Annotated in this window: 44 protein-coding genes and 1 CRISPR repeat array (1 of these 45 running past the window's edge); of the genes, 9 read left to right on the top strand and 35 right to left on the bottom strand. The window is 59.8% G+C overall.

All coding sequences use genetic code 11. The features are described 5' to 3' along the window. The 6 genes in view from HMPREF2927_RS05175 to folP are tightly spaced (at most 56 nt apart) and all read right to left on the bottom strand, a layout consistent with a single transcriptional unit that may run on beyond the window. Positions 1-1,055: the 5' portion of a PH domain-containing protein gene (locus HMPREF2927_RS05175; protein ID WP_070686139.1), read on the bottom strand. Its footprint begins 769 nt before the window's first position; the window shows 1,055 of its 1,824 coding nt (coding positions 1-1,055); the start codon lies at positions 1,053-1,055; the stop codon falls past the left edge of the window. Continuing rightward, positions 1,055-1,840: a PH domain-containing protein gene (locus HMPREF2927_RS05170; RefSeq protein WP_070686137.1), complete on the bottom strand. Its 786-nt coding sequence runs from the start codon at positions 1,838-1,840 to the stop codon at positions 1,055-1,057. Before HMPREF2927_RS05170 ends, HMPREF2927_RS05175 begins: the two co-directional genes overlap by 1 nt. Beyond that, positions 1,827-2,345, bottom strand: coding sequence for a DUF3180 domain-containing protein (locus HMPREF2927_RS05165; protein WP_070686134.1), 519 nt, complete (start codon positions 2,343-2,345; stop codon positions 1,827-1,829). Before HMPREF2927_RS05165 ends, HMPREF2927_RS05170 begins: the two co-directional genes overlap by 14 nt. A gap of 45 nt (positions 2,346-2,390) precedes the next feature. Beyond that, positions 2,391-3,011 (bottom strand): 2-amino-4-hydroxy-6-hydroxymethyldihydropteridine diphosphokinase, encoded by a 621-nt coding sequence (gene folK / locus HMPREF2927_RS05160; protein ID WP_070686132.1) that lies wholly within the window; start codon positions 3,009-3,011, stop codon positions 2,391-2,393. Beyond that, the gene (gene folB / locus HMPREF2927_RS05155; protein WP_049340452.1) at positions 3,011-3,424 is read right to left on the bottom strand and encodes a dihydroneopterin aldolase; all 414 of its coding nucleotides are present in this window, start codon (positions 3,422-3,424) and stop codon (positions 3,011-3,013) included. The genes folK and folB overlap by 1 nt, the downstream gene beginning before the upstream one ends. Before the next feature lie 56 nt (positions 3,425-3,480). Beyond that, entirely contained in the window at positions 3,481-4,443 is a 963-nt protein-coding gene (folP, locus tag HMPREF2927_RS05150; protein ID WP_070686130.1) for a dihydropteroate synthase, read from the bottom strand. A 229-nt stretch (positions 4,444-4,672) separates the two neighbouring features. On the opposite strand from folP, the gene HMPREF2927_RS05145 reads away from it, so the two are divergent. Next, entirely contained in the window at positions 4,673-4,864 is a 192-nt protein-coding gene (locus tag HMPREF2927_RS05145) for a hypothetical protein (RefSeq protein WP_070686128.1), read from the top strand. Positions 4,865-5,000: 136 nt separating this feature from the next. Here the strand turns inward: HMPREF2927_RS05145 and HMPREF2927_RS05140 are convergent, their stop codons facing one another. From HMPREF2927_RS05140 to ppa, 9 genes are all read right to left on the bottom strand, one after another. Continuing rightward, on the bottom strand, positions 5,001-5,966 hold the full coding sequence (locus HMPREF2927_RS05140; RefSeq protein ID WP_070686126.1) for an Abi family protein: 966 nt from the start codon (positions 5,964-5,966) through the stop codon (positions 5,001-5,003). A 436-nt stretch (positions 5,967-6,402) separates the two neighbouring features. Further along, on the bottom strand, positions 6,403-6,987 hold the full coding sequence (gene folE, locus HMPREF2927_RS05135; RefSeq protein WP_049340467.1) for a GTP cyclohydrolase I FolE: 585 nt from the start codon (positions 6,985-6,987) through the stop codon (positions 6,403-6,405). Beyond that, the gene (gene ftsH / locus HMPREF2927_RS05130) at positions 6,974-9,181 is read right to left on the bottom strand and encodes an ATP-dependent zinc metalloprotease FtsH (RefSeq protein WP_070686125.1); all 2,208 of its coding nucleotides are present in this window, start codon (positions 9,179-9,181) and stop codon (positions 6,974-6,976) included. The genes folE and ftsH overlap by 14 nt, the downstream gene beginning before the upstream one ends. A gap of 295 nt (positions 9,182-9,476) precedes the next feature. Beyond that, positions 9,477-10,028, bottom strand: coding sequence for a hypoxanthine phosphoribosyltransferase (hpt, locus tag HMPREF2927_RS05125; RefSeq protein ID WP_005504342.1), 552 nt, complete (start codon positions 10,026-10,028; stop codon positions 9,477-9,479). A gap of 195 nt (positions 10,029-10,223) precedes the next feature. Continuing rightward, a complete protein-coding gene (gene tilS / locus HMPREF2927_RS05120; protein ID WP_070686123.1) occupies positions 10,224-11,357 on the bottom strand; it encodes a tRNA lysidine(34) synthetase TilS in 1,134 nt (377 codons plus the stop codon). Positions 11,358-11,451: 94 nt separating this feature from the next. After that, complete coding sequence (locus HMPREF2927_RS05115) at positions 11,452-12,693, bottom strand: type II toxin-antitoxin system HipA family toxin (protein ID WP_070686120.1); 1,242 nt, start codon at positions 12,691-12,693, stop codon at positions 11,452-11,454. Between the two features lie 45 nt (positions 12,694-12,738). Next, positions 12,739-12,963: a helix-turn-helix domain-containing protein gene (locus HMPREF2927_RS05110; RefSeq protein ID WP_005504337.1), complete on the bottom strand. Its 225-nt coding sequence runs from the start codon at positions 12,961-12,963 to the stop codon at positions 12,739-12,741. A gap of 260 nt (positions 12,964-13,223) precedes the next feature. Further along, positions 13,224-14,054 carry an S-layer homology domain-containing protein gene (locus tag HMPREF2927_RS05105; protein WP_070686118.1) on the bottom strand — a complete coding sequence of 277 codons (831 nt, stop codon included), beginning with the start codon at positions 14,052-14,054 and terminating at the stop codon, positions 13,224-13,226. A gap of 248 nt (positions 14,055-14,302) precedes the next feature. Then, positions 14,303-14,788: an inorganic diphosphatase gene (ppa, locus tag HMPREF2927_RS05100; protein ID WP_005504328.1), complete on the bottom strand. Its 486-nt coding sequence runs from the start codon at positions 14,786-14,788 to the stop codon at positions 14,303-14,305. A gap of 317 nt (positions 14,789-15,105) precedes the next feature. On the opposite strand from ppa, the gene dacB reads away from it, so the two are divergent. The 5 genes from dacB to HMPREF2927_RS05075 all read left to right on the top strand — a co-directional run bounded on the left by dacB (position 15,106) and on the right by HMPREF2927_RS05075 (position 23,466). After that, positions 15,106-16,686 carry a D-alanyl-D-alanine carboxypeptidase/D-alanyl-D-alanine endopeptidase gene (dacB, locus tag HMPREF2927_RS05095; RefSeq protein WP_070686115.1) on the top strand — a complete coding sequence of 527 codons (1,581 nt, stop codon included), beginning with the start codon at positions 15,106-15,108 and terminating at the stop codon, positions 16,684-16,686. A 206-nt stretch (positions 16,687-16,892) separates the two neighbouring features. Next, positions 16,893-19,964, top strand: a complete 3,072-nt coding sequence (locus tag HMPREF2927_RS05090; RefSeq protein ID WP_070686113.1) for a DEAD/DEAH box helicase — start codon at positions 16,893-16,895, stop codon at positions 19,962-19,964. 471 nt (positions 19,965-20,435) lie between these two features. After that, entirely contained in the window at positions 20,436-21,677 is a 1,242-nt protein-coding gene (locus HMPREF2927_RS05085) for an MFS transporter (RefSeq protein WP_070686111.1), read from the top strand. A 241-nt stretch (positions 21,678-21,918) separates the two neighbouring features. Next, positions 21,919-22,539, top strand: coding sequence for a hypothetical protein (locus HMPREF2927_RS05080; protein WP_005507641.1), 621 nt, complete (start codon positions 21,919-21,921; stop codon positions 22,537-22,539). A gap of 195 nt (positions 22,540-22,734) precedes the next feature. Beyond that, entirely contained in the window at positions 22,735-23,466 is a 732-nt protein-coding gene (locus HMPREF2927_RS05075) for a metal-dependent transcriptional regulator (protein WP_070686109.1), read from the top strand. 190 nt (positions 23,467-23,656) lie between these two features. Here HMPREF2927_RS05075 and HMPREF2927_RS05070 read toward each other — a convergent pair whose 3' ends face one another. The 19 genes from HMPREF2927_RS05070 to HMPREF2927_RS04970 all read right to left on the bottom strand — a co-directional run bounded on the left by HMPREF2927_RS05070 (position 23,657) and on the right by HMPREF2927_RS04970 (position 50,169). Then, positions 23,657-24,541 (bottom strand): metal ABC transporter permease, encoded by an 885-nt coding sequence (locus HMPREF2927_RS05070; protein ID WP_049337790.1) that lies wholly within the window; start codon positions 24,539-24,541, stop codon positions 23,657-23,659. Continuing rightward, positions 24,542-25,360, bottom strand: a complete 819-nt coding sequence (locus HMPREF2927_RS05065) for a metal ABC transporter ATP-binding protein (protein WP_070686107.1) — start codon at positions 25,358-25,360, stop codon at positions 24,542-24,544. Positions 25,361-25,566: 206 nt separating this feature from the next. Next, positions 25,567-26,529 carry a metal ABC transporter substrate-binding protein gene (locus HMPREF2927_RS05060; protein WP_070686105.1) on the bottom strand — a complete coding sequence of 321 codons (963 nt, stop codon included), beginning with the start codon at positions 26,527-26,529 and terminating at the stop codon, positions 25,567-25,569. A 324-nt stretch (positions 26,530-26,853) separates the two neighbouring features. Further along, the gene (locus HMPREF2927_RS05055) at positions 26,854-27,654 is read right to left on the bottom strand and encodes an exodeoxyribonuclease III (protein ID WP_070686103.1); all 801 of its coding nucleotides are present in this window, start codon (positions 27,652-27,654) and stop codon (positions 26,854-26,856) included. Positions 27,655-27,863: 209 nt separating this feature from the next. After that, on the bottom strand, positions 27,864-28,673 hold the full coding sequence (locus tag HMPREF2927_RS05050; RefSeq protein ID WP_070686101.1) for an S-layer homology domain-containing protein: 810 nt from the start codon (positions 28,671-28,673) through the stop codon (positions 27,864-27,866). Between the two features lie 504 nt (positions 28,674-29,177). Beyond that, positions 29,178-30,506: a glycosyl hydrolase family 28-related protein gene (locus tag HMPREF2927_RS05045; RefSeq protein WP_070686099.1), complete on the bottom strand. Its 1,329-nt coding sequence runs from the start codon at positions 30,504-30,506 to the stop codon at positions 29,178-29,180. A gap of 905 nt (positions 30,507-31,411) precedes the next feature. Continuing rightward, a complete protein-coding gene (locus HMPREF2927_RS05035; protein ID WP_070686096.1) occupies positions 31,412-31,726 on the bottom strand; it encodes a hypothetical protein in 315 nt (104 codons plus the stop codon). Then, positions 31,707-33,152 carry a hypothetical protein gene (locus tag HMPREF2927_RS05030; protein ID WP_070686095.1) on the bottom strand — a complete coding sequence of 482 codons (1,446 nt, stop codon included), beginning with the start codon at positions 33,150-33,152 and terminating at the stop codon, positions 31,707-31,709. The genes HMPREF2927_RS05035 and HMPREF2927_RS05030 overlap by 20 nt, the downstream gene beginning before the upstream one ends. After that, positions 33,149-33,868 carry an ABC transporter ATP-binding protein gene (locus HMPREF2927_RS05025; protein WP_070686092.1) on the bottom strand — a complete coding sequence of 240 codons (720 nt, stop codon included), beginning with the start codon at positions 33,866-33,868 and terminating at the stop codon, positions 33,149-33,151. The genes HMPREF2927_RS05030 and HMPREF2927_RS05025 overlap by 4 nt, the downstream gene beginning before the upstream one ends. 137 nt (positions 33,869-34,005) lie before the next feature. Continuing rightward, entirely contained in the window at positions 34,006-34,287 is a 282-nt protein-coding gene (locus HMPREF2927_RS05020) for a hypothetical protein (protein WP_083311184.1), read from the bottom strand. 604 nt (positions 34,288-34,891) lie between these two features. After that, positions 34,892-36,238, bottom strand: coding sequence for a glycosyl hydrolase family 28-related protein (locus tag HMPREF2927_RS05015; RefSeq protein ID WP_070686090.1), 1,347 nt, complete (start codon positions 36,236-36,238; stop codon positions 34,892-34,894). A gap of 660 nt (positions 36,239-36,898) precedes the next feature. Further along, positions 36,899-37,897: a bile acid:sodium symporter family protein gene (locus tag HMPREF2927_RS05010; protein ID WP_369825426.1), complete on the bottom strand. Its 999-nt coding sequence runs from the start codon at positions 37,895-37,897 to the stop codon at positions 36,899-36,901. A 249-nt stretch (positions 37,898-38,146) separates the two neighbouring features. Continuing rightward, a complete protein-coding gene (locus tag HMPREF2927_RS05005) occupies positions 38,147-39,763 on the bottom strand; it encodes a M48 family metallopeptidase (RefSeq protein ID WP_070686088.1) in 1,617 nt (538 codons plus the stop codon). Between the two features lie 290 nt (positions 39,764-40,053). Further along, positions 40,054-41,190, bottom strand: a complete 1,137-nt coding sequence (locus HMPREF2927_RS05000) for an acetate/propionate family kinase (protein ID WP_070686087.1) — start codon at positions 41,188-41,190, stop codon at positions 40,054-40,056. A gap of 273 nt (positions 41,191-41,463) precedes the next feature. Further along, entirely contained in the window at positions 41,464-44,316 is a 2,853-nt protein-coding gene (locus HMPREF2927_RS04995) for a hypothetical protein (RefSeq protein ID WP_246827360.1), read from the bottom strand. 571 nt (positions 44,317-44,887) lie between these two features. Then, positions 44,888-45,038: a CRISPR direct-repeat array (repeat unit 20 nt; unit sequence GGCTCATCCCCGCGCATACG). Positions 45,039-45,611: 573 nt separating this feature from the next. Next, complete coding sequence (locus HMPREF2927_RS04985; RefSeq protein WP_070686083.1) at positions 45,612-46,700, bottom strand: diacylglycerol/lipid kinase family protein; 1,089 nt, start codon at positions 46,698-46,700, stop codon at positions 45,612-45,614. 77 nt (positions 46,701-46,777) lie between these two features. Beyond that, a complete protein-coding gene (gene serS, locus HMPREF2927_RS04980; RefSeq protein ID WP_070686078.1) occupies positions 46,778-48,088 on the bottom strand; it encodes a serine--tRNA ligase in 1,311 nt (436 codons plus the stop codon). A 94-nt stretch (positions 48,089-48,182) separates the two neighbouring features. Continuing rightward, positions 48,183-49,130, bottom strand: a complete 948-nt coding sequence (gene pheA, locus HMPREF2927_RS04975; protein WP_070686076.1) for a prephenate dehydratase — start codon at positions 49,128-49,130, stop codon at positions 48,183-48,185. A gap of 151 nt (positions 49,131-49,281) precedes the next feature. After that, on the bottom strand, positions 49,282-50,169 hold the full coding sequence (locus HMPREF2927_RS04970; protein WP_070686074.1) for a spermidine synthase: 888 nt from the start codon (positions 50,167-50,169) through the stop codon (positions 49,282-49,284). Between the two features lie 92 nt (positions 50,170-50,261). Between HMPREF2927_RS04970 and HMPREF2927_RS04965 the strand changes: the two genes are divergently transcribed. Together HMPREF2927_RS04965 and pta are read left to right on the top strand one after the other, a co-directional pair. Continuing rightward, positions 50,262-50,885 (top strand): GNAT family N-acetyltransferase, encoded by a 624-nt coding sequence (locus HMPREF2927_RS04965; protein ID WP_070686072.1) that lies wholly within the window; start codon positions 50,262-50,264, stop codon positions 50,883-50,885. A gap of 192 nt (positions 50,886-51,077) precedes the next feature. Next, on the top strand, positions 51,078-53,168 hold the full coding sequence (gene pta, locus HMPREF2927_RS04960) for a phosphate acetyltransferase (protein ID WP_070686070.1): 2,091 nt from the start codon (positions 51,078-51,080) through the stop codon (positions 53,166-53,168). 150 nt (positions 53,169-53,318) lie between these two features. On the opposite strand, the gene HMPREF2927_RS04955 is transcribed toward pta, so the two are convergent. Further along, on the bottom strand, positions 53,319-53,768 hold the full coding sequence (locus tag HMPREF2927_RS04955) for a hypothetical protein (RefSeq protein ID WP_070686068.1): 450 nt from the start codon (positions 53,766-53,768) through the stop codon (positions 53,319-53,321). Between the two features lie 338 nt (positions 53,769-54,106). Here HMPREF2927_RS04955 and HMPREF2927_RS04950 point away from each other — a divergent pair, with 338 nt between their 5' ends. Further along, the gene (locus HMPREF2927_RS04950) at positions 54,107-57,334 is read left to right on the top strand and encodes a DUF3427 domain-containing protein (RefSeq protein ID WP_070686066.1); all 3,228 of its coding nucleotides are present in this window, start codon (positions 54,107-54,109) and stop codon (positions 57,332-57,334) included. Positions 57,335-57,671: the final 337 nt, after the last annotated feature.

Below are 57,671 nucleotides of genomic sequence, written 5' to 3'. Positions count from 1 at the left end.
ATTTTGAAGTTCGCGGCACCGTCAAAACGTGTCCAGAGGGCAACCACGTAACCGACCATGGGCGCGAACATACCGGGCAGCATCGCCATGAAAATGAGGAACGGGCTCTCGCCGCCCATCATCGCGGCGAAGACCGCGGCACCGACCATGAGGGCTACGGCGGGCACCAGCCACACCAGGTGCTCCAGCATGATGGAGGCAATCAGACGCACATTCGAGATGCGGAAAATCGGCGGCTGCGAGGGGTCCGCCGCGACCGGCATCGGCATACGACCGCGAGCACCGCGACGGGATGCGACGGGCTGCTGGGGTACGAACTGGTCGGGTGCGAGCTGCTGGGCGCCCTGCTGAGGCGCCACCAGCTGAGTGCTGTTCTGTACGGGCGCACCATAGGACGCCTCGTAAGATGCCTCAAACGGTTGGTGCAGCTGATCCGCATCCGGCATGCGCTCCGCCGAAATCTGCATGCTATCGGGCAGCACATCGACCGGGCGGCCAGCCGCCTCCGAACGCAGCAGGTTAATACTCGCCATCGCGGTGCGGCGCAGAACCTCCGCCTTGCGGGCAGAAACGTACTTGATGTGCAGCGCCTCCGAAGAGCCGTCAGCCACCTCAAAACGCAGCTCCGACAGACCCAGCAGACGCGCCACCAGAGGACGCGAAATATCCACGCTCTGCACGCTCTCCAGACGGATCGTGCGGTTCTTCTTGAACAGAAAACCGCTACGGCGGTGAATCGCCAAATCGTCCAGGCTATAGCGGGTAAACCACCAGTCAATCGAGCCAGCAACCAGAATCAGCACGAGCACGGCGAAGCCGATAAGCTGCGAGTACGTTGCGCTGAAGTAGCTGCTGTTCTCGTCAAATGCCTGCGTCAATCGCGCGCCCCACTCGTTCGGCGGGGTGGTCAAAATATTCAGGATAATGCTCTGGAAGAAACCAAACGCTAGCAGAATAATGAACCAGAGGTTCATGATGAACGTGCGGATATCGGCACGCCACCACTTCGGCTCCTGAGAGTTCGGGGCGTTATTATTCGGAACCGGGGTACTCATTAGAGTGCCGCCATTCGCTCATCGGCGCGGCGCACCAGATCCGCACGCAGCTCCTCCGCCACGTTCAGCGGAATACCGAACAGCACCATCGTGCCAGTGGTCGTACCCGCGGTGCGCACCGTCAGGCGGGCAACACCGCACATGCGCTCCAGAGGACCCGAATCCACATCAACATACTGGATGCGACCGTACGGCATGGAGCTCATGGAACGGAACACGATACCGCGGCGAGCCATCAGGTGATTCGACTCCAGCGCGTAGCCGAGCGCGCGAGTACGACGCGGAGTGGTCAGAATCCACCACAGACCCCACAGACCAAACACCGCAACAACCGCCAGACCGATGATGCGTAGCGCCTCCGGGCCGCCGAAGAACGCGCCCGCACAATACATGGCAACACCCGCAAGAATCGGGAGCGCCAAGGCAGAAATAGTGTGAACAAAACGAACCGTCAGGTAGCCGGAGGCGGCGGGCACCCACTGCGGCTCCGGCACGGCTTGCGCGGGAACCGGCTGGGAGCTTACCGGCTGAGAAGGTGCCGGCTGAGGCGCGTTCGGATACGCGGCAGCGGGCGGAACCTGCTGACCGTACTGTGTTTGTTGTCCATACTGCGCTTGCTGGTCATTCTGGCTCTGCTGTCCATACGGGGCACCAGGCTGACCGTAAGCCGCCTGCTGGTACTGCCCGTACTGGTTCTGCTGAGCAGGCTGACCATACTGACCCTGCTGGGCATCCTGCCCGTACTGGCCATTCGGCGAATAACTATTCTGGTTAGGAGCCGACATAGGTTCCTCCCTCTCGCGGCTTTACAGCACCGGAAGAGGAGGCCGCATCCTCATCATCCTCCGGCGGAATACGACAACAATGCTGAGCCCACAGGCCAGCAATCAGCAGGGCAACACTGCCCACACAATTAACAAGAACCTCCCAAAAGACCACCGAAAAACCGCGCACAGACACCATCGCCACATGGTAACCAAGAATCGCAGCGCACCAGCCCGTCAACAGGGCACCGGTCATGATAGAACCCTGCGCATACGCCACCGCACGCGCCGCAAGAATCGGGCCCATATGGGGTACCTTCTCACGCGTCTGAATACGACGATAACGAGCCACCTGCACGCCCAGCCACACGGCGCCCGCCGCAACCAGCAGGCACACCGCGCCGAGCATCCACGAAAAATTCAGCTCACCAAAACCGGCGCCAATCATCGCGGAATTCACCATAAGAGCGGCAGCGGCACCGCACGCAGCCGCCACAATAATCGCCCGATAACTCAGGGGCTTCATGGTGTTTCCTTTCGGTAGGTTCCTCTACCTTCCAGAGTGCCACATTTAAGGCTGATCAGGTACCTGCATCTCACGCATATAGCTAATAGCGTCTTCATCCGCACCAAGCAGCGTGCGGGACAGCTCCGCAACGTTCACGACCTCGCGGCTCAGAGGCGCAGGAACCTCATCCGGCCGCTCCCCCGAAGGCTCCGCACGCCGGGTCACCGTCAGGTACGCCTGCGGGTCCATCTGCGCCCACGGCACCAACACAAAAGCACGCTCCTGCGCCCGCGGATGCGGCAGAGTCAGCACCGGATCCTCAGAAATCACGCCGTCATAGTCAATCACGTCAATATCGAGGGTGCGCGGGCCCCAACGCACCAGGCGCTCACGGTGATGCGCCGCCTCCACCGCATTACACAGCTTCAGCAGCTCGTAGGCGCCCAGGTCAGTTGCCACCTCAATGACCGCGTTCACGAAATCCGGCTGACCCGCCGGGCCACCCACCGGGGCGGTACGGTACAACCCGGAGGCGCGCACCAGCTGCACGCCGCCCGCCACCAGGTCGGCGACGGCACGCTCCAGGGTGTCTTCGCTTTCGCCCAGATTCGAGCCCAACGCCAGCACCGCGCGGTGTTTCAGGGTGTTGGGCTTCTGCGTATCGGTTGTCTGGGTGCCAGCCACTAGCGGCCGCCCTCCACGACACGCTCCGCGGCACGCTCACGGAACACGCTCACCGCAACGTTACCGAACGGCAACTCAATCGGCGCCTGCGGCTTCGATACGGTAATCTCCGCCGCCTCCACAAGCTCAAACATCGCAAGGATACCCTCGGCAATGTTCACCGCAAGGGTCTCAATCAAATCCAGCGAACCGTTCGTCACGTGGCGGTGAATCAGGTCAACCACGAGCGCGTAGTTCGTGGTCTTCGTCAGGTCATCCGTAGCGGCTGCGGCGGAAAAATCGCTGTACAGGGTCGCGTCCACGACGAAGGGCTGGCCGTCGCGCTTCTCAAAGTCGAGCACGCCGTGATAGCCCTTGGCGGTAATGCCGGTGAGGGTGATGCGGTCGTGGCGGGCGTAATCTGCCTGGGTCATTGGGGGTCTCCTAGAAGGTATTCGGATGGTGGCGATTGGGGGATTAGCTGACGGCGTTAGCTGACAGAACGCAACGCGGAGGCGACCGTCACCGCATCCACGCTGGCGGGCACGTCATGCACGCGCACCGCCCACACGCCGCGCGCCGCCACCAGGGCGGTCACCGCCGCAGAGGCTGCCGCACGGTGCTGAGCCGGGCGCGGTTCCGACAGCGGTTGCCACAGTTCGCGTTCAGCCTCACCCGCATCGGTTGCGGTGAAGCCGCTCGCGTTCAGGCGCTCGGCCAGCGCCATATCCGCCGCGGTCAGAGCGTTGGCGATAAAACGCTTGCGGGAACCGGCAATGAGCAGGCGGTGGCCCAGGCCCTGTAGCTCGTCAATGGCGGCGAGCAGCTCCCAATCCTGCATGCCGCCCTTCGCGAAGCCCAGACCCGGGTCAAGAATCAGGTTCTGGGGCAGCACACCGGCGGCGAGGAAACGCTCACGCAGGCCGGTCAGCTCCTCCACAACCTCGGTGACCACGCCGCGCGGGTACTCCGCCAGGCTGTCCATGGTCTGGGAGGTGCCGCGGGCGTGCATGAGGATGTACGGCACCTGCAGTTCAGCGGCGGTTTCAATCATTTCATCGCTTACGTTCAGACCGGACACATCGTTGATGATGTGCGCACCGGCGGCGATGGCGGCGCGGGCGGTCTGCGGGTTCATGGTGTCAACGCTGATGGTGGTGCCCATCTGCGCGACTGCCTCGATGACGGGCAGGATGCGGCGCTGCTCCTCCTCCACGCTGATGCGCACGGCACCGGCGGGGCGGGTGGACTCACCGCCAATGTCGATAATGGAGGCGCCCTCGGCAATCATGCGGGCGGCGTGGGCGATGGCGTCGGTGGCGGCGTAGTGCTGGCCGCCGTCGCTGAAGGAGTCGGGGGTGACGTTGAGGATGCCCATCACGAGGGTGCGTTCGGCGGCGAGCACGTCGCAGGGCAGGAGGGCTACACGGGTGGTGTGTGTGGATTCAGTCATAAATTTATCGTACCGAATCTGTGGTGCTCCCATGTTTGCCGCTGTGATTGGAAGGGGGATTGAGGCGGGGGTTGGGACAGCGACGGGACGATTTTGGGGACACAACATGCAATATTTGCATTACAGATACCTATTTAAGGGTATGCTGGGAGGGCACGCATACCGTGCCTGGCGCGTTCCCGGTCGGTGGCGCGCACCTACACATACATACTCTAGGAAGTGACTCATTGTGAACTTGAAGACCGGAGCTTGGATCCTCTCCCTGGTGGCTCTTGCCGCGCTGGTGACTATTGTGCTCGCTGAAGGTGCTCCTGCCGTGCGCTGGATTGCTTTCGGTACTGCAACCGGTTGCGGTTTCATTGCCGTGGGCTTGATCGTGACGCTTGCCCTGGGTTGGGACGATAAGAACGAAGCCCACTAAGGGTCTTTGAGTCTTCTTCGGGGTCTGTGCGGCACCATTGCCGGTGCCGTCGGCTCCGAGGGACACAACCGCACAGCAAAAGGGGCGGAGGTTTTCACCTCCGCCCCTTTCAGTGTGTCTATAGGCAGTGAATAATTTAGCTCCACAAACGGGTTTCTTCCCAACCTTGCGGTATACCCATTGCCCGGGAGATATCAACTCCAGGAACGGAAATATTAGGACGTTCCTTCAGAATCTGCGTTAGAGATTCCGTATCCCCGATTCCACCCTGGTCCATCAGATATTTGAGGAGGGTGAGCATGCCGAAGGTTTTACACATCTTATGGTTCTCTTCAGCCTGTGGCACACCAAATAGGTCAACAACCTCACGGATTTCAGGGCTCTCAACTCTTCCACCTCTCAACACACGCGGTAAGCGAGGCTCTGGGTGCAGCTTATTGTAGAACCTACTTTGATGCGCACAAATATTGCGCATTACCCGCAGCGAGTTAATCCAGGTTTCCAGTTGGGGGTCAGTACACCCCAGGGCTTTCGCGATATCTCGCCGAATATTTGGCGGGGAGACCAAATACAGATTCTGCAGAGCCCCTAAATCTAGAACTTCCACCACTACCCACACAGGCAACTTCCCGCCGTATTGCTCACGGTGATGCTTCACGAATTCTTCCTCAGAAGTACGAATAAGTTGTTCGCTTTTTCTCGTGAATCTATTCCAAGCAGTGCGCCTTTTACTACCTTGAAGATCACACCGGGTTTCATCCTCGTATATGAGAGGGTCCACTTCCCCCAGTAAATTCCCTAGGCGGGACCGCAAATACACCTCAAACTGCGAGAAGTACGAAAACGCAATAGACCGAAGATTACGGTCATATTCATACAGGGCCACAATATCTTCAAAGACCGTTCCGGGCACGAAAGTATCCAAGCGCTGCCCGCTTCCCGACGACCGCCGAAACGAATAATAGTAACCACTCAGACGGTAGTAACTAACACGCTCGAGGACATAAACAGCACGTTCTTGCGAACCTACGAGCATCCCCCGCTCTTGCAAGATACCAACCTGCTGTTCATATGATTTAAATGGTTTTACGCTTGAAAACATGTATTATCCATCGCTTGATATCGTTTCATCATTGTAACTCTTTAATAATATCAACATAAGGATATTAAGGGTATAACTACATGCCCTGTAAGCCATCTGCTTTGCTAAGGCAATCATTTAAAAACGATGACCGGTCCTGGACCCATGAGGGGAGGAACCGGTCGCGGTTATTTTCGTTTCAGATGAGACGAGGAACAGCCATGCTTGCATTAACAACGGTACGTAAAGAACGCGATACGTAGCGTTGTTAAAAAAGAAGACCGGTCCTGTACTCCCGAAGGAGTGGTGCCGGTACTAGTGGTACTACTCTACAGCTGATGATGCTCTTCACGCAAGGGCACTCGTCATACTACCCAACAAATGCGGCTGCGCGGCGGAGGGGCAGGATTCCTTAGAATCCTGCCCCTGTCGCATAGCTATATGATCATCCCGATGCTTAGCGCTGCGAGAAGATCAGGCTCATCGCCTCCGCACGGGTTGCGCCGTTCATCAGCGCACCGCGCACCGCGCTGGTCACGGTCTTCGCGCCCGGCTTACGCACACCGCGCATCGACATGCACATGTGCTCAGCTTCAATCACCACAATCGCGCCGCGCGGGTTCAAGTGCTCCTCCAGAGCCTCCACCACCTGCGTGGTCAGACGCTCCTGCACCTGCGGGCGGCGAGCGTACAGATCCACCACGCGGGCGAGCTTGCTCAGGCCGGTCACCTTACCGTCCGGGCCGGGAATATAACCCACATGCGCCACACCGTGGAACGGCACCAGGTGGTGCTCACAGGTCGAGTAGAACGGGATGTCCTTCACCAGCACCATCTCAGAGTGGGCGATGTCGAAGGTCGTACCCAGAATCTCGCCAGCGTCCTGGTGCAGGCCCGAGAAGAACTCCGCGTAGGCGCGCGCCACACGTGCAGGGGTCTGCTGCAGACCGTCACGGTCCGGGTCCTCACCAATCGCGAGCAGAATCTCACGGACGGCAGCCTCAATACGCGGCTGGTCAACGGCGTTCTTAACCTCGCTCATTCTCTGCTCCATTCTGGTTCGGGGTGCCGTTCTCCGGGCGCTGCGCCGGAGGGGCGGGGTAGTTCGGGTACTGCTGGGTGGGCATTGCGACGGTCGGGTCGGCGTCCGGGTCGCTGAGGGGCACCTGAGGCGGCAACGGCTGCGTAGGTGCTACCGGGGCCTGCTGCGCGGGTGCAGCCGGTGCTACCGGAACAGTCGGCGCCTCGGCAGGTGCTTCCTCAGACTTTTCGGCTTCCTTCGCCAGCTCGCTCGGTGCCTTCACCGGCGGGATGTCGGTACGCTCGCGGGTCGGCTTGGAGTACCAGTGCTCACGCTCGGGGCGCTTGCGAACATCCTTGAAGATTTCGGCAATCTCATTCTCGAGCAGGGTTTCCTTCTCAAGCAGGGCGAACGCCAGGCGGTCCAGAATATCGCGGTTTTCCAGCAGAATCTGGAACGCCTCATCGTGTGCCTGCTCCAGCAGGGCGCGAATCTCAGCGTCGACCTTTGCCGCGGTCTCGTCGGAGTAGTTGCGTGCCGAAGCGCCGCCGCCACCGAGGAACGGTTCGGTGTCTTCGCCGCCGAGCTTCACGGAACCAATCACGGCGCTCATGCCGTAGTCGGTAACCATCTTGCGGGCGGTGTCGGTTGCCTTCTGAATGTCGTTAGACGCACCGGTGGACGGGTCGTGGAAGACGATTTCCTCAGCCGCACGGCCACCCATCGCGTACGCCATCTGGTCGAGCAGTTCGTGGCGGGTCGTGGAGTACTTGTCGTCCTGCGGCATGACCATGGTGTAACCCAGGGCGCGACCGCGCGGAAGAATCGTAATCTTGGTGACCGGCGCGGAGTTACGCAGTGCCGCCGCGACCAGGGCGTGACCGCCCTCGTGGTATGCGGTGACCTTACGCTCGTGCTCGTTCATGATGCGCGAGGAACGCTGCGGACCAGCCATGACGCGGTCGATTGCCTCGTCGATAGCGCGGTCGTCAATCACGTTGCCGTTATCGCGGGCGGTCAGCAGAGCCGCCTCGTTCATGACGTTCGCCAGGTCAGCACCGGTGAAGCCGGGGGTGCGCTTAGCAACCTGAGCAAGGTCAACGGTGTTAGCAATCGGCTTGCCTGCGGCGTGAACGCGCAGGATGTGTTCGCGGCCCTGCATGTCGGGGGCGTCCACACCGATCTGGCGGTCAAAACGGCCGGGACGCAGCAGCGCCGGGTCCAGGACGTCGGGTCGGTTCGTTGCCGCAATGACGATGACGTTCGAGTTGCCGTCGAAGCCGTCCATCTCAACCAGCAGCTGGTTCAGGGTCTGCTCACGCTCGTCATTACCGCCACCCATGCCGACGCCGCGGCGGCGGCCAACAGCGTCAATCTCGTCGACGAAGACGATGGCGGCGGGGTCGCTCTTCGCTTCCTTGAACAGGTCGCGCACGCGGGAAGCACCCACACCCACGAACATTTCAACGAAGTCAGAGCCAGAAATCGAGTAGAAGGGCACGCCAGCCTCGCCCGCCACAGCCTTGGCGAGCAGGGTCTTACCGGTGCCGGGAGGGCCGTACAGCAGAACGCCCTTGGGGATCTTTGCACCCAGGCGGGTGAACTTTTCGGGTTCAGCCAGGAACTCGCGGACTTCTTCCAGTTCGGCGAGCGCCTCGTCCACGCCGGCGACATCGCTGAAGCGGACTTCCGGCTTGTCCTTGGTGAACTTCTTCGCGCGGGACTTGGAGAAGCTCATGACGGAGGAGCCGCCTCCGACTCGTCCCATCAGGAACCAGAAGAGCACACCAAAGAGCAGAATCGGCAGCAGCAGAGACACCAGGGAGCTCAGGAAGCTGTGCTCAACCGGCTGGTCCGTGTAGCTTTCCAGCTCGGCGGATTCCATTGCCTTAGCAACTTCTTCGCCGCGGGGCTGCACGTAGTAGAAGCGCACCGACTTACCGTAGTTGTCGTTGCCCTTCTTGTAATCGTCCTTAAGCTGCAGCTCGACGCGCTGGTCGCCGTCGTAGATCTTTGCGCTCTTGACCTGGTGGTCCTTGAGCATCTGAAGACCCACGTTGGTGTCCACCTGACGCGAGGGCTGAGTGAAGAAGGAGGTCATGAGGAAAGCCAGCATGATCACGAGAGCTGCGCCCGGCCAGAACCAGGGGCCGTTAATCAGCTTCTTTAGGAATCCCTCCGAGCCTTTCTGCGGAGTATTGGGGGTTTGCGCCAATGCTTTGTCCTTACGTTGCGGCTGTAACCCGTCGGGGGTGCGGCATACCAGCCGGAACACCCAACGATGCAACCTTAAATGTACCCTACCCCGGCGGGCGGCTAGGTACCGGGCTTCTCTATTTCACCTGCGGGCTAAAGGGTTGTAGCACTCGGTGGGGGTGAAAGTGCATCTTCTGCGGCGGGTACATCCGCCCCCGAGTACATCCACCGTCGGGTACAGCAACGCCCCGCTCCCCCACAAGCGTGAGGAGGCGGGGCATAACCACCTACAGCATGGTTGCTGAGGTGAAGGCTTAGGAGTAAACGTGCGGGTGCAGGGTTGCGACGCAGTCCAGGTTGCGGTACTTCTCAGCGAAGTCCAGGCCGTAACCAACAACGAACTCGGGCTCGATGTCCCAGCCGACGTACTTGACCTCAACGTCAGCCTTGACGACCTTGGGCTTGCGCAGCAGGGTGCAAATCTCAACGGAAGCTGCGCCGCGAGAAATCAGGTTCTGCTGCAGCCATGCCAGGGTCAGACCGGAGTCAATGATATCTTCAACGATCAGGACGTTGCGGCCCACCAGGTCGGTGTCCAGGTCCTTGAGGATACGCACAACGCCGGAGGACTTGGTGCCGGAACCGTAAGAAGAAACAGCCATCCAGTCCATGGTGTAGTGGCCCTTGAGAGCGCGGGAAAGGTCAGCCATGATCATGATGGCGCCCTTGAGAACACCCACCAACAGCACGTCCTTACCGGCGTAGTCTTCGTCGATGCGCGCCGCCAGTTCGGCGACCTTCGCGTTAATCTCTTCCTTGCTGAAGAGAACGTTCTTAATATCGTCCTGCACGTCGATAGCCTGCACGATGTATTCCTTCGTATTCTTTTAGACGCTCTGCGCCTCCGCCGGGGCCCCGGGTGAGGGGTTTCATACCTTCCCACAGCGGACAATGTGGATGGTGTTCGCCTTAAGTATGGCTTAAAACGGCGCCGCGGCGCACCTCACCACGCAGATAGTGTGTGCTGAGGGGGTTCCGCGGGCACCTAGCTGGGCACCTAGTTAGGGTCGAGTTGGCACTAATACGAGCACGTCCAGGCGTTCACCGGTTGCCGGATGCACAATTTTGCGGCGGCGGTACGCGCTCACGTGACCGGGCATCTGAACGGGCCCAGCCACCGCGTATTCGGCGGTGAAAGAGTCCAGCGCCTGCAGTCGCTCAAAGCCGGGGTTCTCTCCCCCGGCGGCCTTGCAGGCGGTCGCAAGCACACGCAATCGAAGCGCCGGGTGCAGCGCCGCCACCTGCGCACGATCCAGCAGCACGGCGTCCTCACGTTCGATGCCGCGCACGGCGGTTCCGGCGGGTAGGAGCGCCTGCTCGTAGGCTGCCTGTGCCTGCTCGTCGAGGTATTCGGCGTCGGGGCCAGCTACGGAGGCGGTGCGCGCCAGGGAGCGGGCGACGTCCCCGCCGAGGTGATCCTCCAGGTAGGGCAGCACGCTGTGGCGGATGCGGGCACGCATGAGGGTTTCGTCGGTGTTGGTCGGGTCGTTCCAGGGGGTGAGGGTTTCGGCGTCGCAGATGTCGAGCATGTCGGTGCGGCGCAGGCCGAGGAAGGGACGCAGGTAGGTGACACCCTCTTCGATGCGTACGGGCGGCATACCGGCAAGGGAGCGCGTGCCGGAGCCGCGGCTCAGGCCGAGTAGCACGGTTTCTGCCTGGTCGTCGAGGGTGTGGCCGAGTAGTACGGCGCGGGCGCCGGTGGCTTCAACGGCTTTGGTGAAGGCGGTGTAGCGGGCGGTGCGCGCCGCCATTTCGGGGCCCATGTTGCCGACGGGAACCTGCACTTTTTCGATGATAACGGGGTGAAGCCCCAGGTCGGTGAGGGTCTGCGCGGTCTGCGCGGCGACCGCGGCGGAGTCTTCTTGCAGGCCGTGGTCGACGATGATGGCGCCTACGCGTACGTCGCCGCGGCGGGCGAAGTGTGCGGCAATGGCTGCCAGCGCGAGGGAGTCGGGGCCGCCGCTGCAGGCGACCAGGAGCAGGGGCAGGTCGGCGGGGTCCGCGGTGGAGGCGGTGCGGGAGCGTCCGGTAGCTTTGATGCTTCCTGCACCGAGGAGCTTTTCGAGGGCGGCGACGAGGTGGCGGCGGGCAGTGCCGACGGCGGGGTGCAGGCGTCCTGCGCGTCCATTCTGCATGGTGGTTCCTTTATAGAAATTGCGAAGTATCTATGTAGATAGATACTTCACGATGAGAATTTAGAAATAACGAAGGCTCAAGAAGTCAGGAGCCTTAGGAGCGCGTATGAAGGTACTCTTCAAACTCGTCCTGGCGGCGTTCCAACTCTTTCTGCATGGCCTTAAACGGTGAGGCATTCGAGTTGAAAACATATCCCGGGGCGGCTCGGTCTGTGGGCCAGCGAACTGCTCGAGCCGCTTTGAGAGCACGAGTTAGAGCGTCTTTCTGCACCTTAGACGGAAGACCGATAGTCTCTGCGAGAGCAAGCCAATCGTCAACAGTAATCTTCCAATCTTCGGGCGGTGAACCGTCGCCGGGATTCGAATTATCTTTTCCGTTGACGCTAAGCGCCATGGATAGAGATTTAATGTGCACGAGCGAACAGGGGATGTCGTAGATAGGAGCTACTTCCCATCCACGGCGTCCCTTGAGGAGCGAGATATTTTTTGCGTGCAGGTCCCCATTGCCGGTCAGCCAAGCGTAGAGAAAATGCATGTAAAGATTCCTGCGGGCAACAGCAGGGGAAGCAGCAAGCTTCACCATTGCTTGAATGACACTTTCTGTTGTCACAGCAGGATTATCTTCTGTGTATTTCTCACCCGAAGGAACACCCAAAATCTGTGCGCCATCCTCCATAGCGATGCGTCCCCCAGAGGGTGTTCGGTCGAAACGGGAGACCATCAAACCTGATACGCCGTCTCGATCATAGACAAGCTCATGCTGAGCTACAGGAATCCCCATGAGTGCGGCCGCCGTGAGGTGGGCAGCTTCGTTTTCTACGAGCCCGGGCATACGTTGCGGGCTGATTTTCAGAAGCGCATCGTAGCCAGCGCCCGTCCAATGCACGGGCAGGGTTTTCATGACGGCACTCAGCTTTTCTTGAACGCCAGGCAGTCCTCGGCGGTCAACCGTGCCCATAAGTTCTGCAAAAGAAACAACCTCAGGGTTGTTCACCAATGCGGCAGGAGCGGTGTACAGTTCCCACCCGTGCTCAATAATTTGCACATCGCCTGGAACGTCAGAACCAATCACCAGCAATAAGCCCAGGGTGTTATTTTTGCTGATTTTTTTCTCGGAACTAACGACGTCGAGCCTATAGCCTTCGGGCAAAAGATTCTGAAAGAAAGGAGGAATTGATTCTGCGGTATATTCCGCGTTTAAAGGCAGGCTCGTGGCAATTGCCGGGCCTTCATAATCTGCGCGGTAGGTGAAATGAATCAGCCCGTTGGCGTCTCGCCTCAAATATGCGGCGAGAACACCATCTTTATAGACATCTGCCATAAGTTCATCTGTCATGGCTTTTCTCCAGGTTCTGTTTTCTATCGCAGTGTGCGGGAGGGGTTAGGTGAGGGGGTTAGTAATGGCCAGCTCGATGCCGAGCTCTTGGGCGACTTTGAGGACCGCACCAATTGACGGGCCGGGTAGCCCACGCTCAATATCGCGGATTGTTTTATCGCTGAGCCCGACCATCCACGCCAACTCCATTTGGGTGATTTTTTCGTACTTGCGGACGGCGCGAACCTGGGCGCCAAATTCTTGTGCGAACCCCGTTGCGTCGAATGCCATGGGGGTTTCCTCCTCACCGCTGCAGAACCTCAGGTTATACGAACTATTCTTCGTAATATGCCCATAATAGCACTCCCAGGGGTGCTCTGAGGCTGTTTTCCGAAGAATAGTTCGGTCGCACACACCATTCCCGGAACCTCCGAACACAATCAAGGAGCACATCAAAAGGGGGCGTGCCCACCGCCTCCAGCACGCACAAAAAATCGCACGAACCAGACGCAGTGAACACGCCCCCAGCAAGCCCTCCCGCTCGCCTACCGCTATGACAGCGACTGCAGACGAGCCACAATGGGCGCCAACTCCTCGTGACTGTCCAGAATCATAAGAGGAATAAAAATAGTGCGGTGCGAAGCGAAGTAGAAATCCGGCACCCTGTAGGCGTCCCATGTCACGTAATCGGCGCTGGGGTAGTTGAAGTTCATAGGCAGGTCATAATCCTCCCGCTTCGCCATTGCATGCTGGTACGCCCAGCTCATTGCTCGGTGCAACTCACTACCTCGCTTAATGGGGGCAAAACGCTTCTTATATCGTGCAGCATTCGCCTTACCCAGGGGCTCCAGAGTTACCTTGGGGCTACCCGCAGCACGGTAGAGGAAAGTAAAGTAGGCGCCACGGCTCGCCGGAGTGTCGTAATGGAAGGAACCATCAGACCAACCGGTGGTCAAACCCACACGGGTCGCCCAGATAGCAACCTTATAACGCGCATCGCCCGGAGTCAGGTCGGTGTACGGGGACTTCTCCGGCAGGTTCTTCACCTCGGGTGAGCCAGCCAGCTGGTACAGGTACTCCAGCAAGTGGCCGCGCGAAATGGTCATGACCTCATTCGGCAGGGACCCCTCATCGATGTTATACAGCTCAGCAACCTGATCCTTCGTTATCAGGCCGACACACTCTGCCCATTGCCAACTGTTCATAGCGTTCCTGCCGTATTCGCCGTACATTTCGAAACAGTTGACATTAGCCTTGGATTCTTCAGTAGGCTGTGCAGGTTTCGGATCAATATGCGTAGCCTGGGCCACGCCCTGACCCATGAAGCCCATAGTCAGTGCCAACAGTGCTGCCGCGGCGCGGGTCGAAAAGTTTTTCTTCATTTTCCATCCTCGGTGAAAGGTGTGAGAACGGAAGAAGAGTGAATTTCTTTGACCATACTCAGAATCTGCACCCTGCGCAATCAACTACACCTGGCGTGCAGGCGGATGCGGCGAAAGACACAACAAAGGCGAAAGATGCAGCAAAAAGGGGGCGTGCCCACCGCCTCCAGCACGCACAAAAAATCGCACGAACCAGACGCAGGGAACACGCCCCCTACAAAACCGGGTGCACCTAACGGTGCGGCAGCTTAGTGACCCTCAGCTGCGAAACGGTCGATAGCCTCCTGGACCATCTTCTCAGCAGCAGCCAGGTCTTCCCAGCCCTCGCCCTTAACCCACTTGCCGGGCTCCAGGTCCTTATAACGCTCGAAGAAGTGCTGAATCTCAGCCTTCAGCTGCTCCGGAACATCAGCCAGGGACTTGATGTGGTCGTAACGCTTGTCGGTGGGAACGCACAGAACCTTAGCGTCGCCGCCAGCCTCATCGGTCATGTTGAACACTGCGACCGGGCGGGACTCAACCAGCACGCCGGGAACAACGTCAACGTCCAGGATCAGCATTGCGTCCAGCGGGTCGCCGTCCTCACCGAGGGTGTTCTCGAAGTAGCCGTAAGCGGTGGGGTACTGCATGGAGGTGAACAGCACACGGTCCAGGCGCAGGCGGCCGGTCTCGTGGTCCACTTCGTACTTCACGCGGGAGCCGCGGGGAATTTCAATAGTGACATCGAGTTCCATCGGAACCTTCTTTCTCGTGAGTTAGAGTCACTTTCGCGGCGACTTCGGCGCGCAAGGTGCGAAAGTTAGGTGTTGAACTCACCCATTGTAACCCGTTCACGCACACCGAAACCGCGTATTCGGCGCCAAATCCAGCGTAATTTACCACGCTCACACCACAGTTAACATTCCGCCTAGTCCCCCGCCCGCCAGCACACCCCGCCGCCGTACCGGGCAGCCCAGATAGGGTTCGTGAGGGGCAGCCGGAACACGGCATGAGATCCCAGCACCGGCGCGTAAATTCGATAGGCACCCCATCCGCCCGCTATGCTCAAAAGATGCCTTCCAACAAGCACAACACCCAGACCACCACACTCACCCGCCGCGCCGCCCTCACCCTCGGCGGCATGCTCCTCCTCACCGCCTGCGGATCCGCCGCAACCGAACAGAAACGCCCCGAAGGTTCCGCAAGCCCCACCGGCAGCGCAACCGGCAGCCCCACCGGCACTGCCGAGGCGACCGCCTCCGCAACCCCGAACGCCACACCGACCCTCGCACCCGCACTGCCCGAAGCGGAACAGGAGCAACTACGTGCCGCCCTCACCGCGCTCTTCGTGGACGGCACCTACCCGCAGTACAGCCTGCTCGTCACCGGCATGGACGGCAACCTGCCCAGCATCAAGGCGGCCACCGCACCCGCCGACCTGTACGCCGCCAACGCCGACACCGCGCGCGTGCCCGCCTCCACTTTTAAGGTGCTGACCCTGTTCGCACTCAACCGCTACGCGAACCTGCAGGCGCGCCTGCGCACCCGCGTCACCCGCGACGCCGCCGGACTGTACCTCATGGCGGGCGGCGACACCCTGCTCGGTGCGGGCGCCTCCGACCCGAAGCAAATCGTCGGACGCGCAGGCTTGGGCACCCTCGCCGAGCTGACCGTGAAGGCGCTTCTTCAGGGCGAGAAGCCAACCGCGGCGCTACCCGTCTACCTTGACGGCACCTTCTTCACCGGCCCCAGCGTGAACCCCGGCTGGGATGACGCGGACGTGGCGTCCGGCCAGATTACGCCCATTCACCCGATTGCGCTCGAATCGCACACGGTACCGGGCGAGTCCACTGCAAGCAACCCGGTACGCCCGGATGATGCGGCGGTTGCCGCCCAGCAGGCGTTCGTAAATGCACTCAACACCGTCGGCAAGGAATCCGGCATGAGCTTCACCCTCGCGGAGCGCCGCACCGCCCCCGCGGAAGCAGTCGAAATCGCCGCGGTCGAATCGGCAACCCTGCTGGAGCAGGCACAACACATGATGCTCGAATCCGACAACGCCCTCGCTGAGGTGCTTGGCCGTTGCGCCGCCATCGCCGCAGGTAAGGAAGGCAGCGGCGAAGCGGCACAGCAGACCGTGCACCAGGCACTCGTTGATGCCGGCGTGAACATTGAAAACCTGGTGCAGGCGGACGTGTGCGGCATGTCCTTGACGGACCGCGTGACCGCCCAAACCCTCGTGCAGGTTGTGGCGCTGCTGAATGCTGATGAGCACGCGGAGCAGCTGATGAGCACGTTCCCGGTCGCGGGCGTGAGCGGCACTCTTTCCGGTCGTTTTGGTGCGGCGAATGCCGTGCACGCGCGCACTTTTGTGCAGGCGAAGACCGGCACCCTGTACACGGTGTCTTCGCTGTGTGGTGTGGCGACCCGACCCGACGGCACCCGCCTGATTTTCGCGATTATTCTGAACGATCTGGGCGGTGCGGATGCGCTGCCCGCCGCGAAGGAACGCGTGGACGCGGCGGCGGCGGCGATTGCGAACCGCTTGACCGCTCCGAGTGCTTCTGCTGCTCCCTCTGCGGTAGCGGCGAGCGCTTCGGCGGCGCCCACGGCGGCAGTTTCTACCGCGACTGTGGCGGGTGCAGCCTCCTAGCGTGTGTGCCCGGATAGCCCCGAAAGCCCCCTAAATCATCCCGTGCAGGTTGATTTTCTGTAGTGTTTCACGTGAAACCTGAAAATCAACCTCTCGGAGTGAGGGGACACGGGGTACCGGCAGACTCCTCAACCGGGACTCGCGCCTGCTCACCCGGCCGGGTTTCGCCCCGCCTTGTTCCTCTCTCCTCCAGCAGAAAAGTCACCATGGACCTTACCTTCACCCTCGCTGATTTGACCGCAACCTCCGCCTGCGAGCTGCGGCTCTACACCGAGCTTCGGGAGCGTGCGCAGAAGCAGTCTGCCCACCCGACCCCCGAGAAGTCCGAGCGCGCCCGCGAAGCGTACCGCGAGTGCCTGCGAGTGCTGACCGCCGGTGGAATGGTCGGCAGTGAAGTAGTCGGCGGTGAGCACCCGGGCGGCACAGCGCACCCGGTACCCCTGGTGGCGACCTCCGCGGCGGGGCTGACCTACACGGTTGAGCTCGACCGCCTCGACTGCCCGGCTGAGGACAGCACCGCCGAGAGCAATACCGCCCAAATCGTCTGCACCCCGCATCTGGGTGAGGCGGCGCATCGGGCACTATTGCGCGGTGCCCTGGCGGCGCACCTGCTGACCGCTAGTGCAACCGAGAGCGCCGAGAACACCAAGAATGCCGCGCGCCTCGACCTTCACCTGGAGCACAGTACCGAACCCGAATCGGAGCCCACTGAGCACCGCTCCCCCGTTCCTCAACCTCACAGGGTTGATTCGGTGCGTATTCTGCCGTTGATTCGCCTGCAGGAGCAGCGCCTCCTACTGCTCACCGAGGCGCTGAACGAGGGTGTAGAACCGGCGGAACTTGCCGAGCGCATCCCCTATTTTCTGACCTGCGACGAGTGCCCGGCGTGCCTGAACGCGGCGGCATCTCTTGCCCTCGCGACCGACGCCCCGGAGCTCGTCACCGAAGACACCGCCGAAGATACCGCCGAGAATCCCGAAATTGAGAAGCATCCGGTCATGTACAGGGTGCCCGCCGCGGTGGAGAACGACAGCGAACAGTACCGCCTGCAGTGCCTGCTGGATGCCCAGCTCGCATCCCTGGAGGAGCACGCGGCAGAGCACGGCTGGGGTGCCGGTGAGCTTGAGGCGGCGATGCTGCTGTCCATGACGAATTATCACCGCCGCGAGCGTGCCCCGTTCTGGCGTGAGCACATTCGCCGCCTGGAGGACGGCCCGACGGCGTGGGTAGCGAGCCGCGATTACGCGTACCTTGATCGAGTGCAGGTGCTTTCGGTGGAGCATGCGCATGCTCTTCTGAACACCCCCGCAGACCTGGAGGCGCTTGCCGCCGCCATGAAGGAGCTCACCGAGGTTGAAGACGCCCCCGGCTGGTATCGTGTGCGCGGCGCGCAGGTGCGCCTGTTGCGTGCGCGAATTGAGGCTGACCCGAGCCTGGTGATTGCGCCCTCTGACCGTGCGGTTTTTTGTGCGTATGAGGCGGGGTTGAGCCCGCAGATTGCGCTGGATCGTATGGAGTCGCAGGTGAATTATTTCCGTGCCTCGAATCCGGGTGAGCGTGTGCCCGCTGAGTTGGCGGCGACGGGTTTCTTTGGCATGCGTGTGCTGGCGGTGGCACAGGGTGGTTTCCGTGCCGGATCCGCGGGTTCTGCGGACCCCGAAGAGGCTGGCGCAGAGTCGGCTGGCGAGTTCTTGGAGGTGCTTCTGCAGGAGCGCATCCGCGTGAAGGATGAGCCGCACCGTGCCCTGCCTTCGGGTATTGGTCCTGGCGATCCGGTGTCTACGGCGACGATTGAGGCGGCTCTGCAGGCTGATGTGCACGGGCTGCTTTTCGGCGGCGCTCTCATGCCTAGCGCGCTGATGTCTGACCTCCCCGCATCCGGCGAAGATTCTGAGCCCTCCGAGGCTCCCTCCTCGCCCCGCGCCCTGCCGAGCGTGCTCGGTGCGGCGGCTTCCCTGACGGGGGTGGAGAGCGCCTCCGCGGATTTGCTATTCCGCCGCGCGCCGCGCCTCAAGAAGGGCGCCTCGAACGCCAAAAATGCAGAAAATCTACCTCGTGAGGTTGATTTTTCCGCCTCTGACCTGCCCACGGCGGATGCCGTGCACGCGGCGGTTCGCGCTCTCGACCATTCCTATGTGGCGGTTCAGGGCCCTCCGGGTGCGGGTAAGACCTTCCTCGCCTCGCACGTGATTGCGCGTCTGGTGGCTGAGGGTGCGAAGGTGGGCGTGGTGGCTCAGTCGCATGCGGTGATTGAGAACCTCATGGTGGCGTGCTGTGCCCGTGATGGTTTTGATGTTTCGCATGCGGTGCGTCTGCGCGGCAAGTCGGTGACCCCGGACGCCCCGTGGTCTGAGGTGTCTGATTCTGAGCTGGTGGAGCTGATTTCTGGTGCGGGCGGCCTGCTGTTTGGCGGTACGGTGTGGGATTACGTGAGTGAGCGTCGCGTGCCTGCCGGGTCGCTGGATGTTCTGGTGGTTGATGAGGCGGGCCAGTTCTCTCTGACGAATACGGTGGCGGCGGCTCGTGCGGCGCGTTCGGTGCTGCTGTTGGGTGATCCGCAGCAGTTGCCGCAGGTGTCGACGGGTGTGCACCCGTACCCGGTGGATGTTTCGGCGCTGGGCTGGTTGTCTGACGGGGCGGCGGCGCTGGATCCTCGTTTTGGCTATTTCTTGGGTGAGTCGTGGCGCATGGATTCGGCGTTGTGCGAGCGGGTTTCGTGGCTGTCGTATGATGGCGCATTGGCGAGCGCAGCGGCAACGGCTGGTCGCGCCCTGCAGGATGTTGCGCCGGGTGTGGTGTCGTATCCGGTGGAGCATGCGGGTTGTTCGGTGCGTTCTGTGCAGGAGGCGCAGGCGGTGGTGGATTGCGTGCGCGAGTTGTTGGGTCGTGAGTGGGTTCCGGCGGCTGGTGCTGAGCTGCGCCCGTTGGCGGCGGAGGATTGCATTGTGGTGGCGGCGTATAACGCGCAGGTTGATTGTGTGCGTGAGGCGCTGATTGCTGCTGGTTTGGCGGATTCTTCGGGTGCTGGTGTTCGTGTGGGTACGGTGGATAAGTTCCAGGGTCAGGAGGCTGCGGTGGTGTTGGTGTCGTTGGCATCGTCGCGGGTTGATTCTGGGCGCGGTGCGGGGTTTGTGCTGTCGCCGAATCGTTTGAATGTGGCGGTGTCGCGCGGTCAGTGGCAGGCGATGTTGGTGCATTCGCCGTGGGTGGCGCGTTCGGTGCCGCAGGATGTTGAGGAGGTGCTGGCTCTGTCGGGCTTCGCGGGCCTGGTGGAGTAGCACCTAGTGCAGCCCTTATTCTGTGCTCTTCTACACTCCCCCGCCTGCTGCGTTGCGGGGGCGTCTTTGGTGCGCCCGCAATCGGGTTTAACTGAGGTTTAGTTGGCTGGAAGCACCAAGAATGAATTGTAGTCAAAATAACCCTAATGTCAATACTCAAAATGAGGAAAGTTTTTCAACTAGCGTTCATGTATATGATTCACATCTCTTATAGAATCTAAAGTATCGCGCGACACACTTCTTGTGCGGGGGCTCCCGATGAGCCGCCCCGTGCATCCTAAACCACCCCGTGATGACCGGCGGGCCCGTCATGACCGGCGGGCACAGGCAAAAACAAGCGAATACAGGCAGGCACAGCCGGTTGTCGGGGTATTCACTCATACGATTGCGCACTACGAATTGCGCACAATGAACTACGCACGACGGATTGCACGCCGCGCGACACCATAAACCCCATCGTGGAGGTCCCCCATGAGTGTCAACACCGAGCTACTCAAGAATAGAGATTTTCGAAATACTCTCTTCGCCATTGGAGCCAACCAGCTCTCAGACTCGATGAGCTATATCACCACGCCAATCATTATTTTGGCGCTGACCGGCTCCCCCGAAGCTGCGAGTATCACCCTCTTCATCGCGGGTGTTCTCGCCACCTGCGCCGGAGCAGTATCTGGAACGTGGGTCGACAGAATCGGCCCCTCAAAGTGCCTGGCGCTATCCTGTATCGGTCAGTCACTGTCCTGGATAGCGATTCTTCTCTACCTCGTTTTCAACGTCACCAACATTTACGTTTTAGTGATTACGATTTCTCTAGCCGCCATCATTTCCACCTTCGACTACCCAAGCGAGCAGTCCATCATCACCCGCGTAGTCCCCAAGGAACACCTGGGGTACGCCTCCGGTATGGGTGAGACGCGCGAGTCCACCGCTAACCTGCTGGGCGGCCCGGTCGCCGGCATCATTATCGGCTTCTCGACCGTGCTCATGACCGCAGTTCACGCGGTCGTCAACCTGCTGGCATTCATCGTCGCCCCCAAGAGCTACGGCGCTAGTCGGCAGCCCACGGAAGAGGAGGAAGGCGAGAAAACCAGCTTCTGGCAGGACTCAAAAGCTGGTTTCGAGTACATCCTGAAGAACAAGGTGCTGGTGTCCATCGCGTTCGTTTCAACGCTCGCGAACTTTGGAACGGTCGGCATTCCGCTCACCTTCATCTACTACTACACCCTGGAGGGCGCACACCCGCTCTTCATCGGCATCTTTGCGAGCGCCTTCGGCGTGGGCGTGCTGCTCGGTTCGTTCCTGGTCGGCCCGCTGACCGAGAAGTTTGCGCTCGGCCCGCTCGGTATCACCTCCCTGGCCATCATGTCGGCGTGCTACCTGTTGCTGCCGGTGGTTCATTCGATGCTGTGGGCGGTGTGCCTGCTGATTGTGCTGGCGGGTATTGTGCTCCCCTCCTTCAATTCGAGCATCATTGCGTACATTAACGCGTCTACCCCGGAACACATGATCGGTCGCGTGCACTCGGTGCAGGGTATCCCGAACATGGCGCTCACCCCGCTGGCTGTTCTGCTGGCAGGCTTCCTCATTGTTGATTGGGGTATTACGTACACGGCGCTGTTCTACGCGGTGTTCATTTTCCTGTCGCTGGTGGTGATGGTATTCCAGAAGCCGCTGCGTCAGCTGCCGCATATCTCGCAGGTAACGAACGCACAGTAGTTCCGCGGTAGCCCCGTCTATCAACTCCACTCAACGCCCCCGAAAGCGAATAATTCAACGTGCACTTGCATGAAAATTATTTTCCTTTCGGGGGTGTTCTACGTCCTTTCTAGGATTTCTGCACACAGTGCACGCTCACGATAATTCCCCTTATCAATGCGTATTTTTAGGGGTTTAAATGTTGCCGGTATTACGGCGAACCTTACGCCGCTTGTTGAAGGTTTTACGGCATAATAGGAAGGTGTTCGTTCTAACCTTTATTCAACGTTCCGCACAGCACTCACTCACTGCACTGTCGGACGAACTCGCAAAGCTCAACCCGCGTGTTGCCTTCGCCCAGACATACCCTGACGAAATTCAGGGTGCCTTCGACCGCGCCAGCGACGCACTCCACGCGGCGCTCATTGCCGCGCGCGATAACGGCTTCTGGGTCGGCATCGGAATCGGCGAGCTCAACATCCCCCGATTCGCAGGCGCACTCGGCGCCGTCAGCACCACCGACTGCACCGGCGACGCCCTCGAATTCTCACGCCTCGCCGTCGAAGAAGCACAAGGAGGCGCACCTGTACGCTGCATCAGCGTCAGCGCCGACAACCGCCACCTCGCCGACCTCGCCGCAGGCTCCGCACGCCTGCTCTACCGCGTATGCGCCGACCGCACCGACGCCGAATGGCGCGTAGTAAACCTGCTCGTACCCGGCGTGCGCGGCCAGCAGAAGGCCGCCGCAACCGCACTCGGCATCACCACCCAGGCGGTCAGCCGCACCCTCGTCCGCTCCCTCTGGCATGAGGAGCAGGCGGCACGCGGTGCGCTCATCGAGCTGCTGACCCGTATTGACCGTTCGCGCCGCCGCGCCACCTAACCACCGCCGCGCATCCCTCATTCTTTCGCGCCTGCCAGCCTTTCGTAGCTGCCAGCGCGGAACCGAACACCTAATCCCGCCCGTGATAGTCACCCCCTGCCAGGGGTGAACTATCCGGGCGGGACGCTTTTTAAGCCCGCGCTGAATACCCTGTAGCTCGACGGGCAAAACCAGAGAAAAGGTAGACTTATCTTTATGCCTCTTTCAGAACTTTCCGTCAGCACCCAGAACTACCTCAAGGAAATCTGGAGCCTCGAAGAATGGACCAAAACCCCTGCCACCGCATCCGCCCTGGCAGAACGCATGGGCCTGCGCATTTCTTCGGTATCTGACGGCCTCAAGCGCCTCGCCGCCGCCGACCTGATTGAGCATCAGCCCTACGGCGCTATTGAGCTCACTGAAACCGGCCGCTCCTACGCGCTGGCGATGATTCGCCGCCACCGCCTCATTGAGACGTTCCTTGTGGAGATTCTCGGCTACACCTGGGACCGTGTGCACGACGAGGCGGAGGTTCTGGAGCACGCGGTATCCGACTTCATGGTGGACCGCATCGACACCCTGCTGGGGCACCCGACCCGCGACCCGCACGGCGACCCGATCCCGGACTCTTCGGGGCATATTAGTTTTCCGCAGACCGTGCCGCTGAGCCAGTGCGAACCCTGCGAAACAGTCGTGCTCGAACGCATTAACGATGACGACCCGCGCCTGCTGCGTTACCTGCAGGGCCACGGTTTTGTGCCCGGCGTGCGCCTGCACATTGAGGAGGGTGCACCCTTCTCGGAGGCGGTGAACGTGAGCGTGGTTGGTGCCGGTTCCGGCAACCTGCACGAGACGGATGCGGCCGGTGCGGTGAAGCCCGGCGGCACCATTATTCCGTTGGGTGCAGAGGCGACCGCCTCCCTGTTCGTGTCCCGCACGGTGCGCTAGGTACAGGGCGGTAGATACAGGGCGGTAGCGGCGGGCTTCTAGCCCGGAAATCCGGGCGGGTACGCGCCCCCAACCTTCAGAAGATAGCAATAGGCGGAAAGCCCCACGGTGGGACTTTCCGCCTATTGCTGTATTCGGTGAGTGTACTCAGTGGGCTTTCTTAGAGGGAGCTTTCACAGGGTGAGCTTTCTTAGGAAGCTGACGGCTCAGTTTTCGTTGCGGCAGTGCTGAGTCGGCGGGCGCGCATCCTGCCCAGCAGACCGTAGCGCGGGGCAAACACGTACGCCAGGGCGAACAGTATGCCCTGCGTGACGACCACGGCACCACCGGGCGATACATCCGCGTAGTAGCTGGCGTACAGGCCGGTCAGCGTGCCCACCAGGGACACTCCCACGCTCACCGCGAGCATGGGCACGAACCGGTCAGTCATCAGGCGCGCGGTGGAGCCGGGGATGACGAGCATCGCCACAACCAGCACCACGCCCACAATCTGCAGCGCCACCACGGAGGTCAGCGCCAGCATAATGAGTAGCAGCGCGCCGAGCAGACGCGGACGCAACCCCACCGCCTGCGCAAACCCCGGGTCGAAGGCGTACAGCACGAAGTCGCGGCGCTTGACCAGCAGCACGGCGGCAACTACCACCGCGAGGACGGCGACCTGCCAGACGTCCGACCAGGACACACCCAGCACGTTACCGAAGAGAATATGGTTCAGGTCGGTGTTCGACGGCGTGACCGAAATCAGCACCAGACCGAACGCGAACATAGTCGTAAACACGATGCCGATCGCGGCGTCCTCGCGCACGCGGCCGCTGCGCCGTACCCCGCCGATGAGCGCCACCGCCACGAGCGCGGCAATGACCGCACCCACCGCGAAGGGTGCACCAAAAATGTAGGCGAGCACCACGCCGGGCAGTACCGCGTGCGAGATTGCGTCGCCCATGAGCGACCAGCCGAGCAGCACGAGCCAGCAAGAGAGTAGGGCGCAGACGGCGGCGGCGATGACGGTGACCACGAATGCGCGGAGCATGAAGGGCAGGGTCAGCGGCTCCACCAGAAAGTTGAGGATGTCCATTTAGTTCTTCCCTTCCGCAGAGCTGTTCGTAGTAGTGCCGGAGGCGGTAGCGCTGGAGGCGGCAGTCGGCGTGCCGGCGTCCACTTCCATGCCGAAGGCACGCACCAGGTTCTCGGGGGCGAGCACCTTCTCGGGGGTGTCGTGCATCAGAATCTCACCGCGCAGCAGTAGCGCCTCGTCGGCGAACTGGCGCAGGCTCGCCAAGTCGTGCGTGGAAACCAGCACGGTCGCGCCCTCGTCACGCAGCTGTTCGATGACCTGAATGAGCATCGCCTCGCTGCGCTTGTCCACACCGGCGAAGGGCTCATCCAGCAGTAGCAGCTGGGCGCCCTGGGCGATAGCGCGTGCCACGAAGGCGCGCTTACGCTGACCACCCGAGAGCGCCCCAATCTGACGGTCAGCAAGGTCGGTCAGTTCCACGCGGGCGAGCGCCTCATCCACGGCGGCACGGTCTGCGGCACGCAGGCGGCGGGTGATGCCGAGATTGCGGTAGCGTCCCATGCTGACGACTTCGCGCACGGAGATGGGGAAGGTCCAGTCGATTTCTTCGCTCTGCGGCACGTAGCTGATGAGTCCGGCGCGGTGGTGGTGCGCGTTCTTGCCGCGGTTACCGCCGACGGGTTGCCCGTCGAGGGTGATGCTGCCGGCGTGCACGGGCACGACCCCCATAATGGCTTTGAAGAGGGTGGATTTTCCGGAGCCGTTCATGCCGATTAGGCCGCAGATACGCCCGGTGTCCAGGGTGAAGGATGCGCCGGTGAGGGCGCGGACTGGCCCGTAGTTCACGTGCACATTTTCGCAGCTGAGAAGAGTGCTCATTCCTTGTGTTCTTTCTGGTGGTCACCGTATGCGTGGGGCGGGTGTACTTTCTTGCGTGTTGGTGAGTGGGTGCCGTGTGGGCGGGTGCTGTGTGAGCGAGTGTTAACGGCGTGGGAGGAGCGGAGCCAAGAAGGCGACCGCCCCCTCCTATCCTGTCGGGGGTTTGGGATTTACCCGGGGTTTTCGATGCCGGGTTTATTCGGGTTTTAGGAGTTGCCCTTGAGGCCCGCCACAATGGTGCGTGCGTCGTAGCGAATCATGTCCAGGTAGGTGGGCACGGGGCCGTTCGCCTCGGAGAGCGAGTCCACGTAGAGCACGCCGCCGAATCGCGCACCGGCGGCGTCGGCTACCTGGCGCATCGGGTTATCGGAGACGGTGGATTCGCAGAACACAGCGGGCACCTGGTTCTCGCGCACGTAATCGATTGCGGAGGAAATCTGCGAGGGGGTCGCCTGCTGTTCGGAGTTGACCGCCCAAATGTACTTTTCCTTCAGGCCCGCGTCTGCCGCCAGGTAGGAGAAGGCGCCTTCGCAGGTGACCAGTGCGCGCTGGTTCTCGGGCAGGGTAGAGATTTCCTTGACGAGCTCGTCACGTACGCCCTGCAGCTGCTTCTTGTAGGCTTCACCGCGGGACTTGTAGTCGGCGGCGTGGCTCGGGTCGAGGGCGCTAAATTCGCGAATCATCACGTCCACGTACTTCTGTACGTTACTGGGGCTCATCCAGGCATGGGGGTTGGGCTTGCCCTCGTAGGCATCCTCGGTAATGGAGATGGGCGTGACCCCCTCGGAGACGGTCACGTGCTTAGCGTGGGATTCTTCAACGAACTTCGCGAACCAGGATTCGAGGTTCAGGCCGTTGTCGAGCACCAGGTCGGCGGCATGCGCCTTCTTCAGGTCGGAGGGGGTGGGCTCGTACTCGTGGATTTCAGCGCCGGGCTTGGTGAGGGACTCGACGTTCAGGTCGTCGCCTGCCACGTTGCTGGCAATGTCTGCTAGCACGGTGAAGGTGGTGAGCACGGTCTTCTTGCCGTTGCTGCTCTTAGCGCCATCGGTGGTGCTGGCAGTGCTGCCGCAGCCGGTGAGCACGAGTAGTAGGGTGAGTGCTAGGGCGGCGCAGAGCGCCTGGATGAGGCGGTGTGCGTTGCTGCCTGCGGGGGTTAGAGCGTTCATGAGGCGTCCTTCATTGGAAGTCACGGGTTTGAGTATGTGGTTGATGTGTGGATTTTGCCGCGCCGGGGCGACAGGGACACGGTGTTGTCTGCGCAGGCATCATGATGCGCTTTTGCCTGTCATCCCGGGCGGAATTTAACAATAGTTCGTCAAGCCGAACTTTTCAACTAAGCCACACAGAAAACCCCGAAATATTGGCAGAAACACAGGGGTAGACACACAGAGCCATGCGCGCAGAAACACCAGCAGATACAGCAAGGAGGCGAGGGGCCCCTCCCCCGCCTCCTTACTGCACGCGGTTCTACGGCAAGCTATACGCTCCGTTTAGTCAGCAATCTCAACCACGACCGGCGTGTGGTCGCTTGCGCCTTCACCGGCGCGCTCCACCTTATCGATCCAGGCACGTTCCACGCGTGCGGCGAGCGCGGGCGAGAACAGCTGGAAGTCAATGCGCATACCCTCGTCCTTGGTGAAGCGACCCGCCTGGTAGTCCCAGTAGGTGTACTCGCCCGGGGTGTGCGGGCGTACTACATCCACCATGCCCTCTTCGAGCAGGGCGGCGAAGGCGCGGCGTTCGGGTTCGGAAACGTGGGTCATTTCGTTGCTCAGGAAGTAGTCAATATCCCACACGTCGGTATCCTCGGGGGCGACGTTCCAGTCACCGACCAGGGCGAGCTGCGACTGCGGGTTAGCCGCCAGTTCGTTGTGCACGTTCTGGCGCAGCGCCTCCATCCAGCGGAGCTTGTAGTCCATGTGCGGGTCGGTCAGGCCCCGGCCATTGGGCACGTAGAGGCTCCAGACGCGCACGCCGCCGCAGGTCGCACCGATCGCGCGCGCCTCCAGCACCTCGGGTTCGCCGGGCTTGCCGAAGTGCGGCTGGTTATCGAAGCCGCGTTGCACGTCTTCGAGGCCAACTCGGGAGGCGATTGCCACGCCATTCCACTGATTCAGGCCAAAGTGCGCAACCTCGTAGCCCATAAATTCGAAGAGGTCGAAGGGGAAGGTTTCGTCCTTGGTTTTGGTTTCTTGCAGTGCGAGCACGTCAACGTCGTGTTCGTCGAGCCAGTCTTCGACGCGGTTCTCGCGGGCGCGGATTGAGTTGATGTTCCAGGTGGCAATCTTCATGCCTTCTAGCTTAGCGGGTGCAGAGCAGGCGCCCTTCATTGCACGGAGGCGATTGCGCAGCGGACATGGGCGCTCGCAACTTGCCAGCGCACCGCCCGCCTGCGCAACCCATTGGGTCGCATCGGCGGGCGGTGAATATATGCGCTAGTCAGCGCTGAATCTAGTTAGAGCACTGAATCTAGTCGGTATTACTCCTAGTCAACGGCCTCCTAGTCAACGGCGGGAGTGCCCACAACCTTCAGGCCCTTATCGCCGTACGCCTTGAGCATGTACAGGGCGTCGGAGAAGTACAGGGGGCTGGCAGGGTTCACCACGTCTGCCACGCCGTCACCGTCGCGGTCCACTTCGGGGCAGGCGCCGAGCGTGCGGGCTGCCCAGCGGTTTTCGGTCTTGAACTGTTCAGTCTTCTTGACTTCGGCACGTAGCGGACGGCGAATCTGGCGCAGGCGCGCGGCACCGTCGGGGCTACCTGCGGCGCGATACAGGAATGCGGCGAGGGTGTGGCGGGTGGCGTAGTCGTCCGGGTGGAAGAGCTCGTCATCCCAACCGGAGGTGATGCCCGCATCCGCCGCCCAGATGTAGGCGGGGTAGTCCGGGTCGGTGGTTGCCACGTCCTTGTAGGGGGAGGTCGTGGGTAAGTTCTTGACGGTTGGCGATCCCGCCATGCGGTAGAGCATGCGCACCAGCTGGCCGCGGGTGACGGTTGCACTGCTGTGGCGGCGGGTGACGGTGTATTCTTCGCTGTCGAGGTAGCCGTGGCAGACCGCCCACACGCCGGGGGTGGCGCTCATGGTGCCGAGGAAGTTGGCGACGCATTCGACGTAGCTAGGGTCGTCCTTGGGCTGCTCTGCCTTGATGACGAGTTTCAGGTTGACTGCGGGTTCTGCCGCGTGGGCGGCAGGCTGTGCGCTCACCGCGGAGGTGACGGGTACGGCACCGAGGGCGAGTGCGAGAGTGAGGGCGAAAGTGCGGCGTGCGCGGGGAGCGGGTGTGAGTGCTCGAGAGATAACCGAAAACATGGGTTGTCCTTATGTAATTGTGGTTGATAACCGGCCGGAAGGAACCGATTTTTGGGTCGACCGCGGGGTCGCCAAATGGAGCGAATAAGAAAAGGGAGGAAAGCTTTCGTTGAGGAATAGTGAGAAGCGGCAATGAATAGGGTCTGACATGCGGCGATGCAGGTTTGTGTGTGCTGCGGGTAGCTATTCCGCATGCTGTCGCACGGCTATGGTGGTGCGCAGTGAATGGACTGTTTTACACCACCATAGAAAGTTTAAAGTACATATTGATATTTTATTCAATATTTAATTGAGACTTTTATCAACTAAAAATTAAACATTGTTCTAAACAACAAAGCAGCTGCGAATGGTATGTATTCCATTCGCAGCTGCTTTGATTTTTAGCTGATATATCGCGGTATAACGCGCCCACTAGGGCACACGCGCCTCCCCCACGATTCACAGGAAAGTTCCGAACCGGTTCGGGCGTGTCTACTAGCTGCCGTCAGTTGCCGTCAGTCTCTACTAACCGCGCATCACGTTGTAGGCTTCCTTGGTGAGCTGACCGGCGGGCGAGGTGGAGTGGCGCAGTTCCTCAACCTCAATGACCACGTTCGCGCCAATTGCGCCGGTGATATACACGCGGCGGCCGAGCATATTACCCTCACCGATGCGGTCGTCCTTGGCGGTGCCTTCGGTGATGCGCAGGTCGTAAATCTTGTTTTCAATGTAGAAGCCGTACAGGGAGGCGGGCTTCTCCGGGGGGTTGTAGGAGACAGGCGCGACCATGCGGGTACCGCGCGCATTGCGGCTGATGTACCAGTTGGCGGCCTCGTCAGCACCGGCGGCACCGCTGACGGTGCCAGCCCAGCTGGAGCCTTCCGCTTCGCATCCGATGAAGACGTTGTGCGCCCACTCAACAAGCCAGCCGTGGCCCGCGTTGGAGCGTGCGGTGCAGCCGATGAACATGTTGCGTTCACCCTGCACGATCCAGCCTGCGCCGGCGTGGCGGGTGGCGGGCTCGTAGAGGGCGTTCTTGTTGCTGGTGCGGTGGTTGCTGTTGCTGGAGCAGTTCTCGAATTTTGCCTGCGCCGCGTACACCTCGATCCCGGCGTAGGAGCCGCCGCTGAGGTTCGCTTCGGCAACGTCTACGCCGCGCAGCTTGTTGTCTGCCGCGCCGGAGTTCTGGCCTTCGTTGGGGCGGCGGGGGTGGCCGACGGGCTTGCCGAGCAGCAGGCCCTGGTTGAGGGTGCGGCGGATGGTCACGTCGTCAATTTTCATGCCCTGGTCGTCCAGGCCGAGCACGGCGACGCCGATGGCGGTGTCCCAGACTTCCACGCCGGCGATAACGGGCACGATGTCCGGTTCGTTGAGCATGTCGCCGGTCAGGTGGGTGTGGAAGATGACGCCGGCGACGTTGTTCAGCGGGGCGGTGTGCGCATCGAGCGGGTAGCTGCTGATGGGGGTGTTTGCGGCGTTGGTGCGGATGTGCAGATTGCGTACGCCCATACGCATGGGCTTGTTGGCGTTGTAGTTGCCGTAGACGGGGGTGGTGTAGCTGCCGACGTGGAACACGCCGGTGTATTCGGTGTGGCCGTTGGCGGTGGTGGGGATGGCGCGGTCGGAGTGCGCGATGACGACGGTTGAGGAGCCGTAGCCGAAGATTTCGACGCGGTGCTTGATGTCGATGAAGGGGTAGGAGACGCGGTAGATGCCGCGGGGTAGTTCTACGGATCCGCCGCCGCGTGCGGCGACAGCGTCGACTGCGCGCTGGATGGCTGCGGTGGAGTCTTTGGCACCGGTGGGGTCTGCGCCGTAGTTGATGGCGTTGATGCTCATGGGCGTATCGGGCATGAGGGGCTCAATCCTTTCGATGGGTACCGCGTTCGGTGCTGAAGGCGGCGTGGTGAGTGAATTGAGTGAATACGGTGCTGCGTGGGTGCAGTGTTGAGTTTGTGTGGTGCGGTGTGTTGGGCGCATTTCTGCGGGTGTTTTGGCGTGTGTGGGTCTGTGCACCGGCAGACCTGCCTTCTGCTCAAGGGTACCGCATTGGGCGTGTGGAGGCGACGACCGGGCACTGTGATGCCTGCTCCCCCTACCCCGTTTTTCTATGGTTTTTCGGCTGTTTTGTGGGCGGGTTAAACAACTGAGGGGCGGGGATTACTCCCCGCCCCTCGAACCTAACCATCTTTAGTTATGGACTTCTGCGGTCAGCTCTCCCCTACATGGCTAGCTTTAGTACCAAGTAACAGGCCTCGCACCAACGCGTGACCGTCCCCGAAAATGGGGAGAAGGAATATGACGTGGGTAAGATACCACCAATGAAGCCCGTAATTGACAGGTAACGCCCACAGGATTGCCCCTGCCACAATACAGACACCCGGCCCAGCGGCTGCAACAGCTGCTATTTGTCGGCCCGTCATGTAACCGTGCGGATGCAAGCTCACCCGTAAAGGCGTAATTTCAAGTGAAACTATTCCAACATTCGGAGCTAAAACCCGCAAAGCGATCAGATGCGCTAATTCATGAATCATGAATCCCAACGTCAATCCGCCAAGCGCATGGATCAGAACCCATATCAGCGGCTCTGCAAGTCCTGGCGCACCCGCACTGGTAGCCCAGAGAATCATGCCTACAGTACATCCGCACCATATCGCGAGGAACCACCGTAGCGACCACAATATAGCAACCGCTAGGTGCCTCGATTGATGCAACAGGGATGTCTCCTGTGAAAGTTCAAGAGTTCGCCGGCTCATTCCTTAGGATTTCTCTGCAATGAGCTGAGCACGGTAGGCGGAAAGTCGCTTATACGCCACAATCACAGCAAAGATGAAAATCGTCAAGAGAATGAGCGTCACCACCACGGGCGCAGGATTTACCATACTCATTTGCATGCGAACTCCCCCACCCGGAAGTGCCCCTGACTCCAAGAGTACTGCCCCAAAGAAAGCTTCTCCCTTAGAGACGTTTTCATTCAGGCTAAAGAGCGTATAGATGGTGCTTCCAATAACTACCGCTACAGTGGCTACTGCAGCAGTAGCAAGCGAAGAAATACTATAGATGAACCATTTCATGGCGCACTCCTTTTTCATTACGGGAAATTCCCAAGACACTAAAGAACACGGCGAATCCAAGAAGCACCGCGATAATGGTCACGTTAACCTCCGTTGGGAGCCCAAACATATTCAGGCCCAACGCAAAAGTTGCAACGACCGATAGCAGAAGAATCACACCAATAACCACAGAGAATGGATTTCCCTTTTCTGGTGGGAAGATAATACCCACGAGATTAGTCATGACGATAGATACCAGCCCAAACCCAAAAACGGTCAGGATATCTGATAGCTGACCTCCTTGCGCTAGATAAACCGTTCCAAGAACTGCACCTAGCGCAAGCATGATAGTTGCCTGCGAACCGATCAGCTGAAGATAAAACACACCTGCCGATTGGCGGAACGGAGTAAGGCGACGCAGGGGTTCAGAAGATGCGTACGCGTATATTCCTAAGAAAGCAGGAAGAAGAATGTACGCCGGAGGCGCATTCCAGCTCTTCCACGGAATTGCAAAAGCTGCCACCACAGCAGATACCAGCACAAACTGGTTCTCGAAGCTACGGAACTGCATCAGCACCAAAGTGCCAAATCGCGTGTTAGCAAGACTTCCAGGTAGCGCGAGGAAATAGCTCCTGAGCGGAGTGTAGTCCTTCGGCGCAATTGCTATAGCTAGAGCTAGTAGCAGTCCACATACTCCTAGCAAGGCGAGTACAGCACCCGTTGCTCCTAGTACCCCTCCGATAGCTTCCTCAATACGGAGAAACGCCAGCTGGGGCATCCATGGGGCCGTATCTTCAAGCAAACGAATCCGCATGTACTCCACACTTTGGTCACGCATCAGGCTAAATGCAATAGCCATAAGACCTGCAAGAAGAGCAGGAATCACAAGACCGCGCAAACGTGCCATTCCCATGAGGGCAAGGAGTCGCTCTACTCCCAAATGAATTACTAGCAGGATCAGGTAAGTAACAAGAGCTGGTGACACAACACCCAACAGGAAGAGCTCCGCAGCTTTCCACCCCACGACAATGCTACAAGCAATAGCCAGCGCACTTGAAAGAGCAATAGTAGCTGTTCCGACAAGAAGCATCTCGAATACAACACTCGCAATCAAGCGTTCCTTATTCGTCGCAGGAAGAGTGTACGTAAGTTCTGTTAGCTCATCTGCTTTCAGGAATAGAATTCGCACAATTGTGTAAAACGCAGCAACCCAGAAAATAGATGAAATACCCATTCCTTCTAGCAACGGCGCTACTATTTCTGGGTTATTAAATGTTTGCTTAACAACACTGATGCTCAGTAGAACATATCCTGCGTATAGCGCTAAGACACCAAAAAATACGGCGTAACGAATTGGTCGATTTGCCAGAACTCCCCTTCCTAAAACGCGGCGGCGCAGGAAAAGGAAATAGAAGTGAACGAGCTGATTAACCGCACTGAACCTCATAGGTCCCCCTCGATTTCATCCACAGTTTTTCGGACCATTGCGTCGAGAGTGCCAAAGCGTTCTAGCAGAGCATCGGTAGCGTCGTCCTCGAGCACTACGCCGCGGTGGAGGAAGGTAACACGGTCTGCGCACCTTTCTAGAAGCGTGAAGTCGTGGCTGCACAGCAGGATTCCGCATCCTTCATTGCGTAATGTACGCATATCGCGTTCAAAGGTGTAAATTGCGTCGATGTCGATTCCGTTAAGCGTCTCATCAATGAGAGTGAGCGGTCGACGCAATAGCAACGCTGCAATGAGCTGAGTTTTCTTGCGCATGCCGTGGGAGTAGTCTTCCATCAGGTCGTGCTGTCGACCTGTCATCTGGTAACGCTTAAAGTACTCCGCTACAGCATTCTCATCCACTTTCTCCTTGTACAGAGAGTGGATAAAACGCAGATATTCCAGACCGGTCAGGAATTCCGGTAGATAGTCGTTGCTTGCCAGGTACATCAAGGAGGTGCGAGCAGCAAGGCTCCGATGCTCATGACCACTAATCTGAATATCGCCATCTTTGGAGTGTAGAAGGTTACTTATCAGCTTCATGAGCGTGGATTTTCCAGAGCCATTAGGTCCAATTAGTCCATGAATTTCTCCGGAAGAAACTTGGAGATGAACGTCGGTGAGGGCGGGTTTCCCAGCCCCGTACGCGTAGGTAATATCGTGCGCGTTGAGAAGCATATATGTCACACCCTTCATTGTGTGTTGACCAGAAATTATTCGGTGATTGGAAGTTGTTACGAAAGGGGCGGGCGGTCTCTTTTGGAGTCCCACCCCTTCCGTAGTTCTCAAATTCAGGGCATGGTCACCCTAAGTCGTTAGACGCATTCTACGAAAACACGGTTATAGCCCGCGCCCCATTCCCAGTTGCCAGTGAACCGGAACCTACCCTGCTGAAAGCACCAAATGGCCATAGCAGCAAAGAAAACAACCGACAGAACCAGCAGTACTGCCAGAAGGACAAGGAACCACCCGTCATAACGGATGATGAGCTTATTAGCCTCATTCTTGAGGCGGGCGGGGGCGCTCAATGCGCTTACTGCCATGCGATCAACCATGCTCGCAGAGGACGGAACGTGAACAGCGGATACTGCCGACATTTTTACTCCTTCAGACTATGTTGTCTTTTGACACCAGTCTGGAAACAAATAAGTCCAGCCTGGTTTTATTTACACCAGGCTGGATCTTACATCGCTCCAGACTGGGGCTTATATCACGCCAGATTGGGGCTTACATTGCACCAGGCTGAAGCTTTGCACTCAAGTGTAATATGTTTACGCGTGCAATACTACCCTATTTGAGGAATATTCTTGAAAATTTTTCTCATTAACATTTATTGGGTAGATTCCTGAACGGTCAGGCTCAGATTATCTACTAAAAACACATCCACAAGCGGATTCATCAAGAGATTGATGACAGCATAATAAGCAAATACGGCAGGGAGTGATTCTGGTGCGGCAAGTTGAGCATGTTGCGGCAAATATATTGGTACGCGCTGAACCAAGCACCAAGGGGTCAGCTTTTGCTCAAGAGTACCGCAATATACAGGCCTAATCGACCATAGACACTGCAGCACTTACCGCCATCACTCAGAGAGGGGCGTTAAACGCCTGAGGGGCGGGGATTACTCCCCACCCCTCAGACGTATACGTTTTAAGATTTTGTGGTCACGAGCCTCAGCCCGCAGAACTCAACCCGTGAGGGTTAGCCCATGAACACGCCGTTGCCGCGCTTCTCCAGCTGCTTCGGCGCGAAAGTCGCGTGGCGGATGTGGTCCACCTCGATGAGCACGTTATCGCCCATCGCACCGGTCACGTGAACGCGGCGGCCGATCATGTTGTTATCACCAATACGGTCATCCTTCGCGGACGCAGTCGTAATGTGCATATCGCGAATGTTGTTCTCAATGTAGAAACCGTACAGGGAAGCCTTCGCCCAGCTGTAAGGGTTGTGCGAACGAGGAGCCACGAAGCGGCTACCGCGTGCATTACGGCCAATGTACCAGTTCGCCGCCTCGTCACCTCGAGCACCGCCGGTAACAGCATCCTGGAAGCTCGAAGACTCACCCAGGCAGCCAATGAACTGGTTGTTGCCCCACTCCACGAGCCAGCCGTGACCGGCGTTCTCCTGGGCGGTGCAGCCAATGAACATGTTGCGGGTGCCCTGAATGAACCAGCCTGCACCCACGTGGCGGGTCTTCACCTCGTACAGGGCGTTCTTACCCTGGTTGCGCTTGTTGAACCAGCTGGTGGACGCCTCGAACTTGGACTGAGAAGTGTAAATCTCGATACCCGCGTAGGTGCCGAAGCTCATGTTTGCGTCAGAGACGTCAATCATGGAGAACTTGTTATCTGCCGCGCCGGGGGTGTCACCCTCACGGCCGCGCAGCGGGTGGCCGACAGGCTTGCCGACCAGCAGGCCCTGGCGCAGGGTCTGGCGGATGCGCAGCTTGTCAATCTTCATGCCCTGGTCGTCCAGGCCCAGGATCGCAACGCCAATAGCAGTGTCCCAGATTTCGATGTTGGACAGGGTGGGAACTGCGTCCGGCTCACCGGGGTTAGCGTCCGCAATGCGGGTGTGAAAGATGACGCCTGCAACGTTGTCGACGGGCTGGGTGTGCTTCTCCAGGAAAATCTGGTTGCTCTTGGAATCCAGCGACAGGTTGTACTTGTTGGTGCGGATAAACAGGTCACGCACGCCCATACGCATGGGCTTGTTCTGGTTGGTGCCACCGCTCATGGGGGTGGTGTAGCTACCGGTGTGGAAAACGCCGGTGCATTCGTAGCTACCATTCTTAGATGACGGGATGCTCTTGTCGGTGAAAGCGACGATTCGGGTTGCCTGGCCGTGGCCGAAAATCTCGACGCGGTGCTTCATTTCGATGAAGGGGTAGGAGACGCGGTACATGCCGCCGGGAATCTCCACAGATCCGCCACCCTGTGCAGCAACGTCATCGATAGCCTTCTGGATAGCACTGGTGGAGTCTCGTACGCCGGTGGGGTCAGCGTTGTACTTGGAATCGCATACGTTCACGCTCATGATGGTAGCCATGGTGTGTCCTCTTTCTTGGCGGATACAGACAGCGATTAGCGCATAGATGGAATCTACGCGCGTGATTAAGCTGAGTGTATCCAGTTGTGTTTGAGTGAATAAGTGGTTTTGAGCTTCCTGCCGGTTGAGCGAGTGAGTCTCTTCCGGTGTGGGATGCGGGCGGGGAGTGAATCCACTGCATCAACGCTCGTGGGCGGCGTGAGGGAGTGAATCTCAACCATTCCCATGTGAGTCATAAATTCTTGCATACAGGATGCAAATCTATCTAACCCACGACAAAATATTTTAGGGCAAAATTAGGGAGCTTTTGTCGCTCAACACACGATAGTGTTGATTGTCTCCCCGGTCACTTTTATGCAATAGAGTGCACATAACCCACAGAAAACCGACTGACCAGCATAGATACTATATTTTGCACGCGTATGCACTAGTCAGGGGAATTTTCACTAAAGCGCGCAACATCACTTTACGGGCAGGTCAACTAGGCCCAAAGATCCCATTAAAACCCCTCATCAGAGGCTTATCTCACAGGCTCAGAAGCCCAAGAATAGCACCCGCCGGGCGCCCATCAGAGACCCCACCAGAGCACCCAATCAGCACCCCGGCAGACGCTTCTAATAGACACCCGGCGAGCACCCCCGGCAGATAGGGTTCAAGCCCCTACTGAACTTCCTTCGCGGAGGCGGCACCCACCACATCCAGGCGCGCATAGCGGCCCGCAAGCCAGGTACAAATCATCAACTGAACCTGATGGAAAATCATGATCGGCAGCATCATCAGACCCAGCGAGCCCGCACCAAAAATAATGATCGCCATCGGCAGGCCAGCCGCCAGCGACTTCTTCGAACCGCAGAACTGAATCGTAATACGGTCGGCACGGTTGAAGCCCAGACGCTTAGCCAGCTGGTCAGTCAGCCACAGCATGAACACCACGATAATCGCCATGAGCACGACCAGCAGCACAATCTGCCACCACGCCACGCGCGTCCACACGCCCTGCACCACCGAAGCGGAAAACGCCGAATACACGATCATCATGACCGAGAACTTATCCAGCCACTTGGTCGTCGGCTTCTTGGCGAACTCCCCCACCCAGCGGCGCGTCAACTGACCGAGCACGAACGGCAGAAACAGCTGAATGGCGATATCCAGGAAGACTGTTCCAGAGAACTCAATATGGCCCGTGTTCATCAGCAGCATGGCGAGCAGCGGGGTCGCCACCACACCCACAATCGAAGAGAGCGAGGCGCTCACAATCGCCGCCGCCACGTTACCGCCCGCAATCGAAGTGAACGCAATCGACGCCTGCACGGTCGAGGGCACAAAGGTCAAGAACAGAATGCCCATGTACAGCCCATCACCGAGTACAAAACGCAGCGGTGAGAGCGCCAAACCGACCAGCGGGAACAGCACGAACGTGCAGCTGAGAATCATCAGGTGCAGACGCCAGTGGGTCAGGCCGCGAATAGCCTCCGTGGTGGAGAGGCGAGCGCCGTACAGGTAGAACAGCAGGGCGACCGCGAACTTCGTTCCGGTGCTGAACCAGTCGGCGAAGTCGCCGCGCGCCGGCACAATAATTGCGAGGATAACCGCGCTAATGAGCATGGTCAGCAGCGGGTCGAGTTTGATGGAGCGAAGTGATGAAAGCATGCTGTCCATTCTAGACCTGCGCCTGTGTGAAGGTACCGGGGTGCCGGGTGCATCTCAGCTGCAGGGCGGCCGGAGGTGAAGGTTACGGGCGGCTCATGCCAGGCAACCCGAACGACTGCAGCAACCGGCTACGAGCCTGTGAGGAGGCGGTTAACGACAGAACCCGCCGGAGCGCCTAGGCACCCCGACGGGTTCGTGAAGGTTATTGAGCTATGCGGTCCAGATGAGGCGATTAGAGCGCACCCTGGCGGCTACTGGCTACTTCTTATCGCCGTCGAAGCCATAACCGTACGAGCCACCCTCAGAGGAGTCGTTGCCGTACTGGCCGTAACCGTACTGCTCGGGAGCAGACTGACCGTTAGAAGACTGGCCGTTAGGCTGGCCATTAGAAGGCTGCTCAGGTGCGGGCTGGCCTGCACCATTCTGACTTGCGGCAGGCTGACCGAAGCCGGGCTGCTGACCGTACGCAGGCTGACCCGGTGCGGGCATCTGCGGGCCACCGGGAGCACCCGGTGCCGGCGAGCCACCGGCGGCAGCGTACGCATCCCAACGCTGACCGTGGAAGGCACGAGCCTGCTCGGTGAGCCAGCCAGCGAACAGCGTAGAGTTCGCGTCGAACTCGGGGGCGTTCTTGGGCTTGGAGTACACGTCCACGGTTTCCAGGGTGTGGTCTGCCCAAACGTCCTGGTGTTCACGCATGAACTCGGTGGACTGAATCGGGTCGGGCCACATGTGCACCGGCTCCGCCGCCGGGATCAGGACAGGAACGCGCGGTGCGGTGTCCTTGACCGGGTTCTCAGTCGGGCGCCAGAACAGGCGGCCGGGCTGGGTGCGGTCACGCAGCGCGTGCGCACGCCAGGTGAGTATGGGGTGGCTTGCCAGCAGGTTCACGTACCAGACGGCAAGACCGCGGTCGGTGACGGCACGGTCGGCAAGCTCATCGAAGTTGACCTGCTTGTTCAGGTACTTACCTGCCGCAAGCACCTTGACAGCACCCTCCGCACCCTCGGGGCAGAAACGGTAGCCGAAGTTATCGGCGGTGTATTCCTGCGAGCGGGACAGTGCACTCGACAGCACCGGAATCTGGTTGAACAGCGTAGTGAAAATCAGACGGAAATAACCGACGTGACCTGCGGCGATGTGACCAACCTCGTGGCCAATAATGAAGCGCAGCGCCTGCGGATCACGGGACTTACCACCGATTTCAAACAGGTCAGAGTACAGGCAAATGTAGCGGCGGAAACCGTGACCTGCCGCGAAAGCGTTCATGGTGCCGTTACCGAGAACAACGTACGCATCCGGCACACGGCGCAGACCTGCCGCCTCAGCTGCTTCGGCGAGCATCTGGTACGCCTCAGGGAACTGGGTGGGGGTGATACGCACACCGCGCACACGCTGCTGCGCGTAGTAGATTGCACGAACAATGAAGATGACAAGCGGGCCCAGGAGGAGCAGGCTAACCGTCTGGAAAATCAGGTCTTCCATGCTTGCCGTGGTGCTATCGGAAGAAGGTACACGAACCGAGCCTTCACCGGTTGAGCTGAAGACGTAACGCATCATCGAGCTGAACAGGTCAGCCAACGCCATGAACAGCACAATGTAGCCGACCGCGGTGACCGCGTAGGCGGCAACCAGCCACGGAATTTCAGAGGGGTGACGCAGCGCGTGCAGCACCTTCGGCGGCAGCATCGACTGGTAGGCGAAGAGCCTCGGCTGGGGCAGGGGGCTGACCGGCTTCTGGCGCTCGTCTTCGGGGAGCCAGCCGGCGGAGAGGTCCTGCGGGAGGGGCTCACCGAGGGCACGGAATGCCTGCTGGCCGGGCTGGGCGTTGAACTGCCCGCCGGGCTGCTGGTGGTTTTCAGGGGGTTGAGTCATGTCTCGTCCGCTTCGTATCGAGTGTTATCTGATTCCACTCTATCGTTTTTGGGCACTTACTAGTGAATGTGAATACGCTTTTTCTCATAGAATGCTCATTCGCGACGCTACAGTACGCCACAGTGCTGGGATGCGCAGTGCCAGGATACACAGCGCCGGGGCGCACAGTGCAGAGGCTCCGGGGTGAGCAGCCTTGCGGGCATAAGAAATCCGCCGTAGCACCCATACAGAATGGGCGCCACGGCGGATCATTTTACGCTGAGCCGCCTACACGGCGGGGTGCGTGGGGCTTAGAGGCTCTTGACGAGTTCCTCGGTAGCCTCAGCGATAGCCTTCTCCTCGTTGGTGGGGATGACCAGCACCTTGATAGCGGAATCCTCGGTGGAAATCACGCGCGGCTCGGGAGAACGCTTAGCGTTCTCTTCCTCGTTGTACTTGACACCCAGTGCGCCGAGGCGGTCCAGGACCAGCTTGCGGAAGTCGCCGGAGTTCTCACCGATACCTGCGGTGAAGATCAGTGCCTGCGCGCCGCCAACAACCAGGTTGTAGCCGCCAATGTACTTGATCAGGCGGTAGGAGGTCATGTCCAGTGCGAGCTGTGCACGCTCGTCGCCGGACTGTGCAGCCTCAACGACCTTACGCATGTCGTTGGAGCCAGCCAGTGCGAGCAGACCGGACTCCTTGTTCAGGATGGTGTCCAGGCGTTCACCGTCAATGCCCTCACGGGACAGGATGGTGGTCAGTGCCGAGGGGTCGATGTCGCCGGAGCGGGTACCCATAATCAGGCCGGCCAGCGGGGTGTAGCCCATGGAGGTGTCGACGGACTTGCCGCCCTTCACAGCGGTCACGGACGCGCCGTTACCGAGGTGAGCGACAACGCCGTTGAACTCGTCGCGTGCAATGCCGAGCATGTCAGCTGCAACGTGGGAGACGTACTCGTGGCTGGTGCCGTGGAAGCCGTAGCGGCGGATGCTGTACTTGTCAGCCAGGTCGTAGGGGATCGCGTAGCGCCATGCTTCTTCGGGCATGGTGGAGTGGAACGCGGTGTCGAAGATAGCGACCTGCGGCAGGGAGGGCCACTTGTGCATTGCTGCGCGCATGCCCTGAACGTGTGCGGGGTTGTGCAGCGGTGCCAGCGGAGAGAGGTCGTCGATCTGCTGGACAACTTCTTCAGTCAGCAGGGTGGGGTGGGTGAACTTCTCTGCACCCTGCACCACGCGGTGGCCGACTGCCTGCAGCTCACGGCCTGCCAGGACGGGCTCAAGCTTCTCGGACATGATGTCGAATGCGACCTCGTGGTTGGGCACGTCGGTGCCGATGTTTTCGACGAGGCCGGAGGTCAGCATCTGCTCTGCCTCGGGCAGGGAGGTGTCACGCACCTGGTACTTCAGGGAGGAAGAACCGGCGTTCACAACGAGAATAAGCATGAAAGTATCTTCTTTCGTAGTTTTCTTTTCGTTCCATTCTCGCACTTTTCGAGCCTGCGTGCGAGACGGCCCCGACTGTGTTTTTAACGGGGGTTTTTATCGCGGGCGGTATCAGGGCATTATCGGGGGCAGGAGGGGCGAGTGTGCACAGTGCGGCGCCGTACTCGTTCAGAAGTGCCACCGACGAATCGGTCCAGGCTATAGGTTTGGCCCTATAGATTCGCATTTCGTCCTCGATAGTTCTTGGAGAAAAAACGTAGTACCTGGGTCAGCTCACGCATCTAAATTCACCACTTCTTTGAAACAATCAAGGTTAGAGCGCGAGTGAAGGACAATCACAACCTGCTTGTCACTGCCCTCGATAGCGCACGCCATCGATTCGAGCTCAGCGCGCTCCTCTGACGGAGTGAGACCCTTCAAGGTCTCATCAAGCAACACAAGCCGGGCAGCGCCTTCACGTAACACGAAACGCGCAAGCATGAGCCCGCTCGAATTCGATGCTTCAGATGCGAACGGATCGATATCTGGTACGATTACCACTTCGCCTTGGGGATACCGGCGGTATAGAGCATCAAGCATGACGGACTTCCCCGCGCCAGTTGGTCCAATCAAGGCAACCATAGAACACCCAGAGTCAAGAACACTCTCAAGCAGAGCCAGGTCAGCAGACCGCACGGGCGGATAAGAACGGTCGGCCCGGTACTCTTCAAGCATCCGAACACGCTCCGCAGTCAAGCTGACTACACCAACCTGTTGCAGCGTCTCCACCGTAGATTGGATGCCAGATGACAGAGTTACTGCAAAATATATTACGACCGCGGGAGCAACCACTGAGTTCGATCCTTCGACCATCAGTGCCAATACCACTGCAGAAACATTCAGTGACAACACAAGCGACTGAATCAGTCCCGTACGCAGTGCGTAGGCGTTCGCCAACTGAATCGAGCTGCTGACGTATGCAGCCTCCGAATGAGCGTAGGCTTCTTCTCCAGCCCGACGCAGCCCTGCACTGACGGGCGCAGCGTGTAAGCCAGCCTGGGCACCAGCCACCCCGATGAAGTCACCTCGGCGATTGGCAGCCGTCGTCGAGGCAGGGAGAATCCACTTTGAACCCTGACGCATAGCAAGCATCGCTAGGGGTGCTACCGCCAACACAGCGATTATGAACAGCGGGGCGCCGGCCACTGCGCCTCCGATGAGCATAAAGGTCTGTAGAATGACCATAAATACCGAACCCAGGGCGCTAGGCACCGACATCTGAAGGTCGGAGAAGTCTTCACCCATCCGCCCCATGACCGCACCGCTTGTTCTAGGAGTAGCGAATCGATCGAGCCTGCGTATAACCCGGTCGTGCAAATCGCTCAGCCTAGCGATGGGAGCCCAGTAGAGCGGGCCAAAGAACATGACGGACCCAATAATTGCTGCCAGTGCGCAAGCAGCTGACACTTCAGCAACCTGAGCAGACAGCCCATCACTGTGAGCAATCGTCAATGCAAAAGCAACTTCGGATCCGCTCAAGAGTAGGGCGCCACACGTAATCCACACCAAATGCGGTCCAAACAACAACAGGGCCGATCGTCGGAATGTGGCACGCTTCGGCTCAGGGTCAGGAAGGTCCTGTCCCTCGCTCACCTCCATCGAACCAGCATCTGCCTCCTTAGCTGCCCCGGGGCTATGAGCCTGCAACTCAAGAGGGTCTACCCTCGCATCATTGCCGGAGGTGAAGGCACTCGGTACGTACTCCTCCGAGCTTGCCAGAAGTGTGCACGTTGGCACGCACTCTAAGATCCTCTCGGCAACCACTTCACGTGCTACAGGATCAAGCGCTGCGAACGTATCGTCCAAAATTAGCCAGTCCGGTTTGTCTGCCAAAACGATAGCGACAGCAGCACGGTGTCTCTCTCCTGACGACAAGGTTGTTGCGTCTTGCCAGAACCGCCCGATCACATCCTCAGTGAGCCCCATACCTAAAGCGAGGCTAGTGAATCGGGATACCTGATGTGGCGAAGCAGAAGCTCGCCACGCTGACAACACCGAATGGGACACTTCCGGGTTGCGTGGTACGAAAGCAGAATCGGGGGTGGTCACGGATGTGCGCAATGCTTCAGCGCGCTCAGACGTAGCTGCAAGCACCTCTCTAGAGTTTGAAGGCTGCCCCACCCAGTCCTGCTGTTTAACCATGCAATTTGGAGACGACTCGAGCTTGTCGAGCTCACGCATCATTGGCACAGCGAGCCGAATAACCCGATAGTTTACGATGTTGTTCTGCACCGCTGCGTACAGGTAGCGGGCTGCCAAAATAATTCCAATACCGAAATGAGCGGATGGCCAGAGCCACGCGCCGAGAACCGCAACCACAGCGAGCACCGCAGTTAGTGCTCCCCGTTCAAGGAATCCATTCAGGATCTGCAACGGGACTCGTCTGTGCAGAAGCTGCTCTTCGGTGTTTCGGATGCTAGCGACCTTGTCCAGGGCGGTACCCCAGCTGGGGATGCTTTGCCCTCGAGGCAGCGCGTTTGCTACACGCTGGATCCACTGCCGACGCTCTCCCTCTAGAGCGACGTACTGTTCCCATAGTCGGCCCACCAAGTTGATGAGACGGACGCTGACGAATACCAATCCAGTGATGAGCAACGCAGCGAAGGCGCCGCTTGCACCATATAGCGCGAGCGAAACCGCGAGAAAGGCAATAATCTGAACGGTTGAAACGGCGAAATCAACAACGAAGGCAAACTGGCTGATCTGTGTTGGGTATGTGAGAACATGTCCGTGAGCTTCCGGCGGATGGGATGACCTACTAAAGATGTCCCGGAAACGGCGGTATGTGAGCTGTCGAACCGCGATCGTGAGAATAAGCTCTTGGCGTTCCTTCACCCAGTACCCTAGGCTTTCAGCCAGGAAAGCGAAGATGAGTAACCAAATAGCACTGCCTGGGGTCCTCTCACCTGACGTTACCCGGCCGATACCTGCCGTAATCATCAGAGCCCCTGCAACATTCAGTAGGCCAGCGGTGAAGACGGTGAAACTCGTGCTCGTTGGCGCGAATATCAAAGCAAGCCAGCGGATCCGTCTCGGCAGGTTCCGCGCTATCCTTTGATAGCGCGCATACAAGTGCTCGATGGGCATGTCTCTCAGATGCAGGCTAGGAGCAGCGCTCTGTGTTTCGCCCCGTCGCTTGTGATTGATCACCATTATGTTTCCAGTCATTCGGTATTCGAGTTCAGGTGTACGGCCTCGTTAATAAGTTCGTCGTTCGGAAAACGGGCTTGGAGGTCGTTGAGAGCTATCTGGACATCTATGCTCGGATCGAGAGCAGTCCGAGCCTGCATGAGCAAAAGCTCTCCCTCAGCCTTCGACTTCGCATCGAGTTGCGCCTGCGCGGCGCGGGATCTGGCTTGCACAGTCCATTCGGGCGTTTCCGCCTCATATGATGCGCGTAGCATGTCCAGGACAGCCTCATCATCCCCAAGATTTGCTGCTTTCGCGTACTCGTCTCTTGCGCGACGAGGGGCCCCTAATTGCATAAGGATGAACCCGAGAAGTCGGTGCGCTTCAGGCATGCTTGGGTCGAGCTCAACCGTCTATAATGAACAGCCAACGTCGGCTGACATGTTGCCTTCTCGGGCATGCACTGAAATTGGGTACGGGACAAATATACAATAATGTGACCAAAATCCAACATATAAGCGTGTCTGTCGGGCTCATCCCCGCGCATACGAGGAACACTGGGAAAACAACGACTTCGAGACTATGGCAGACGGCTCATCCCCGCGCATACGGGGAACACTTCCTTCTGCTCGCGCTCGGCCTGTTCTTCCTCGGCTCATCCCCGCGCATACGGGGAACACACTCAGCCACAAGTCGCAATACCCAGCCAAAGACCAAAAAATTATTCAGTTTTCACACGTATACATATATAAAAGGGGATGAGTAGACGATTACTCGTCTACGGTGACCCGCCGCCCGTGGCGGCTGGCCTTGACGCATCCAACGCCACAGCCCCCAACACCACCGAACCGGCAGCACCAGAGTCAGCAACTCCGCGTCCGTTTAGACTCTCCCCCGTGCCGGGGGCGAGTTGCGCCTCATGCATCCGCACAGCCTCCGCACGAATATTAGGGGATACCCCTGACAAGATAAGGGCTATTTTTGAGGTGCCCAGCAGTCCTCATGCCATCAAGATTTAGACTGGACTACAGCACCTAGAAACGAGGACTGTTCCGGGTATTCGGGCGCTGGAGATTGCCGCCCTAAATATGGGAATGGCGAGAAAAATAGTGCAAAAAATCGCCAATTTTTTCACTATCCCCTCTGATTTTCAGGAAATAGTGAAAAAATCGGCGATTTTTTTCATAATCCAGGTCACAAATAGGCAATTAGGGTGCCGGGCAGCCTCTCCCACAGCACCTTCACTACACCCACTAAAGCACCTCGGGGTGGACCGCCACCTCCACGGCGGCAGGCAGCACGCGCGCACTAATACGGTACGCCGACGGTGCCGGGTCACCATCCACCTCAACCGGCTGCGCACCATCCGGGAACTCCAACACCACCTCAGACCCCACCAGGTGGCGAATCACCGGCAGCTCAATGCGCGGCGAACCCAAAATCGTGCGGCGCGTAACCTTCGCCATCAGCAGCCCCCACTCCACCAGGTCACGCGGCGACGCCACAATCACCTCAAGATTACCGTCATTCACATCCGTCATATCCGCCAGACGAATACCACCCTGCAGGCGGCCACAATTCGCGATCAGCACCGACCGCATCGGCAGAGTACGAGGCTCCCCACCGTCCACGCTAATACGCACCGGGTGCGACCTGCCCAGCATATGCTTCATGCCGGACTGCACGTACGCAACCCAGCCGAACTTCGCCTTAATCTCCTCGTTCGTATCATTCATGACGAGCGCATCAAAGCCGGCACCACTCATCACAAAGAACGTGTGTTCGGTTTCTTCACCGGGGGTGCTCGTCGTCGTCATCTCAATCGCATCAACGTCCTGACCTGCACCGTTGAGCGCAATATTCACGCACGCCGCCACGTCACTCACCGGAATATACAGGTTACGCGCCAGTAGGTTACCGGTACCCATCGGCAGAATACCCAGACGCGGCTTACGCCCCTCATGATGCGCCAGCGCCGCCGCCACAGCACGCACCGTACCGTCACCACCTGCAGCAATCAGCAGGTCAACGCCCTCAGCGATCAGATCGCGGGCCGCCTCAGAACCGGGCTCGTCCACGCGGGTGGTGCGCACCAGCGCCTGCGGGTGGCCGTTCGCCGCGAGGGTACGTTCCAGAATCTCAATAGCCGCCGCGGCGCCGGGCTTACTCGGGTTGTACACCACGCCCACGCGCTGCGCCTCACCGGTGGGCAGGGTCGGCAGAACACCGAAGGGCGCACCCAGTTCGATAGCGCGTCGGCGCGCTTCACGGCGGGCACGAGTGACGGAGGCGGTCAGAGCCGCCGCCGCAGAAACACCAAGGAGTTTACGGTAAAGAGGCATAGTTCTTAGACTACCGGGATACGCGAAAACCCGCCCACCGTTTACGCGGTGAGCGGGTTTTTCAGCTGGTTGTGAGATTACTCAGCAGCTACTGCCGGGATGACCTCGGCGCCACCCATGTACGGGCGCAGCGCCTCCGGGATACGCACGGAGCCGTCTGCCTGCTGGTGAGTCTCCAGGATGGCAACCATCCAGCGAGTCGTCGCCAGGGTGCCGTTCAGGGTCGCTACGGAGCGGGTGCGGCCCTTACGCACGTTGCCTGCCTCGTCCACGGTGTCCGGGGTGCGCTCGCGGATGTTCAGGCGGCGCGCCTGGTAGGTGGTGCAGTTCGAGGTGGAGGTCAGCTCGCGGTAGGTGCCCTGGGTGGGGACCCACGCCTCGCAGTCGAACTTGCGGGCTGCGGAGGTGCCCAGGTCGCCTGCGGCGGTGTCAATCACGCGGTATGCGAGGCCGCAGCGCTGCAGCATTTCCTCTTCGAGGGACAGCAGCTTCTCGTGCATCTCTTCTGCCTGCTCGACGGGGCAGTAGACGAACATTTCAGCCTTGTTGAACTGGTGCACGCGAATGATGCCGCGGGTGTCCTTACCTGCGGAGCCTGCCTCGCGGCGGTAGCAGGAGGACCAGCCCAGGTACTTCTTCGCGCCCTTCTCGAAGTCGAGAATTTCGTCGGTGTGGTAGCCGGCGAGCGCCACCTCGGAGGTGCCGACCAGGTACAGGTCGTCGCGTTCGAGGCGGTAGATTTCGTCGTCGTGCTTGACGTTGAAGCCGGTGCCGTTCATGATTTCGGGGCGTACCAGGGTGGGGGTGGTCATCATGGTGAAGCCATGCTCGGTTGCGAGGTCGAGCGCCATCCACATGAGTGCCTGCTCCAAGCGTGCTACCTGGCCCTTGAGGAAGTAGAAGCGTGCGCCGGAGACCTTCGCGCCGCGTGCCATGTCGATGCCGTCGACGAGTTCGCCGATTTCGAGGTGGTCGCGCGGTTCGAAGCCGTCAGCGGTGAAGTCGCGGGGGGTGCCGACTTCCTTGACGACTACGTAGTCGTCTTCGCCGCCGACGGGTACGCCGTCGATGATGAGGTTTTCGATGCTGCTGATCAGTTCCTCGTATTCGGCGGTTTTCGCTTCGGAGGCTACCTTTGCTTCGTTGACGCGGGCTGCCAGTTCCTTCGCCTGTGCGACGAGGGCGGGCTTTTCTTCCTTGGGTGCCTTTGCGACGGTCTTGCCGAAGGCGTTCTGTTCGGCGCGCAGGGTCTCGTATTCGCCGATGAGTGCGCGGCGTGCGGTGTCGGCTTCGAGGATGCGGTCGACGTGGGTTTCGTCCTTGCCGCGTGCTCGCTGGGAGGCGCGGAAGACGTCGGGGTTTTCGCGGAGGAGGTTAATATCAATCACTGTTTTATCCTACCTAATCTTGCGGTGGGTTGTGGGCGGGGTTTGCACTGGTGGGGCGCGGGTAGGTGCGGGGGGGGTATCTAGTGGCGGCCGGCTAGTGGCGCTGCAGCTGTGCGGGGCGGCCGTTCGGGAAGAGCGACTCGACCCATTCGTGTGCGGCGTCGAAGGAGCCGTCGGAGTGGATGCTGTCGACTTCGGTGTTTTCGTGGTCGGCGCGCGGGTAGGAGCCGAGGAATTTCAGCGTCGGGGAGACGCGGTGCAGGCCGCGCAGGGCGTCGCGCATGCGTGCCTCGTAGATGTGGCCGTCGGCGTCGATGCTGAACGAGTAGGAGCCCATGCCTTCGCCGGTGGGGCGCGATTCGATGCGGGAGAGGTTCACGCCGCGTACGGAGAACTGTTCAAGCAGTTCGAGCAGGGCGCCTGCGCGGTTGGTGGGCAGCGGCACGGTCAGGGTGGTCTTGTCGGAGCCGGTCGGTTCGGGGATGTCGGCGGTGCGGGAGAGCAGCACGAAGCGGGTTACGGCGTTCTTGTTGTCGCCGATGTTGTCCTGCAGTACGTGCAGTTCCGGGTGGTAGTTCAGCAGCGCCGGGGAGCAGATTGCCGCATCGTAGGTGCAGCCCTCTTCGAGCAGGCCGACAGCCGCCGCGGCGGTGGAGGAGCCGGGCAGGTACGCCGCGGCGGGTACGTTATCCTGCGCCCAGCCGCGCACCTGCGCCCAGGCGTGCGAGTGGGTGGAGATAGTCTTAACGTCTTCAATGCTGATGGGCTTCGCGGCGACCAGCACGAAGCGGATCGGTACGAGCACCTCGCGGATAATGCGTACACCCTCGCTGGCTGCGATAGCGTCCAGGGTGGCGCTCACGCCGCCCTCCACGGAGTTTTCGATGGGCACCATGGCGGCGTCCACCTCGCCCGCGTTCAGGCGTGCGAGCGCGTCGGGCACGCTGGTGGCGGGGATGCGTTCGGCGCCGGATGCGCCGGGGACGCTCAGCAGGGCGGATTCGGTGAAGGTGCCGGAGGGGCCAAGGTAGGTGTATCGCATGCCACTATAGTAGCGTCTGCCGTGTAGGGGGCGCCGAATTGGGCCATAGGTTACGGTCTTTGGCGGTAGTTAAAAGCCCCCACCAAAGTCGCTAACCTATGGTCGAAAAATTTAAGTCATTACCGAAAGACCTAAGTCACGGCCGGAACCGCTACCTCACGAACTGGCGCACCCGCGCGGTGTCCCAGTACTGGGCGGGCACGCCTCCACCCATGAGCTCACGGGCGATAGCGGCAGCCTGCACGGAGCCAGCCTCCGGCAGGGGCGCGTGGGAGCCGGCGATAATGACGTTGCCGCGGCGGCGGCCCTTCAACATTGCCGAATCCGCCACAATGCACACGTACTCGAACACCTCAAGCAGGGCGGACGCCTCAGCACGGGCACCGGTCAGTGCCGGCCCGTCGCCGCAGTTCAGGATGTACAGGCCACCGGGTGCCAGCGACTCGGCGACGGTGCGGGTGAACTCGACGGTGGTAAGCGCCTCGGGCGTGGTGTCCCCGGCGAACACGTCACGAATCAGCACATCGCGGGATGCGGGCGCGAAGGTCGCGGTGACGGCACCCGCCTCGCCCACGCGAATCTTCACGCGCGGCGCCTTGGGGATGTCGAACCAGGCGCGCACATACTCGGCGAGCTTGGCATCCAGCTCAACGACGGTGTTGCGGCTGGTCGGGTACAGGTCAGCGAAATAGCGCGCCATCGAGCACGCGCCGCCGCCCAGGTGGGTGATGCGCAGCTTCGCGGCGTCCAGATGCTCCTCCACGTGCGAGGAGACGACCGCCGCGATCCAGCGCATGTACTCAAAATCCAGCTGGCGGGGCTCACCCACAATCACGTGGGAAGACTGCACACCATTAATAAGTAGCAGCCAGCCGTCGGCATGGTAGCCGTCAGGGACCAGCTCCGCCTCACCCGTAGAAATCGGGTACACGCCAGCGGCGGCACCCTGCACGGGGGTGCTCTCGGTATCGTCGATGCGGTTCTTCTGCTGCTTCTGCGCCTTTTGGGTCTTCTTGGGTGCCCTGCTCTTTTTCGCCATACCCACTAGACTAGCCGACAGCCCTCACGCCCCTAGCGTACGCATCCGCAAGGAACCGCCTCCATAGGGGTCGGCTGAATAGACTAGAACCCATGGGATTTGTATGTCAGGGCCGCTACGCGCTCGCACCAATTGAACCGACCGACGCCGAAAAATACGTCAACCTGCAGCTGGACTGCATGGAGCAAACCTACGACCCGATCTACTTCGACGCGCTCGGGGAAAGCTTCACCGCCCGCCACCGCGCCGAACGCAACGAATACCTCGAAGACTTCCACCGCCACCTCTCCTCCCCCACCGTGCGCGGCTTCTTCGCCTATGAGGTGCCCGGCTGGACCCCCGACGGCGGGCTCTCCTGCTCCATCGGCGTACGCATCGACTGGGATAAGCCGGTCGGCCTGGCGCTCTCCCTGTGTGAGCCCTCCTCCTGGGAACTCGAACGTGCCGACAACCTCCCCGAACTGCCTGCAGACACCCGTAAACTCGTACACCTGTACACCCTCAACCACGCGCACGGCACCGGGCTCGGTCAGGCACTCTACGAATCCGTCATCTACCCGGATGAAAACTCCTACCTGTGGGTTATGGCAGAAAACGAACGAGCGCTCTCCTTCTACGAGCGGCTCGGCTACCAGCGCAACAGCATCGAATTTGAGGCACGCGGCATCTGGGCGCCCGGCCACAGCGTACGGTACGCGCGCATCCTCAACCCCTAAACGACACACCCAAACAGGGAAACAGCCCGCCCACATGACGCAGCGCACCGCACACCCTGTTAGGCGCCACCCCCACAACGCCTTAAGATAGAAGAGACCTATAAGCTCGACGCACCCGCGCACAGGAGCACATACACCCCTGCGCAACCGCGGGACCCAGCGCCGAACATCGCATAGAAGGACAGTAAAACAATGACCACCGGTCTTTACCTCTCCGCTATGTCCCAGAACTCGGGCAAGTCCCTCGTAGCCCTGGGTCTAGCAGACTCCCTCATCAAGCGCGCAGACCGCGTCGGCTTCTTCCGCCCCGTCTTCGACGGCGCAACCATCGCCGACGACCCCATGGCACGCCTCATCCGTGAACACTTCGGCCTGACTGAAGAGCAGGTCGGCGGCGCAGTCTCCATGACCGACGCACTCGCACTCATCGCAGAAGGCGACACCGAAGAAATCTCCGCACGTGCGGTCTCCGCCTACGAGAAGGTCGCTGCAAACAGCGACGTCGTAATCGTCGACGGCGTCTACCTGCCCGCCAACGCGCTCGCAGTCGAATTCGACCTGAACGTCCAGATTGCACGCGACCTGGGCCTGCCCGTCGTCGCTATCGTCGGCGCACAGGAAGCAACCGTCGAGGAAGCAGTCACCGCCGTTGACGTGGCACGCACCGAGCTGCTCGCCTCCAAGGCAGACCTGCTCGCCATCATCGTCGGCCGCGCAGAACCCGAACTGCGCGAAGAAATCGAGAACTCCGTCAAGCGCGGCGACGCAAACCTGCCCGTCTACGTACTGCCCGAAATCCCCGAACTGACCGCACCCACCGTCGGTGAAGTTGCCGAAGCCCTCAAGCTCGACACCGAAGGCATCAAGGCAGAAGACCTCAGCCGCGACATCCACGGCATCAAGGTCGCAGCAATGAACGTCTCCAACTTCCTCAACCAGTTCGTCGACGGCGACTTCGTTATCGTCCCCGGCGACCGTGCAGACATCGTCGCAGCAACCCTCGCATCCGCACTGGCACCGACCTTCCCCGCACCCTCCGGCGTGCTGCTCACCGGCGGCCTGGACTCACTGCCCGGCAAGAACACCGCAGTCGGCTCCCTCATCGACAACGCACCGTTCCCCGTGCTGTCCACCACCAAGGACACCTTCAAGTCCGCACGCGCAGTCTCCCGCGTCCGCGGCACCCTCGAAAGCGGCCACCAGCGCAAGCTCGCAGCAGCAATGGGCGGCTGGGACGAGCACGTCAACAAGGACGAACTGCTCGCACGCCTCGAAATTGAGCGCCCCGCATCCATGACCCCGCTGCGCTTCCTGCACAACCTCATCGAGACCGCACGCGCAAACCGCCGCTCCGTGGTCCTGCCTGAGGGTTACGACGTGCGAATCCTGCGTGCATCCGAAATCATTGCACGCCGCGACTTCTGCGACCTGATCCTGCTTGGCAACCCCGCCAAGATCGCAGAGATTTGCCAGGCCGAAGGTATCGAACTGCCCAGCTCGATTCGCATCATCGACATCGAAAACAACGAGTACACCGAAGACTTCGCAGCAACCTACGCTGAGCTGCGTGCGCACAAGGGCGTCACCATTGAGGCTGCTCGCGAGCGCATGACCGACCCCTCGTACTTCGGCACCATGCTCGTCTACAAGGGCATCGCCGACGGCATGGTTTCCGGTGCTGTGAACACCACCGCGAACACTATCCGCCCCTCGCTCGAGTTCATCAAGACCCGCCCCGGCACCAAGATCGTCTCCTCCGTCTTCCTCATGCTGATGGAAGACCGCGTTCTGGTCTACGGCGACTGCGCAGTGAACCCGAACCCCAACGCAGAGCAGCTCGCCGACATCGCGAAGGCATCCGCAGAGACTGCACGCCAGTTCGGCGTGACCCCCAAGGTTGCTATGCTGTCCTACTCGACCGGCACCTCCGGCGCTGGCGCAGACGTGGATGTTGTGCGTGAGGCAACCGAGCTCGTGCGCGCATCGAACCCCGACTTCGCGGTTGAGGGCCCGATCCAGTACGACGCTGCTTCGAACATGTCCATTGCGTCGACCAAGCTGCCCGGCAGCGAGGTCGCTGGTCAGGCTACCGTGTTCGTCTTCCCCGACCTGAACACCGGTAACAACACCTACAAGGCTGTTCAGCAGTCTTCGGGTGCTGCCGCTGTGGGCCCGGTTCTGCAGGGTCTGCGTAAGCCCGTGAACGACCTGTCGCGCGGTACCACCGTTGAGGACATCATCAACACCGTTGCGATCACCGCAATTCAGGCACAGAGCCTGTAAGGTGCACACGGCGCTGTAGCGTGAAGGCTGCGGCGTTCCGTTGATATAGAAATCTCCCGCACTGGGCGGGGCATGCCTTGGAGGTGTGCTCCACCCGGTGCGGGAGATTTTTTGTAATTACAGGGATTTTTTTGGGGGCCGCTCCCCCGGTTAGTCTTTGCGGCGGTCGGGATATGCTCGGTCGAGGCGCACATAGTTAATCACGCCAAGAACAGCCATACCCACCGCGACCAGAACCGAGTCGAGGGCGGGCGGGAAAAGCCAGGTGAGCCCCGCCTCCACGGTGTAGGCTATGAGGCGGCAGATAAGGTAGGTGCACACCGCCACGAAAAGCGCGTAGGCAACGATGATGCCGACCGGGCGGGGCTCGTAGCCTTCTCGCCGGGCACGGAGGGCGGCACCCAGGGCGTTACCCAGATACAGGGCGAGAGCACCGACGACGACAGCCGCGGTGAGGGCACCATCAAGGAGCGTGCGCGGGGTCAGCGGTGCGGTGCCTGCCTCAGCGAAGAGGTTGAGGATGCGCACCGCGGCGTAGGCGTAGCAGAAGATGACTGCCGCGCGGATGGTGAGGGGTAGGTTGGTCCAGAAGGTTTTCATGCGGCCCCTTTCGAGGTTGAGGGCGGGCTTCTGTCTGAGTGTTACCCCAAGGATACCTAAGAACACCGGTGTGTGATGCGAATCAATAGCGTTTGGGCTGGTGTGTTCTGCGTGCGGGGCGGGGTGTTTGGTGCGCCGAGTTTAATCGCCGAGAAGCCACATGTGTTTCGAAAAGCAACATATTACGTGGCTTCTCGAAACACATGTGGCTTTTTAAGGAGGGATGCATGCAGGAGCCGCCCGATTTTTTGTAATTACAGAATTTCGCCGCCCCCCTACCCCGTGAGCCGGTGACCGCCCAGGCAGCGGCAAACCGCCCGGGCTGCTAGGCTGCTGCTATGACCACGACTGATGAAACTCTCCCCCTGGGACTCTACGAACACCTCAAGAGCGCATCGCTCATGGGCCGCACCATCCCCGAAGGCGCACAATGGCAGGAAGAAATCCTCCAAAAGGACGACTACAACATCCCCGAACTGCTCACCCAGTTCTTCGCCACCCAGCTGGCCCCCGCCCTCGAAAGCCTCAAAACCCCCGCAGACCAGGTGGAACTCATCAACCGCATGATGGAGCTCCTGCCGCAGGATGCCGAAGAGCAGAACGATTCATTGCTGACCGATGACGACAGCAACGTAATTCAGATGCGCGAGCTCGCCCTCACTGACGCAAAAACTACGCGCCCCGATATTCCTCTGAGCGACGTTGCTCTGATGACGAATACTTCTAAAGACCTGAATCTCAATACTGAAATTCAGAAAGAATTAGAAAGTGCAGACCGCGTAGATTTGCTCTGCTCATTTCTTAAAATGTCCGGCGTTAATAGTTTGAGTGAGCAGCTTAAAGCTATTAAAAATCGCGGTATTCCTTTCCGCATTATTACCACCACCTACATGGGCGCAACCGACCGCAAGGCTATCGACCGCCTCGTTGAAGAGTACGGTGCCGAGGTAAAAATCAGTTACCAGGGCGACAGCACCCGCCTGCACGCGAAGGCTTGGCTGTTCCACCGCAATACCGGCATGTCCACCGGCTATGTGGGCAGCTCGAACCTGTCCAGTGCCGCACTCACTGACGGACTGGAGTGGAATGTTCGCATCTCCAGCCCGATTACGCCCGGCCTAATCCGCCAGTTTGAAGGCCTGTTTGAAAGCTACTGGAAGAGCGGTGATTTCACCTCTTACACCGCCTCTGACAAGGAGAAGCAGGAGCTCGACACCGCCCTAGCCAAGGCCGATATTACCGGCCGTAAAAGCAAGGGCCTGGAGTACGATATCGACTCGTCCCTGCTGGATGTGCACCCGTTCCCGCATCAGGCGCGCATGCTCGAAGAAATGCAGAACGCTCGTTCTAAGGGCCGCCACCGTAACCTCGCCGTGGCCGCAACCGGCACCGGCAAAACCGTGTTCTCGGCTCTCGACTACAGGCGCCTCTGCGAGCAGTACGGCAAAAAGCTGAAGCTGCTTTTCATTGCACACCGAAAAGAAATCCTTGACCAGGCGCGCCGCACTTTCGGCGACGTCATGCTTAAAGGTAATTTCGGTGAGCTCCTGACCGGCGGCAAAAAGCCCGAATATAATGAGGCTGTTTTTGCGACCGTTCAAACGTTGTCAGGTGCCGCCCTCGAAAGTTACGCGCCGGACTATTTCGACGTCATCATCATGGACGAATGCCACCACATTAAGGCCGCCAGCTGGGACAAAGTTTTCAACTATTTTGAGCCCCGTGAATTTATCGGCCTGACCGCAACCCCCGAGCGAGAAGACGGGGTAAACATCGCCGACAAGTACTTTGACGGTTACGTGGCAACCTCAATCCGCCTATGGGACGCACTCGAAGACCACCTCCTCGTACCCTTCCAGTACTTCGGTATTGCCGACGGCACCGACCTGCGCCGCATCAACGTTCGGGGTGGCCGGTACGACGAAAACGCCCTGGAGAACCTGTACACCAAGGGCGAAGCTGAACGCCGCCTGCGCATCATCGTGGAGGAGCTACGCGAGAAGGTCGACAACCCCCTACGCATGAAGGCACTCGGGTTCTGCGTGAGCGTGAAGCACGCCGAATACATGGCGCAGAAATTCAACGAGGTGGGTATTCCTGCCGACTTCTTGGTCGGTACAGATTCCGCCGAGCGTCGCGCCGAGGTCATGAAGAACCTTGCAGACGAAGCGCACGAGCTGACCACGATCTTCACCGTGGACCTGTTCAACGAGGGCGTCGACATTCCGAGCGTCGATACCCTCCTGATGCTGCGCCCCACCCAGTCGCTCACCCTCTTCCTGCAGCAGCTGGGCCGCGGCCTGCGCCGTGCGCCGTTGAAGTCTGTTCTGACGGTCCTCGACTTCGTGGGACACCAGAACAAGAACTTCATGGTTCACCACAAGTACCGCGCCTTTGTACGACAGGGCACCCTGGCCGAGCAGGATATTGAGAGCCCCGAGCTGCCGGCTGGCTGCCACTTCCACCTGGACGAGATGACTCAGAAGCAGGTCATCAAGAAGATTCGCGAGTCCCTACGCATGAACCAGAGCGCCCTCATCGACACCGCAAAGAGCTACCTGGAAGATATGCGCCGAAACTCCACGGACCTCGATATTCGCCCCACCGTCATTGACTTCATCAACCGCTACGGGTTGGGACTGCCGCAGATTTACGGCCGCAACAGCAAGGTGACCCTGCCCGGTGTCACTAAGCCCGTCGCAACGACCTGGACCAGCCTCCTGGCCGCGAGTGAACTGTACCCCGACCTGGTGGTTCCCTTCCAGGACAACGTGGCCGTCGAGACGAATAAGCGCGTCAAGGCACTCACGCACGTGCACGACACGTTCCGCATTAACGCATACCTGGAGCTACTGAACACGGACATCCTAGAGCAGGACATGACCGATGAACAGCGCCGCCACGCATGGATGCTTCTGTTCTCCATCTGGCCGAAGGCCAAGTGGGACGGTTCCTCTGAGAAGTTCAGCCTCGACGAGGGCCTGGCAACTCTGCGTAAGAACCGCGGCATGCTGCAGGAGATGGAGAGCGTCTGGAACTTTAACGCCGGTACGGATACCACCTCCACCTTGCCGCTCTTTGAGGGTGAAGGCGTCCCCCTGCGCACTCACGCCCTCTACTCCCGTGAGGAACTATTCGCTGGACTGGGCGGTCAGGAGGAGAACTTCAAGGTACCCGGCGGCGTGGTCAACGGTGTCGTACCCTTCGACCCGACGAACACCACCGCGCTACTGGTGACGCTGGAGAAATCTGAGAAGCACTTCTCCCCGGCCACCATGTACAAGGACTACGCCATCAGCACTGACGAGTTCGCATGGGATTCGCAGAGCGCGACAACCCCCGAAAGTCCGACGGGTCAGCTCTTCCAGCATCACGAGGAGCGAGGCCGACGCATCGTGCTCTTCGCCCGCCAGCACAGGGAGAATAGGCTCGGCCCCGAACCCTACATGTGCCTGGGCACCGTGAAATACATTTCTCACGAGGGCTCCAAGCCGATGCATATTCGCTGGTCGTTGGACCGGCCGATGCCGACGTCCATGTTCCAGATCGCGAAGATTGCCTCGTAGGCTCTAAATAACCGCAGCAGGCGGCCCCGAATGTGTGTGCATCCGGGGCCGCTCTGTTTTTTAGACCGAGGTTTTCGATAGGTTAGTGCCTTCACCGTGGGTCTTTAACCCGCAGTGAAGACACTAACCTATCGACGAAAAGGCAAGGCATAACCCATAACCAGCTCTCATCTACCTGGCGCAGCCGGAGATTCGGTCATGGGTTACGGATTTATGCCATAGGTTAGTGTCTTTCGTCGTAGTTAAAAACCATGGCAGAAGACGTTAAACCATGGCACAAATTCTGCAGAAGCGGCACCTCCGCGGGTGCAGAGATATTTGATGCATAAAGCATTGA

The organism is Rothia sp. HMSC061E04 (genome assembly GCF_001813685.1).
GTDB classification, from domain to species: domain Bacteria; phylum Actinomycetota; class Actinomycetes; order Actinomycetales; family Micrococcaceae; genus Rothia; species Rothia mucilaginosa.
Note: the sequence above shows the minus strand (reverse complement) of the source record. Positions and strands in the feature narration are given on the sequence as shown.

Bases quoted from the DNA above. Each gene is read 5' to 3' on its own strand.
- HMPREF2927_RS05170 (WP_070686137.1), bottom strand. From the start codon at position 1,840: ATGTCGGCTCCTAACCAGAATAGTTATTCGCCGAATGGCCAGTACGGG.
- HMPREF2927_RS05165 (WP_070686134.1), bottom strand. From the start codon at position 2,345: ATGAAGCCCCTGAGTTATCGGGCGATTATTGTGGCGGCTGCGTGCGGT.
- folB (WP_049340452.1), bottom strand. From the start codon at position 3,424: ATGACCCAGGCAGATTACGCCCGCCACGACCGCATCACCCTCACCGGC.
- folP (WP_070686130.1), bottom strand. From the start codon at position 4,443: ATGACTGAATCCACACACACCACCCGTGTAGCCCTCCTGCCCTGCGAC.
- HMPREF2927_RS05140 (WP_070686126.1), bottom strand. From the start codon at position 5,966: ATGTTTTCAAGCGTAAAACCATTTAAATCATATGAACAGCAGGTTGGT.
- folE (WP_049340467.1), bottom strand. From the start codon at position 6,987: ATGAGCGAGGTTAAGAACGCCGTTGACCAGCCGCGTATTGAGGCTGCC.
- tilS (WP_070686123.1), bottom strand. From the start codon at position 11,357: ATGCAGAATGGACGCGCAGGACGCCTGCACCCCGCCGTCGGCACTGCC.
- HMPREF2927_RS05115 (WP_070686120.1), bottom strand. From the start codon at position 12,693: ATGACAGATGAACTTATGGCAGATGTCTATAAAGATGGTGTTCTCGCC.
- HMPREF2927_RS05110 (WP_005504337.1), bottom strand. From the start codon at position 12,963: ATGGCATTCGACGCAACGGGGTTCGCACAAGAATTTGGCGCCCAGGTT.
- HMPREF2927_RS05105 (WP_070686118.1), bottom strand. From the start codon at position 14,054: ATGAAGAAAAACTTTTCGACCCGCGCCGCGGCAGCACTGTTGGCACTG.
- ppa (WP_005504328.1), bottom strand. From the start codon at position 14,788: ATGGAACTCGATGTCACTATTGAAATTCCCCGCGGCTCCCGCGTGAAG.
- dacB (WP_070686115.1), top strand. From the start codon at position 15,106: ATGCCTTCCAACAAGCACAACACCCAGACCACCACACTCACCCGCCGC.
- HMPREF2927_RS05090 (WP_070686113.1), top strand. From the start codon at position 16,893: ATGGACCTTACCTTCACCCTCGCTGATTTGACCGCAACCTCCGCCTGC.
- HMPREF2927_RS05085 (WP_070686111.1), top strand. From the start codon at position 20,436: ATGAGTGTCAACACCGAGCTACTCAAGAATAGAGATTTTCGAAATACT.
- HMPREF2927_RS05075 (WP_070686109.1), top strand. From the start codon at position 22,735: ATGCCTCTTTCAGAACTTTCCGTCAGCACCCAGAACTACCTCAAGGAA.
- HMPREF2927_RS05070 (WP_049337790.1), bottom strand. From the start codon at position 24,541: ATGGACATCCTCAACTTTCTGGTGGAGCCGCTGACCCTGCCCTTCATG.
- HMPREF2927_RS05065 (WP_070686107.1), bottom strand. From the start codon at position 25,360: ATGAGCACTCTTCTCAGCTGCGAAAATGTGCACGTGAACTACGGGCCA.
- HMPREF2927_RS05060 (WP_070686105.1), bottom strand. From the start codon at position 26,529: ATGAACGCTCTAACCCCCGCAGGCAGCAACGCACACCGCCTCATCCAG.
- HMPREF2927_RS05055 (WP_070686103.1), bottom strand. From the start codon at position 27,654: ATGAAGATTGCCACCTGGAACATCAACTCAATCCGCGCCCGCGAGAAC.
- HMPREF2927_RS05050 (WP_070686101.1), bottom strand. From the start codon at position 28,673: ATGTTTTCGGTTATCTCTCGAGCACTCACACCCGCTCCCCGCGCACGC.
- HMPREF2927_RS05045 (WP_070686099.1), bottom strand. From the start codon at position 30,506: ATGCCCGATACGCCCATGAGCATCAACGCCATCAACTACGGCGCAGAC.
- HMPREF2927_RS05035 (WP_070686096.1), bottom strand. From the start codon at position 31,726: ATGAAATGGTTCATCTATAGTATTTCTTCGCTTGCTACTGCTGCAGTA.
- HMPREF2927_RS05030 (WP_070686095.1), bottom strand. From the start codon at position 33,152: ATGAGGTTCAGTGCGGTTAATCAGCTCGTTCACTTCTATTTCCTTTTC.
- HMPREF2927_RS05025 (WP_070686092.1), bottom strand. From the start codon at position 33,868: ATGCTTCTCAACGCGCACGATATTACCTACGCGTACGGGGCTGGGAAA.
- HMPREF2927_RS05020 (WP_083311184.1), bottom strand. From the start codon at position 34,287: ATGTCGGCAGTATCCGCTGTTCACGTTCCGTCCTCTGCGAGCATGGTT.
- HMPREF2927_RS05015 (WP_070686090.1), bottom strand. From the start codon at position 36,238: ATGGCTACCATCATGAGCGTGAACGTATGCGATTCCAAGTACAACGCT.
- HMPREF2927_RS05010 (WP_369825426.1), bottom strand. From the start codon at position 37,897: ATGGACAGCATGCTTTCATCACTTCGCTCCATCAAACTCGACCCGCTG.
- HMPREF2927_RS05005 (WP_070686088.1), bottom strand. From the start codon at position 39,763: ATGACTCAACCCCCTGAAAACCACCAGCAGCCCGGCGGGCAGTTCAAC.
- HMPREF2927_RS05000 (WP_070686087.1), bottom strand. From the start codon at position 41,190: ATGCTTATTCTCGTTGTGAACGCCGGTTCTTCCTCCCTGAAGTACCAG.
- HMPREF2927_RS04995 (WP_246827360.1), bottom strand. From the start codon at position 44,316: ATGCCCATCGAGCACTTGTATGCGCGCTATCAAAGGATAGCGCGGAAC.
- HMPREF2927_RS04985 (WP_070686083.1), bottom strand. From the start codon at position 46,700: ATGCCTCTTTACCGTAAACTCCTTGGTGTTTCTGCGGCGGCGGCTCTG.
- pheA (WP_070686076.1), bottom strand. From the start codon at position 49,130: ATGCGATACACCTACCTTGGCCCCTCCGGCACCTTCACCGAATCCGCC.
- HMPREF2927_RS04970 (WP_070686074.1), bottom strand. From the start codon at position 50,169: ATGGCGAAAAAGAGCAGGGCACCCAAGAAGACCCAAAAGGCGCAGAAG.
- HMPREF2927_RS04965 (WP_070686072.1), top strand. From the start codon at position 50,262: ATGGGATTTGTATGTCAGGGCCGCTACGCGCTCGCACCAATTGAACCG.
- pta (WP_070686070.1), top strand. From the start codon at position 51,078: ATGACCACCGGTCTTTACCTCTCCGCTATGTCCCAGAACTCGGGCAAG.
- HMPREF2927_RS04955 (WP_070686068.1), bottom strand. From the start codon at position 53,768: ATGAAAACCTTCTGGACCAACCTACCCCTCACCATCCGCGCGGCAGTC.
- HMPREF2927_RS04950 (WP_070686066.1), top strand. From the start codon at position 54,107: ATGACCACGACTGATGAAACTCTCCCCCTGGGACTCTACGAACACCTC.